A 56,153-nucleotide genomic window follows, 5' to 3' on the forward strand; every position below is an offset into this window, starting at 1 on the left:
GGGGCTTTCTTGGCCCAGTATTACAAGGTTTTTGGTGATAAAAAAGCATTAGAAGGTGCAAAAAGGGCCGCCAGGAGAGTGTGTAACTTCCAGGAAAAAGACGGATCATTTCCATATACAGTGAATAGGGGAAGTGAAAAATACCACCTAAAAGTCCCATGTATTCATTATCAAGGCGTTACGCTTTACTACCTTTCAAAAATCCAGGAGATTGTTCAAGAAAAATGGCTCAGAGATTGCATGCTTAAAGGAACCCAATGGCTCTCAGATGTTCAAAGACATGATGGAAGGTTTGAGTGGTCAAGAAGCGGCCTAATGTTCGCCTATTATCTCACAGGTGCGTATGCCTTTGCTTTGGCTTCTTTTGCCTATGCTTCCAAATGGGAGGAGAACTATTTAGATAATGCTGAAAAAATAATAACAGTTCTAGAAGAAAACACCCCAAACATAGCCCTCAGATGGGAAAAAGGCAGGTGGAGAGATTTTCCAAAAGATGTGCTAACTTCACTCAGGAGCGCCTGGATTGGGGAGTACCCAATAACACACAAGTTCTTCAGGTTTGGTTACGCTATTTACAGACAGATAGCAAGAAGAAGGTTCTCTAAGGAGGTTCAAAACGACTGGGTGTTCAATATTATCACAAAGCTTTTAGGAATAAGAACGTCCACAATCGAACCCTCCAGGAATTTCCCCGATATGTTTATGACTTCCGAGATTCTTGATTGTTTAAGCTATTCACTACCTCTGTTTAAAGGTGAGCTCAAATGAATATTCTCTTCCTTGCATCCAACTTTCCAGATCCGGTAAATAAAACATGGGCCCCTTGGAATAAAAAGGCAGTTGATAGTGTTTTAGATTATGCAAGGCCTACTGTCGTAGCTCCAAGGCCCTTCGCTCCCCCATTTTCTAAGTTTGCACAGATTCCAAACCAAGAGCTCTCCCACGAATATCCAATCTACTACCCGAGGTTTCTCTATCTCATTCCAAAATCACTCTTTTATTGCCTTACTGGAGAGTCTTACAGGTATTTTGTTGGTAAATTCATTGAGAAAAGCCTAAATAATGGAAAACTTACAAAACCAGATATTGTCCACGCCTTACACCCTTATCTTGATGGTTATGGAGGCGTTCCCATAGCAAAGAAATTGGATATTCCCCTCGTAGTGACCGTGCACAGCCCCAATAATCTCCAGATATGCTCAGAAAAAGTCCTCTCAGCACTTCAAGCCGCAGATAAGGTGATAACAATTGCCGAATTCCTTAAAAAGGACCTCATAAACATTGGCCTTCCCGAAGAGAAAGTTGAACACATAAGTCTAGGAGTTGATCCGAATGAATTTAAGCCTCTAAAGCTAGAGGATTCAAAAATAGTTATTCAGAAGTATGGAATTACTCCTGAGGACACAATAGTATTGTATGTCGGGCAATTGATACCAAGAAAGAACGTCAAAACCCTTTTGCGGGCAATTCCAATAGTTTTACAAAAACGTCCTCAGGAAATTAAGAGAAACGTCAAATTTGTTATTGTAGGGGGCGGCCCGGAAGAGAAAAAATTACAAAAACTAGCATTAGAGCTGAATATTAGCGATCGTGTTATCTTTACTGGTAAGGTTCCATTTGAAGAACTTAAAGAATGGTATGGGATTGCAGATATATTTGTTCTCCCCAGCCTCTCCGAGGGGAAACCCGTTGTAATATATGAGGCCATGAGCAGTGAATGTGCAATCATAGCCTCCAATATAAACGGAATTCCAGAACAAGTTTTTGATAATGTAAACGGGTTCCTGATCTCTCCAAATGATACCCAAGATCTTGCAACAAAGATACTCTACCTACTAGAAAACCCACAAGAGTTGGAAAGAATGAAAAAGGAGAGTCGACAGTCATTATTTAGGCTCGGCTACACCTGGGAAAGCTATGGACAAAATATAAAGCAAATTTATAATTCTCTGATGCCGCAAAACATATAAGTTATCTCCCGAGATGAGTCTAAAGGTGAGAGAATATGAGTGAAATCAAAAAAGTGCTGCTTATCACAATTGACTGTCTTCGTGGTGATCACGTTCATTATAATGGTTATGAAAGAAATATAACCCCCACAATAGACAAACTCGCCAAAGAGGGCTCAAACTTCTTCATGGCCTTCTCAAATGGCCCTCACACTCACTACTCATTTCCATCAATTCTCACATCAACCTACCCCCTTATGTTTGAGGGCCCTAAAATAGGAGCAGGAAGAATAACTCTGGCCGAAGTCATGAAAATGCTCGGATTTAAAACCGTTGGACTGAACTCCAACCCATTTCTCTCGGAGTACTTTGGGTATGGAAAAGGGTTTGACATATTCAATGACTTTCTAAGTGGAGAGGAAGCCAAGAAAAAGAGCTCTCTCGCTGTAAAATTGAGAAAGAAGATTCCAAAAGAGAGTATAATTTATAGATTTCTTCAATTTGCTGATAAATACAGGGCGATAAAAAACCGCAAAACCCCATACATTAGAGCAGATGAACTCAGAGAAAGGGTTATTGATCATCTGGAGGAATATAAGGATGAAAAACTCTTTCTATGGGCCCATTTTATGGATGCCCATTATCCCTACCTCCCAGATAAAGAAGTAATGAAAAAACTCGGTTTTAAAGACGTTAGCGACTTCAAAAAAGCAAGACTTTTCACCAAGATGCTCAATGCCCCAGAGAAAGTTACCCCAGAGGAGGCCCAGATTTTAATCAACCTTTACGATGCCCAAATTTACACGATAGATCAAGAGATTAAGAAAATCCTCGAGTATCTTGATGAAAATGGATTGCTTGATGAAACATTAATTGTAATAACAGCAGACCATGGAGAAGAATTTGGGGAGCATGAGGACTTCACTCACAGAGTCGATAAAGACAAACCAACGCTCTACAACGTCCACATTCATGTGCCTTTGATATTTTACAGTGGAAGTTGGGATTACCAAGATGTTAAGTCTAATGTCTCCCTAATGGATCTTGCCCCAACCATTGTAGATCTTGTCTCGGGCCAGAAAGTGAAGAAATTTATGGGGAAGAGTTTATTACCTTTAATGAGTGGAGAAGAAGAGGAACACAGGGCATTCTACTCGGAGCATGAATACCAAGAGAGCGAGATCGTAGGCAACATCATGAAAGAAAGGAAGAAGGCGATTGCATATGTTGAGTACCCATACAAGCTGATTTACTATGAAGGGGACAACAGCTATCAACTTTACAATTTTGAAGACGATCCAGAGGAGAGAAATAATTTAATTAATGACCTGAACTCTCAAGAGATTGTTTCATACATGAAAAATAAGATCAGAGAGCATTTGAAAGAGATAGAACTGTCTAAAGTGAGAATTCGATTAAGAAATCTTAGAAATATTTAGGTGAGAGGATATATGAAAATCCTAATAATTTTTCCCCGAAATATTTACAACCCAAAATCAGGAAAAGAAAGGAGAGTTAATAATCTCGTAAGAGCCTTGTCTACATTTGGGGATATTGTAACGCTTGAATCAGAGGAGTATAAAAATCAACCAAATCCTCTATCGAAGCGAAGGTACTTTTTTAAATATAAGATTTTCAGAGCATTTTTAATAGATTTTAACCCAAGCTACGTTTTTTCGCTTTTTAGAGTCCTAAAAAAAGAGCAACCCACAGTAGTACAGCTTTCTTACCCATGGGGAATCCCAATTGCCGCTCTCTTACGCAAGATCTTAAAGTTGAAATTTCTCCTAATTTATGATGCACATGATGTCGAAGCCCAAAGATGTTATGAGGTAGTTTTAAAAGATCCAAGTCATGGAATATTAAAGCCCCTAGTATATTTAAGGTGTTTATATGAGAGGATAATTGAACGTATAGCTACTAGTGTTTCCGATATAATAATTACAGTAAGCAGAGAAGACAAAAAAAGATTTTGTGAAAGGTACTTTCTAAGCAGTAATATTATTAACACCATCCCCATAGGATCCTTTATTACAAGGATCTCCAGACACTATAAAACTAACAGTAAACTGAAATTGGGGTTAGATAAGAAAACTATTGTTTTACTTTTCCATGGTGTATTTACATATTACCCCAACAAAGAAGCCGTTGATCTCATACAAAATTATATCGAACCCCAAATTGGAAAAAAATATGAAAATCTTGTGTTTATAATAGCAGGGAAGGGTCTCCCAAGAAACGAAGTCAGAAAATTAAAAATTTTGGGTTTTGTCGATGATTTATCTTTAGTATTAGCCTCAGGAGACATTGCTATTGTTCCTATTCTCAAAGGAGGGGGAAGTAGAACAAAGATTTTTGAGTACATTAGCGTAGGATTGCCAATTGTTTCTACAAAAAAAGGTGCTGAAGGTATTGAACTTGTAAACGGAAAACATGCAATATTGACCAAAGAGGTCAATGAAGAGTTTATAAATAGTATTGAGAGACTAATTCAAAATCCAAAACTCAGAAAAAAGATAGGATTTAACGCTAAGATACTTGCAGAAAAAAGGTATGATATAAAAAACCTTCAAGAAGAGATAAGTAAACACTACTTTAGCTGTTATGAACGTAGATATAACGATTTAATAGGCGAGGGCTTATGAAAGGAGAGAACACCCCCACACGCAAGATCTTGTGGATATTACCATTTAAAGATCCCCTCAGCGGAAACACTGGGGGGAGAGCTAGAGTTAGATATCTATTTCACCTCTTCAAAGAGTTAAATGCTGAGATTTCACTGCTCCTCCCAGAACTTCCCTTAACTGAATATCCCATTAAAGTCAGATCATACAATTTAAGCTTTAAACGTTTAAACATTCTTAAAAAATTCTTTTTAACATTTATCTCTTTTAATCCAAAATACATACACGAGATATTGTCATTCCTAAAAGAAATTAATGATAGAGAAATGATAATCCAAACAATGCCTAACGGTGCCCTTTTTACCCTATTTCTTAAAAAGACAAAAAATATTGGTGTAACCTATGATGCTCACAATGTTGAAATCGAAAGATATTCTCAATATGCACTCACTACAGTGGAAGGATCCACGTTCAAATATTGGTTAAATAGGCTTAAAATCACTATAAACGAGTTTATAATGGCTAAATATGCAGATCATATATTCACGATTAGCTATAGGGATAAAAAAGAATTTTTAAGAATTTATAACATAAATCCTGAAAAAATAATAGTAGTCCCTCCAAATATTAATATTAAAGATGCACCTTGGGAGGAGATTAAAAAACGCTCAAGCGTTAAAAGATACGTTTTAGTATTTCACGGTACATATACATATCTCCCAAACAGAGAGGCAATTGAAATTATTCAAAAAGAGATAGCTCCTAAAGTAAAGGAGGCCACTTTCATAATAGCTGGAACTGCTGTACCTAAACAACACTCAAAAGGGAATGTATCGTTTATTGGCTTTGTTGAAAATTTAAATACTTTTCTTTCCTCTTGTGATATAGCAATAGTACCCTTGAAAAGAGGAGCCGGTATAAAGATTAAAATACTCGACTATATGGTCGCAGGTTTGCCAATTGTCACAACTAAGAAAGGTGCTGAAGGTTTAGACTTAATCAATAATAAACACGCAATAATAGTCAATGATGTTAATGAAGAGTTTATAGCATCCATAAAGTATCTAATCGTAAATCCCAAAATTAGAAAAAAAATTGGACATAACGCAAAAAAACTCATAAAAAAGAGATATAGTAAAGAATCAAGAGAGATATGGGGGAAATTAAGGTGGGTGTTACACAGGTTTTAAAGAATCTCTCTAATAATTATAGAAATCTCATGTGGTGGCGTCAGATAATAATAAAATATGCCCCCAAAGTAGTATATAGAAAAAAAGATGGATTTTCTGTCCTTTCCGAAAATTGGGATCATCTTATAATACTCGATGCATGTAGGTTTGATGTCTTCTCAGAGGAAATTAAAAAAAGTGTTCTATACAAAAAGGGCAAATTAGAGTACAGAATTTCCAATGGAAGCATGACACTAGAATTCTTGTCAGAGAATTTTGGCGAAGGAGTATTTAATGAGATTGTGTATATAACTGCTAACCCCTTTGTTGATATGCTCCTTAAGAACAAATTCTACAAGATTATATCTGTATGGAAAGATGGGTGGGACAATAACCTGAACACAGTTCATCCCAGAACAGTCTATGAATACACAAAACTCAGCATTAAAAAGTACTCTGACAAACGTTTTATAATCCATTTTATGCAACCCCATTTTCCATATTTAACGTTAAAATTGGCCGAAGAAACCGGATTCGCCAAACACAGAGAAGCTGTACTTCAAGGGGCTATGAAATGGAAGGATAAAACAGTGTGGGATTTAGTTGAAGAAGGGCGGATACCCCTAGAGGTCGTTGTGCAAGCGTATCGTAAAAACTTAGAGATAGCTCTTAAATATGTTGAAAAGCTTGTAAAGATACTTGATGGGAAAATAGTGATAACGTCTGATCATGGAGAAGCATTTGGGGAGAAATTTCATCCAATGATCCCAATAAAAGTTTATGGACATCCAAAAAATGTTAGAATTGATGCCTTAGTTAAAGTCCCTTGGTTTGTGATAAACAAACCAAAGAAGAAAATAGTTAATGACGAAAAACAGAAGTTATCCATCGCAATTAGTAAATTTCTCCAAAAAAATCTTTCATTAGTAAAACCCCCACAAACATAGTCAGGATGCAGCTTCTTGAAGTTAAGGAATCCAGTTTTAAACACTGCTAATTGGAAACTAAATTCCAAGTCTTCTGCATATCTGGTATCTCAATGACCTATATATCGGCAATCCTAAATTTCCAATTGGAACTACTCCCCACTTTTCTATGAACCTTTTTCTATCTTCCTCTGGATCATGTAATTTCCTCATTGTTGGTCCAATGTATTTTTCTGGTCTATGATCAAATACAACATTTGGTAAGGCCCTTACTTCCAGCTCTTTATAGTATGCTTGCATAAAAAAGTCAAAGAGCTCATAAAAGAATTTATACCTTTCATCGAAATTTATTTTTTTGAAGATTTCAGTTCTAACTAGCATTGAACTCATGACCCCATGTACGCTAATAGAGGTTAGCCCTAACCCACTCGCTTCAGATACCGTTATAAACTTCTTAAAAACATACTTTTGACCATTTTTCTTCCCAAAAATAAAAATTTGACCAAGTTCTCTAAATTTCCCGTACTCATTCCACGCTCCAGATACTATTGAAACTTCAGGATTCTTGTAGAGGTGTTCAAGGAGAGTCTCAACAGAATTTTTTCTTATAATAATGTCATCATCAAGAAATAAGAGATATTCAGTTTCTGTGTTCTCTGCAATTAGTTTTCTAGCTGCAGAAGGCCCTATCCGTCTTTCTGGGGTTATCACAAGTATGTCATCGCTAATGCTTTTAGAAAGTTTTTCTACTTTTTTATCTACACATCCGTTAAGGACAATTACTTGAGATTTTATGCTTTTCAAATTTCGCCTCAAAGAATAAAGGCATTGTTTAAGTTTACGATATCTATTACATGCCACAACACCTACTGTTAATTCCTGAACCATTTGCTCCCCTCCTTTACTATTAATTATATGATTTGAATAAACTTATTAAACAAATCTTTTTAATACTTTTTCTACTATTTTCAACCTAATCCCAAATTTCCTCTCTATTGCCAAAAGCAACTCAATATCCTCCTCATCAACACTTTTACTAAACAGTACTAAAAAGAAATAAACCCCTAAAAACACTGCTAAAATAGGCAGTGCATACCATATATTAGACACCACCAAGTTCAAATTCTTAATTAACCCCAACAATACAAAACTAATCACCAATGGCTTTACATAATTCCAGCTAAAAGGGTGAATTTTAGTTCTCTGATAAAGCTTTGCCGAATTCATTGCATTGACTATAATATAGGAAATTGCAGTTGCCGTAGCTGCCCCTTCAAGGCCATAAAGTGGGATCAGAAATGTGTTCAATATTATGTTAAATGCTGCAGAGATAAAATTAGTAATCATAATAAAGTTGTTCTCGCCAATGATTACTAAACTCAACCAATTCAATCCAAAAAATGTGTGAAACATGAAGCCAAAAGCCAAAATCTGAAGGGCCAAAGCTGCCGAGATATACTTAACCCCAAAGAAGAAGCTTATAGTGGCCTCAGGAAACAAGAGAACTAGAGAAAACAACGGGAAAGTGGCTAAAAATATCCATTTGGTTAAAATCTGATACACCCTTCCAAGTTCCTTAATATTCCCCCTAGCATAGAGAACAGTTGCTAAAGGTGGAAAAACCAGCCCTGCGGAGTTTAAAAATAATGGCAAAAGCCTAGCAATTGGAGCAGCCCCATTATATAAACCAACAGTTTCAGAGCCCCAATAATAACCAAGCATCAACGTATCAGTCCACGTCATGACAAATCCCGTAATACCAGTCAACATTAGGGGTATTGAAAACTTAATCAACTCTTTTCCAAGCTTAAAATTCACTGAAACCCTAAACTCAAACAATTTACTCCTCCAAATGTCAAAAGTTAGTGCCAAAAGGGTAAAAGCCCGGGCAGCAACATAAGCAAGGAAAACAAAGGAAAAAGAAAACTTAAACAATCCCCCTACAACAACAAAAGCCAAAAATAATGTCGGATAAAAAATGTTCTGAAAATAAACCTGTTCTCTCACTCTCCCAAAACCTCGAGAAACAGAGATTATGACTCCAATCAAAGCTGAAAAGGGCAAGGCAGGAGCAATGAGTTTTAAAACATGAGTTAATCTCATCTCATTAAAAACTTGAGAGATGAATTTCGCTCCGAGAATTAAAACCAGCAACCATACTAGACTGTTCAACGCTGCAATAATCAAAGCTGTTGATATTAAATCCCTAACTTTTGAGGGCTCTATCTCTTGGTAAAATGCCACCTGCCTTGGAAGGGAGTTCCGAAACCCAAGAGTGGCTATCACAAGGGCAATACTCAAAACTGTCAAGGCAAGATTATAAACGCCATACTCTGAAGTAGTAAAATATCTCGCTATCACAGCCCTACTCAAGAACCCAAAAAACATCGAAATAACACTTCCAGCAAAAATAATCCCCGTTCCTCTCGCAATCCTATGCAGAACCCGACTTACCTCACTCATAAAGTTCACCCAAGTGCCCCAAATCCTAAGAGGAGTATTAAAAACCTACTCCCCCCTCTGTATCTTTGCATGACCCCCAACTAAACTCTTCTTAAGCTCAAGGTTTCTTATTTCGCACTTTTCATCTATTATTGAACGCCATATTGTAGAACCTCTTATCACAGTAGCATTAAAGATTATAGAGTCACTCACATCAGAGTTCTCAATCACACAGTTTTCTCCAATATAAGCATAAGGTCCAACTATTGACCTTCCAAGAATCCTGGCACCCTTCTTAATCACAACTGGGGGGATGATCTTGGAGTAGGGGCTTATCTGAATCTCTTCAATTTGACTCTCCTTAAGTAATGTCTTCATAGCCTCCAAATAGCTGTCAGCCGAACCAATATCATACCAGTAATCATCGAACTTGTATGCATAAATTTCAATGTCGTTCTCCAACAGCCACTCTATGAAATAACCTGGAGAATCCCTATTCCCTCTCTCAAGGTATTCATCAACTTTCTCTATAACATCCTTTGGAAAAGCATAGACACCCGTGCTTATCAATGTGGACTTTGGTTGCAGAGGTTTTTCCTGAAAATCAATGACCCTGTTCCCTTCAAGGAGGACTACACCATACCTCTTGGCCAGCTCAAAATCGCCGACATCATAGACCGCTATTAACGGCTTTCCATTATAGTGTTTCAAAAAGTCTTCCAGAGAAAAGGAGAACAAATTGTCACCAGCAACTATAAGATAATCATCAACACCAAGTTCTGATACTGCATATTTAATAGCTCCAATAGTCCCCAGCTTTTCCTCTTCACTTATGGTTTCCTCTACAATAAGCCCAATGTTGTTTTTTTCGGCCCAATTCTTAAAATGCTTCTCAAAGAACTTGTTGGTGGATACATGAACTTCCAAACCAAGATCCTTAGTCTTCTCAAGGATGTAATCGATAATATATTTATCTCCCACAGGTAAAAGGGGTTTTGGTTTACCCTTTGTGATCGGCCACAAACGAGTGGCATAGCCGCCAGCCATTATTAAAACTTTCATATCTCTCCCTCCAAGCAGTGTTAAAGTTACTCTAAACATATTTAAATCCTTTGTCATAATTAAGGTGGTGATTAAAATGAAAATTCTGGTTACTGGCGGTGCTGGATTTATAGGTTCTCATCTTGTGGATAGACTTATGGAAGATGGTCATGAAGTTAGAGTTCTCGATGATTTAAGTGCAGGAAGCTTAGAAAACCTCAAACAGTGGATTGATCATGAGCGTTTTGAATTTATGCAGGGAGACCTGAGAAGGAGAGACGTTTGTGAAAAAGCAGTAAAAGGAGTGGATGCTGTTTTTCATCTTGCTGCAAATCCTGAAGTCAGGATTGGCACTCAAAGTCCAGAGCTTTTATATGAGACTAACGTTCTCATAACCTACAACCTCCTTGAGGCCATAAGAAAAGAAGATGTAAAAGCACTGGCCTTTACTTCCTCCTCAACCGTTTATGGGGAAGCAAAAAGGATACCAACTCCCGAAGATTACGGGCCTTTAGAGCCAATAAGCGTCTATGGTGGAGCAAAGTTAGCAGCTGAAGCATTAATAGCGGGCTATGCTCACACATTTGACATAAAAGCTGTAGTTTTTAGGCTGGCGAATATAATAGGGAAGAGGTCAAACCATGGAGTTATCTATGATTTCATAAACAAGCTCAAGGCAAATCCCGACCGCTTGGAGATTTTAGGCGATGGAACACAAAGGAAAAGTTATCTCCACGTTAGCGATACTATTGAGGCCATGCTCTATTTGTTTAAGGAATTTTTAAAGGAGGACAAAATCTACGATGCTTATAATATCGGCAGTGAAGATTGGATCACGGTTACAGAGATAGCGGAGATAGTGAGCAAGGAAATGGGTCTAACTCCAGAGTTCTACTTTACTGGCGGTGTGGATGGAGGACGAGGATGGAAGGGTGATGTCAAGATCATGCTACTAAGCATAGAGAAGGCCAAAGCAAAGGGCTGGAAGCCCAAGATGAACAGCAGAGAAGCCGTAGAGAGGACTGTAAAAGAGCTTTTGGGAAAAATTTAAAGCATCTCTGCTATCTTTAACGTTATTTTTGCTTCAACTATCGCCGCAATGAGTATTAAAGCTATTGAGATTCCAACAAGTTTGAAAAACTCTTTTGCATCTTCTTCAGTGATTATTTCTTCCTTTTTACCCAAGGCAAATTTCAAAAGTTCGTAAGGAATTTTAAAGCCTGCAGCACCAGCAATAATCAAGGCAGAAATCTCAAAAACACCGTGGGGAAGAATGAGAAGAAAGAACGACTTAAGTTCGCCCACATGACGCAAGTTCCATGAAGAATGCAAAAATAACCCCAAAGGAATTCCATTAAATATCAAACTCCAAATAGTCAAACCACCAAAAGTCAAAACGCCACCAAAGGAGAGAATGAGGATAACTTTCAAATTATTTATAAAAAGAAATCTGAAGTTTGGCACTATTTCATTTTGTTTTTCATAAATACTGAGCATATTTTCACTCTTAGGTGTATTCAATGAATTAAAACCAAGAAAAGCCCCAATTAAGAAGAGAAACGTCGAAAAAACTAAAAGTCTGTAAAAAATCCTCATTATTTCACCCCTATCTAATAAACCACCAATGTGAATACTCTTCCGCATATGACTTGTAGATTTTTGCCTTTTTTTCATCTCCTTCTTTCAATGCTTCTCTATAAAGCTCCATATAATGGTGATATTTACTCACCCGCTTTATTTGCATGATCCCCAGCAAAAAAACCGAAATTGTAAACAAAACGAACAAAATGTAATTACCATCCATCCCTCCTTCCCTCCTATGCAAGTCCTGCTAATGCCAATGCTGAAACTCCTAACCCAACTGGATTCCCACTAGCCGCGCCAGCAAGAGCCGCGGCCCCAAACATGCTAATCCAAGTTATATAAAGGTTCATTTCTGAACTATATTCCTCTGCTAGCGACTTATAATAATCCGCCATTCTATCGTTGCCATTTAATAACGCTTTTCTGGACAACTCCATATAACGGTGATATTTTTCTTTTGCATTATTGTACTTGTGGATTGCATAATTTGCGTGATTAGTCACCTCTTCAAATACTACTCCGATAGTCATCAACACTAACCCCAAAGCAAGGGCCTTCCTCCACATTAATTACCACCAATGATTATAACTAAGCAACTACAATAAAAAGTTTTTTGGGAAATAATCGATTACCACTAGTAGAGTTTTGAATCGGAGTTAGATAACTATCAACTAACATTCAAACTCTGCGTATTTTTGACAAAAACCTTCAGAAGCCATTAACTAGCTAAAACACCCAAAAAGGTTTAATAAGTCCCAAACGTATTGAATATCATGTTTGATATAGAAGAATTTACTCGATGGATTAAACAGGCAGAGTATACACTTAAACTACTCTTGGGCATATTTTAAGGCTCAACAAGCCGGAGAACTTGCAGTAAAAGCTCTTTTATACGGACTGGGAATAATGGCATACGGACATTCAATAAAGAAGCTCTTAGATGTTCTGTCAAAGGATATAGATGTCCCAAATGAAATGTTTAGATACGCAAGGATTTTGGACAGGCATTATATCCCACCCAGATATCCGGATGCATATGTAGAAGGGTCTCCCTACGAATTCTACGGTATCGAGGATGCTGAGGAGGCAATTAAAGCCGCTAATGTCATAATAAAATTCATAATGGGTGTTGCAAATGATTCCATACGAAAAAGAGATTAAAGAATACGTCAAGAATATTAAAGAAAAACTCGACCCCAAGCTGATTATTCTTCACGGATCAATAGCAAAGGGGACCTTTGGTCTGGGGAGTGATGTTGATCTTCTTGTGGTCTCAGATGAGCTTCCCAAGAATTTCAATGAGAGATTGAGATTACTTTACGAACTGGACAACACAAGAGCCCCGCTTGATATAAAGGGATATACAAGTAAAGAGTTCAAGAAGATGATATTAAAGGGTCATCCCCTTGTGTTAGATGCCCTAGAGGATGGGATAGTACTCTTTTCAAAGAAAGAATTCTTGCAAGAAGTCAACAAACTCTTTAAAAAGGCCAAAAGGTCATTTAAACGCATTGAAAATGGATGGATGAAAGTTAAGAGATAAGCTCTCCGAGTAACACTCTTAGAAGATTCCTTCCTGACTCTTCAGATATTTTTAGCTATTTTCATTGTGATTGTGCTTTCAATTACTGCTGCAATGAATATTAGAACTATTGATATTCCCACAAGCTTGAAAAACTCTTTAGCATCTTCTTCAGTGATTATTTCTTCCTTCTTGCCTAAAGCGAATCTCAATACCTCATAGGGGATTTTAAAGCCAGTGGCTCCGGCTATAATTAAGCCGGGGATTTCGAAAACGCCATGAGGAATTGTTAAGAGTAGGAATACGTTCAAATCATTTAATGATAATGCTTCATAAAATAGTGCACCTAAGTTCATGCCATTTAATACTAGATTTAAGAATGCCAAACCCCCAAAAGTCAATGTTCCACCAAAAGAAAGTATTAAAGCCGCTTTGAAATTGTTGGTGAAGATATAAGAAAAACTTAGCTTTTCTTCACTAAACTCTTTTTCCAGAAAAGGGGCAATATTTATGTCATTTTCATGAATTGTATAATGAGTTGAGAGTGAGACTCCAAGGAGAAATCCGATAAAAAATAGTAAGAATGAAATGAAAATAGACCTGCTAACATTGTCGTTCAATTCTGAGCCCCCTTTGCCATTGGCAGGAGGAATTCTATGGCATATCCAAGCTCTGTGTAGATTAGTGTGAAGGCCAACATTACCCCAAGGAAATCTGTCGCTGATTTAATAGGGAGGAAGTCGTTAAAGAGCAACGCTATGCTCACAGTTGTTCCAAAAGCCATTATAAACCCAACGACAAGTAAACCAATGTACTTTCTCAGGGATCCTTTCATGATAAATCCCCCCTTAGGCCCACACCACAAGACCCACATAAGGTATTGCCTTAGCTACAGTTTTTAAACCAAACTTTAGAGCAAATTTTGTGGCTACTGCAGCGCTTCCTAATACTGCAGTACCTGCCTTTACTCCACCAATAGCTTGTTGCCAATCTCCTGTTTTATGCCACCTATAGATCCCATATCCTATATCAAATTTCCCTTCTTCAACAGCTCCTCCAACCACCACACCAATAGCCATCAACACTAATCCCAAGGCAAGCGCCTTTCTCCACATTAATTACCACCAATGATTATAATTCAATGACAATAATAAAAAGTTTTTTAGGAAAAAGTTGATTACCACTATTGAGGTTTTGAATTTGGGCTGAACACTTGTCAAAGATTTCCAGCCAATATTCGAACATCTCCAATTTAACAAATATCTACTGAACTGCGTAAGTTATCTTGTAGTTCCACAACCTTTTTATGTTATTTTTTATTGATGTAAATTTGCTAATAAGCCTCTTTACGGGGGTGCTAAAATGAAGTACATAAAAATAAAATTAACGCTTTTAATGCTATTACTCTTAACAGCAACCCCTACAAGTGCTTTAACAATTCCCATTGGCACCCTCGAAACCAAGTACATAATTATATCCGAAAACCGCCCCACAATCCTAGGGGTCTCTCTAAATTATGATATCTCAATGAGTGAGTTATATGGCTCAATAATAGAAGGAAGGTATGAAATAAGCCTAGCAAACTACAGCGTTGAGTATGCTATGTATACAGGAAAAAGGAAAATTATTTGGGCACCCCCGGTTAAGTCCTCAAAATTTATCCCCCAATATAATGAGTCCGTGTATCTTCCTGAAGATTTGAAAAAAATAGTGAAAGAAATTGCAGAGTCTAGTGACACCGTCGCTGAATTTGCATGGCGAGTTTCGTGGTTTGTCCACAAAACCATAACGTATGAAGATGTTTCTTACATAACTGAACTTGGGCGTGTGATTTTTACCAAAAATGAAACGAATTGGCTGATTGACGAAATATGGGAAAAGAAAAAAGGTGTTTGTAGGCACAAGGCAATTTTGGCACAACAAATGCTTAGATATGCTGGTATTAATGCAGAATACGTTGGAGGCTACGTTTTAGTCCCTGTAGGTGGAAGCCACAAATATATTGAGCCGTCCGAACTCAACACAATACCAGAGTTAGTACAGTTCTCAACCCACACAGGCCTAGGCCATGCATGGGTTATTGTAAATGATCCTGAAGTAGGCTGGTATCCCATAGATCCAACAAGGCAGAGAGATCCTCTCCACCCGATACTCCACGACAACATCGCAGTATACGTTGGAAATTACACCCCCTTTGCACCAGACGAAATTCCCCTTTTCAGACTCGAAAGTGTGCAAAATTACACCACCAATGCTAATGAAGTGAGATATAAAGGTATGAAAATAATTGAATCCAGCGAAACCGGTATAGTGATTTACAACCCCAAAGACGACCAAATTGATTACTATTCTGGTGGTTATGCGTTAATAATCCCCCAATCATTTAATTGGTCTTATGAGAAGTACTTCCAGAACAACACGATAAACACTAATATAACGGTAATACACAGAAAAGGAAAGTACTATGTTAAAATCGATGGAATTGAGATGCCTTTATATTTCACAAATGGGGGCAAGGTAGTAAAACCCCTGTATAAAAAAGGAGAGTATTACGTGTACAGGGAAAGTGATATTCCCATAATAGACGAAAAGGCCTCTTTTGAGACACCATATTACTTGTTAAAGGTGGATGTAAAAGAGGATATTTTCATGGAAATCCCTGGAGCTAAAATACCAAACTCACCTCTTCTGTTCCAGCGTGTGATCCTTCCATATTAATTTGGCCTCGTTCTTGGCTTTTTAGAACAGTTTAACATCCCAAATTTTCTAATAAATTCAATACAAAAAGCATCGAAAGATTTATAAATTAATTTTTGGTTATCAACATCGACGCCCCGGTGGTGTAGCCCGGTCAATCATGCGGGACTCTCGATCCCGCGACCCGGGTTCAAATCCCGGCCGGGGCACCAGAAAGCGGGCCCGTGGCTCAGCCTGGTCAGAGCGCCCGCCTGATAAGCGGGAGGTCCGGGGTTCGAAGCCCCGCGGGCCCACCAAAAGCTCTTCTAAAGGAAACGTTTCGAGAGCTTTTTATACACAAAAACCCAGTGATAACCATGCACGTTAAAACTTACATTGCTAAACTCGTTGATCTTGTGGAACTTGAAAGAGAGGCCGAAATAGAGGCCATGCGAGAAGAAATGCGAAGACTTAAGGGATATGAAAGAGAGAAAGTCGGTAGAGCGATTTTAAATCTCAACGGGAAAGTAATTGGTGAAGAATTTGGCTTCAAACTTGTAAAGTATGGAAGGAAAGAGCCATTTAAAACTGAAATTGGAGTTGGAGACCTGATTGTAATAAGTAAGGGGAATCCACTAGCCAGTGATCTTGTTGGTACTGTTGTAGAAAAAGGAAGTAGATTTATTGTGGTAGCCCTCGAAGCTGTGCCCTCTTGGGCCTTTAGAAACGTTAGAATAGACCTCTACGCTAACGATATAACCTTCAGAAGACAGCTTGAGAATCTTAAAAAACTGAGTGAAAGTGGTATTAGGGCATTAAAGCTTATTCTAGGTCAAGAAACCCCATTAAAAAGTTTTCCTGAAGAGTTCACCCCTTTTGACAGGAACTTAAACCAAAGTCAAACGGAGGCCGTAAGCCACGCCTTAGGAAGCGAGGATTTCTTTCTAATCCATGGACCCTTTGGTACCGGTAAAACAAGAACTTTAGTAGAACTCATTATACAGGAGGTCAAAAGAGGAAGCAAAGTTCTTGCAACGGCCGAAAGCAATGTGGCCGTTGATAATCTTGTAGAAAGACTTTGGGGGAAAGTTAAACTCGTCAGGTTGGGCCACCCTTCAAGGGTCTCAGTCCACCTAAAGGAATCAACACTCGCATTTCAAGTCGAATCCCATGAGCGATATAGAAGGGTTAGAGAACTGAGAAATAAAGCGGAAAGGCTTGCAATGATAAGAGATCAATACAAAAAACCCACACCACAAATGAGAAGAGGATTAACCAATAAACAAATACTTAAGTTGGCATATAGGGGCAGAGGGGCCAGAGGTGTTCCAGCTAAGGATGTTAGGCAGATGGCCCAATGGATAACACTAAACGAGCAAATTCAAAAACTCTATAAATTTGCAGAAAAGATTGAAAGTGAGATAATACGGGAGATAATTGAAGATGTAGATGTTGTTCTGAGTACAAACTCCTCCGCAGCTCTTGAATTCATAAAAGATGTTGAATTTGACGTTGCTATCATAGATGAAGCCTCCCAAGCCACAATCCCAAGTGTTTTAATCCCAATTGCAAAGGCCAAACGATTTATTCTTGCCGGAGATCATAAACAACTTCCCCCAACAATTTTGAGTGAAGAAGCCAAAAAGCTGAGTGAGACCCTTTTTGAAAAGCTCATAAGTCTGTACCCATCCAAGGCGAGAATGCTTGAAGTTCAATACCGAATGAATCAACTTTTAATGGAATTTCCAAGCAGAGAGTTCTACAATGGGAAGATAAAGGCTGATGAGAGCGTGAAAGATATAACACTGGCTGATTTAAAGGTTAGAGAGCCCTTCTTTGGCGAGCCCTGGGATTCAATATTAAAAAGAGAAGAGCCCCTTATATTTGTAGACACCAGTGATAGAACAGACAAATGGGAAAGACAGAGAAAAGGTTCAACTTCAAGAGAGAACCCCTTAGAGGCCCTTTTGGTCAAGGAGATTGTCGAAAGACTTCTTCGAATGGGTATTAAAAAGAATTGGATTGGAGTTATAACGCCTTATGATGACCAAGTTGACTTAATACGTTCTCTCATCGAAGATGAGGATATAGAAGTCCACACAGTAGATGGATATCAAGGTCGGGAAAAAGAAGTTATAATTCTATCTTTCGTCCGATCCAATAAAAATCACGAGCTCGGGTTTTTAACAGATTTAAGAAGATTAAATGTTTCTATAACAAGAGCAAAGAGAAAGCTTATTGCCATTGGAGATAGTGCAACCCTAAAAGAGCATGATACTTACAAACGCTTCATAGAGTTTGTAAAAAGATATGGAAGATTCATAAGACTAAGAAACATGGAAATACACTAATCCCTTTTTCTAATTTGTGGGATCGGCCTTTTTGAAATTGAAGCACTAAGGGAAATTCCAAGCAATGGAACAAGAGGAAACATTGCCAGAAAGCTCATCACAGAGGCTGAAGCAAAATTCATATCAAAGCCTATTTGAGAAGCTACACCACCACCGATTAAACTTCCTAAAACGAATCCTGTTGAATTAACTAAGTTAGAAGTTGCTAAGATGCTCCCCTGCTCTTTTGTAGTACTCCTTCTCCCTATGAATGATGTTGAAGAAACACTTACGTAGGACCAAGAATAGCCCCAAAGGAGATAACTTGCAGTGCTTGAGAGGAGCAAGGAATAGCGGAAGTCCATTGGGACTAATAGGAAGAAAACTCCAAGAGTCCTAAAGAAATACCCCTGTACCAATCCTAAAACAGGGTTCCTTGATCTGAGCTTTTTCCCAACCCTTTGATAAAGCATTGCTGATGTTGAAGAGTTCAAGAGAGCCAATCCAAATACTTCTTGACTAGTAAACCCATTTTTTATTAAAAATACGGGCAGTTGCGTGGTATACATTCCAGATGATATCCAAAATAGGAAAGAAGACAAATAAAAGCCCCTGAATTTTGGTGATAGTTTTAGTCTTGTGGGAAGATGAATTAAAAAGTTAGGCAAGTATCTTCCCTTTTGAATCACCTGATTCACGAGAGGTTTGATATTGCTCCTATGAAGGTAAACTGGTGCTTCTCTAATAGTTTTCCAAGCTATAATGAACGCAGGAATATTTAGGAGAGCAAATAATAGAAGAAGCTCTCTAAAGGCAAGAAACCTGACAAGTATAAACCCAAGTAAAAGGCCAATTACCCACGCCCAACCCCCAATTTTGTTGAACTTTCCAACGCCTTCTTCCCATCTAGTCTTTCTAACATTTCTAAAAAGCAAAACAATTGGTATAGAGACTGTTGACGCCAAGAAGAATGAATAAAGGGCATTAACGAGAATTAGTTCCCAAAAGTTTGATACAAGTGAAAGAGCGCTGAGGAATACGGATACACTAAAAAAGCCCATTAAGATAAAAAGCTTCCTTTTAAGAAGTTTATCACTTAATTTACCCCAGAAAACTGTCCCTAATGTTGATGCAAATGCTGACAGAGAAGTTAACAGGCCTATTTCACCTGCCTCAGCACCAAGCTGGAGTGCATAAAGGGAGATGATTTGAGAAGATCCACCCGTAGCTACCTTAAACGGAATGAAAGAGTAAAACCACCTAGGCATCTTGGAATTTGAACTAAGCAGGGAAGCTTTTCTAGCCTGCATTGTTGCATTTACTTTTTTCCTCATTTTTCAACCACCACGATACTCTCGCCGAACGAAGTTTGCTTTATAAAACTTTGGGACGCAAAAAGAGGCCTAATGAACAGAGATGAGCAAGAAAGAAGAGAAAAATTTACCAACCTTGAACATTTTCAAGAGCCTTATCTCCAACCTTACCCTCTTCAACATCAGTTATTGCCTGTTCAAGCCTGTTGAGGCCCTCTTCGAGGATTTCTTCCTCAATTGTAAGTGGGGGTTGGATCCTCAACACATTTCCCTGGAGAAAGGCAATAATTAAACCAAGTTCATAGGCTCTCCATACAATCTTTTTAGCCTCATCATAGGCCCTTTCTTTGGTCTCCCTGTTCTTTACCAGATCGATTCCTATCATCAACCCCTTACCTCTGACATCCCCAATCAATTGGTGCTCTTCTTTCATCTTGTTAAGTCTTCTCATGATGTAATCTCCAAGCTTTTCGGCACGTTTAAGCAGATCCTTCTCCTCTATCTCCTCTATAACAGCAAGTGCTGCCCTGCTTATAAGTGGATTTCCACTCAACGTAAAGGCATGCCCCAAAGTAGGAAGAGAATCCATAATTTCCGCTTTTCCAATAACAGCACTTACAGGCAAACCCCCACCCAAAGGTTTGGCTACTGTTAATATATCCGGCTCAACCCCAAAATGTTCTATTGCAAACCATTTCCCAGTTCTCCCAAGTCCACTCTGCACTTCATCAACGACTAGAAGAATCCCATGCTCATCTAAGATTTTCTTGATTCTTTTAAAGTAATTTGTGGGTGGCACAACCATTCCAGCGTCTCCCTGAATTGGTTCGGCAAAAAGAGCTGCAACTCCGTCCGCATAAACCTCTCCTTCAAATTTGGCTTTAATGTACTCAACACACTCCATCTTACAAGAGCTCTTTTCTTTGCCGAAAGGACACCTGTAACAATCTGGGTAAGGGATGTAATGAACATCGCTAAGCTCTCCAACCAGGGCCCTGACGTGAAAATCCAAACCCGTAATGCTCGAGGCACCATAAGTACAGCCATAATAACTTTTGAGATAGCTCAGAATAATCCTCCTCTTTGTATATGCCCGAACAAATTTTATTGCCCCATCATTGGCATCACTTCCACTCAAACCAAGAGATACTTTTGGATTTTCTACAGGCGAAATTTCAGCGAGCTTTTCAGCTAAAAGGAGTGGTTCTAGGGTAAAGCCATAAACAAAGGTAAAGTGAATAAGCCTTTCCACTTGTTCCTTTATTGCCTTCACAACCCTTTCGTTATTATGACCTACATTCTGAACCGCGGCATCACTTAGAAAATCTATGTATTCTCTCCCTTCTATATCCCAAACTCTCGCATTATTGGCCCTAACCCCAACTATAGGGGCATAATTAACGCGAGAAGCTTTTGGAAAGATCTTGCCATATCGTTCAATTACTTCTTCTTTTTTCATGGTTTCACCGCTTGATATATGCGTTTGAAATTAATAGAAGTTTCGGTCAATTTCTGCTTAATCTGACAAAAAGATTAGAATATATTTAAAAACCAACAACACAATATTTAAACAAAATGCTAATTGGTGATAAAGGTGGCACTTGATAATATTGACAAGATGATTTTAAGGTTCCTCCAAGAGAATGGAAGAATGAGTTATTCAGAGATAGCAAGAAGAACTGGAGTTCCAGAATCCACAGTAAGGCTAAGAGTAAAAAGACTCATGGAAGAGGGAATAATAAGGAAGTTTGCCGCTCTTATAAACCCTTTTAAGGCCGGTTATACAATAGTGGCGTTTATAGCAGTGGATGTTGAGCCAAGCAAAATCAAGAGGGCTGTAGAAGAATTATCCAAACTCCCAGAAGTGGATGTATTAGGAATAGCAACCGGGGCCCATGATATTTTAATGCAAGTAACTGTGAGAGATCTTCAAGAGCTAGAGAACTTCCTTATAGAAAAGCTAGGAAAAGTGGAAGGAATAAAAAGTACTGAAACCTCAATACTAACAAGTGTTAAAAAATGGGGATATGCAAGGGTCTTTTAACTTATCGGGTGGGAAGCCCCACCCTTTCAAGTGGGGTAGTTCACCGGTTTTTTCGTGGTCTCTTCAAGGAATGTATCCGCCTTTTTGTTTCTTTGACAGCCTCAACCCTCTTTTGGGCCTTCCCTTGTTTCATGGCTTCAACTTCCTCCTTAAAAGCCCACTTAAGGAGTGGAGGTGTTATCAAGACAGATATTGTAATGAAAATCAAAGTGGCCGCTATAAACTTTGGAGCATCGCTTTCTGGAATTGCTCCACCATGAATAGCCACCATAAGATCGACCAAAGCCACTTCAGTCCTTGGAATTGAGCCTATTCCCATTTGAAGGGCCTTCTTAGTGCTCCAACCCATTACAACTGCCCCAACACCCCTACCAAGCACTTTTCCAACCACTGCTATGATGGTCAAAACTCCAGCTAAAGATATAGCATCAAAACTTGTAAAAACCCTCAAATCAAGCATTGCTCCAGTGTAAACAAAGAAAACAGGGACCAAAAAACCATAACCAATAGCTCTCACATCTTCCATTATCCTCTTACCCTCAGGAAGTCTTGAAAGGACAAGGCCTGCCATGAAAGCCCCCTCAATAGCAGCATCAAACCAATGTTCAGCCAAAGCAGAAAACAGGAACATCAAAGCAAGCACCATTCCAAGAATACCCTTTTCCACATGAAGCCATTCCACAAAGCGGAGATATTTATCTATGCTGTACCAGGCCACTAAACCTGTGATTATAAAAAACACCGCCATTTTACTAATTAAGCCCAAAATGCTCCCAGTACCAACCGCAAATATGATAAGTGCTATACCCAAGAAATCATCCATAACACTTGCACTTAAAGAAGCAGCCCCCACTTCACTTCTTAAAACCCCAAGATCCATCATAACCCTAACGGTAATTCCTATGCTTGTGGCAGTTAAAAGAACTCCACCAGCAAAGGCCTCTCTAGAGGGATATCCCATAAGTTTAAGTCCGAAATAACCAAGAACCAAGGGTACAAAAACTCCCAAGAGGGTAGAAACCGTTGCAACTGCACCAGTCTTTTTAAGCATTTCAACATCAGTATCAAGACCACCTAGGAAAAGAAGGAATATTATTCCAAGCCTAGCTAAAAACTCAAAAGTCTCATTTGAGTGTAGAGTTAAATATTGTGGGCTAATGAGCCCAAAATAAATCAGGTTTCCGAGAATCATACCCATAAGTATTTCTCCCAAAACACCAGGGAGTTCAAAACGCTCCATTATATGATCGCCTAATTTGCTAAAAACCAAGGCTACTCCCAGGGTGAAGAGGAGCCATGTCGCGTCCATTGGACACCACCCACTTTAATCAGCCTTAAAAATTCGTCAATGAGCAACCTTAGGCTTATCTCGCCTTTTAAAGTATTATTTTCATCAACAATTGCTAAGATCTGAACTTTATAGCGCCTCATTTTTGTTAAAGCATCCAGCACTGTAGAGTCTTCGTCTATTGTCATTATATTTCGTTCCATGACATCAGCAGCCTTTTCTGCCCCACCCAAAATCGACTTAAAGACTGCACTTATATTCCCAAGTCTTGCTTTAGTGGTCTCTGGTGGTAACAGAATACACATAACGTCCAGATACCTTATTACACCTTCAAGTTTCATGCTTTCCCTATCATTCACAACCCAAACGTGATGTCTTGTTCTAAGCAGCTTAAGCACGTTAACGATGGGTGAATCCAAAGTAACAATTGGCATTGAGATTATTGGTGGCATGATATCACTCAGCTTCATGGAATAAAAAGTCTGAAGGGCCTTTTCTACGCCAGTCATGCTCTCACCACCACAAACATAATTTAAAAGTTCTTAAAAAGATACGTGCCAAAAAATCTACATTCCTAAACATTTATAACCCATAAAGCATACCCTTGCATAAGGTGGTACTTAATGAAAAAAATTGTTGTAGGGATTCTTGCACTTCTCATAATTGCTGTTGTTGCAAGCGGGTGCATTGGTGGAGAAAACACCTCCCAGAGCACCACAGAACCCACAACCTCAACAGATTCTAACACATTCACCCTTGATAAATCAAAGTTCCACTTTTACATGTATGGGCTGGCCACATGCCCCCATTGTAAAAAGATGAAAGAAGAACTCCCAAAATTCTTCGGAGAAAACTCCTTAACTTACTATGAAATACAAGGGAATGAATACAATGGCAAAATGTTTGAGCAACTCTATCAAATACTTGGCGTGACCGGAGTCCCCGTAATAGGAATATTCTATGATGGAAAGCTCTATGCAATAGTTAATGGTGAGTTCCCAGTAGATTATGCCGATGACTTCGTGGAAGAAGCAAAAAAAGCAAAGGGAGTTCTCTTTATAACTGACAAGGTTTATTTGATCCCAGAAAACAACACCGAAATCATTAATAAGCTTGAATACGTTTTCACCAATGGTGAGCCGAGTGAGATCTGAAATCAAAGTTTTGCTTTTAATTATCTTCTCTTCCCTCGGATTAACGGCAGGAATCCTAACCTTTCTTGGCCTGAAAGACTTAATTTATCCACTTTTAGGACTCGCGGGGGCAGATTCAATAAATCCATGTACATTTGTCATTTACACAATGTTGCTCATAGCATTGTCCCTAAAGGAGAACATCACTAAAAGAAGAATTTATGCTGTTGGAATGGCCTTCGTAAGTGCAATTTACATCTCTTACTATCTACTCGGAGTCGGCCTAGTAATATTAACCAAAACAATTCCAGTATGGGTTGCTGGGGCAATATCAATAATCTTTGGAGCTTATACATTTGCCACAGGCTATCTAGAGAAGAGCAGAATTGTTGGAAAAAAAGAAGCAAGACGAAATATATTCAGGAAAGAAGCAACAATTTTTGGGGCCTTTTCATTAGGAGTTATAATATCATTCACGCTTTTACCCTGCTCCTCTGGTACGTATTTGGCCTATGCCATCTTAATCTCCAAAGTTGGAAGAACGTTAACGTTGATACTTCTGGCCCTATACAACATCATCTTTATTCTGCCTTTGCTGATAATCCTCTTCACTGTAGGGAGTATAACAGAGAGTAAATCAATTTCTCAAAGAATTGTGCAGAGATCAAGAGAACTTTCGATGATAGCAGGAGTTATTTTGATAGCCCTAGGAATATACGTGATCATTGGAATGTAGGAAAGCTTAAATCTTTCAAATGCAAAACTTATGTGGTGTTCATATGCAAGAGTGGTATCAATCACGGGCCCTTTATGAAACTGTTTCAAAACTCATAACTCGTGGGGATTTCGCTAATGCCTTCGAAATAGCCCAATCAATCCCAGATAAGGGGATAAGAGCAAAGTCACTTTCCATGGTAACGATTGAGATGGCTAAACAAAGGATGGATTATAAAGAAGCCCTTGAGAAAACGATAGAAGCCATAATGGAGATAGAAAATTACGAAAACGTGACAAAGGCCCTTATGAGTCTTGCTTTTGAGTTCTTAGCACTCAAAAGGTTTGATGAAGCCTTAAGAATAGCCGAATTTATAAAAGATGTCTCTAATAGATCAAAAATCCAAGCAGAAGTTGGATTGGCCCTAGCAAGAGAGGGAAAAATACATGAGGCATTTAAGATAATTAACGATATTCTCGATGATGACGTGAAAACATGGGCAACTTCAAAACTCGCTTCAGAACTAAAGAGAGGTTAACATTTTTCTGATTATTTTTACTTTTCTTTCCATTAAAATATAACCAAAATAGTTCACAAGACTTTTTAATACCAGACTCAAGCTTTGAGAGGCAAAAAGCGGAGAGAGGTGATAAAATGAAAGAAGCAGTGGGACTAATAGGAATGCTTCTTCTTGTGAGCTCTTGGATTCCTCAAACACTAGAGACTATAAAAAATAAAAAATGCCCACTAAATTTGGAGTTCATTATGGTATATGTTACCGCTTCTACATTATTAACCATCTACTCATATCTAATTGGGGACATTGTGTTTTTAACGTTGAATTCACTTGCAGCGTTTCAAAGTGGAATTAACCTATATATTAAACTCCGCTATAAGTGACTTTTTCTTTTTCAAGTCTCCCAAAGGATGAAGTCAGCTTCTTTCATAAAGTCCAACAAGTTCTCCAAACTGAATGACATGGCCCTGAATGGCCTTCTCTAACTCCTTCTTTGTAGCACCAGGCTTTAAGTCAAGAGTTGTATCAAGTACATAAATCTTGAAGTGGTAGTGATGTACCCCGTGACCCCTTGGAGGGCATGGGCCATTGTACCCAATTCTTCCAAAATCATTCTTGCCTTGGAAAGCTTTTATCGGAGATTCGACTACCCTTTCCTTTGGAACACCTTCTGGAATTTCCTCGACAGGAGGAATATTCCAAGCAACCCAGTGAGTGAAAGTCCCTATAGGAGCATCTGGATCATCCACTATTATCGCGATGCTTACTGCCTTATCACTAAGCCCTTCAAGATGTAGTGGGGGGCTTACATCTATTCCCTCACAGGTGTACTTAGAAGGAATCAACTCATTTTCTCCAAAGACCGAACTAACTTTTAAGTTCACTTTCTCACCTCCCCCAAGACAACCAGCTGCAAAGACAAAAATGGCAATTAAACACCCCAAAGTTTTCATGATTCAATATTTTATTTAGGAACGTAAAAATATTTCGGAATTAACTTTTGCTTAGTACACATTAATGGTGAAGATTTGGATGTATAGATATGATTGGAAAAGTGAAAGCCATAGGCGGCAGAAGGATTAAATTTTTAACGTCATCCTTCAACATTTTTTCATGAAAATCGTTTGGGAAAAAGAAATCCCCACAAGTAGCATTAAAATTTCCCCAAGGCCAGTGTGGAAGTGCAGAAGCTGCCCAAGTTATGGGAAAAGTCCTTCTTGTCCCCCATATGTTCCTTCATGGAAAGAAACAAAGGAATTACTAAAACATTATCATACAGCTCTTTTAATAAAATTCACAATTGACCCCGAGAAATTCGAAGAAGAAAAACGAGAAATTTTGAGGTATCTTCTCAATAAGGAGCAAGAGTTATTTAAAAACGGAAATTTCTATGCAATAGCCTTCTTTCCCGGAGATTGCAACCTATGCGAAGAATGTGAATTTGAAAAAAGTGGAAAATGCAAAATGCCAGAGAAAGTGAGGCCCTCAATCGATGCAATCGGAATAGAACTCTCAACTATCGTGAATCTAGACTTTTCCGAAAGTGTTTTGTATGGTCTCATACTTATAGAGTAAAGTGAGGAGAATGAAAGCATACATAACAATGCTCGGAAGATCCACATGGGCCATGGTGAACGCTTACTATGCCACAGTTATGAATGGATACAAACCCGACGAAATTTACATTTTTCTAGAAAACGCCTACAAACAAAATCTCCCAAAGGCTGTGGAGGCCTTAAAAATAATCTCCGAAGCTTATGATTTTTCCCCAAAAATTGAGTGGGAAATCATTGAAGAAGACAACTTTCTTGAAGCTGACGAGAAGATTGGAACCCTTTTAGAAACATTGAAAGAGAAAGAATATGAGATAGCAATGGACATAACCTCCGGAAGAAAAGCTCTTGTTGCAGGAGCTGCTATCCATGCACTTCCACTGGAAGTAGAGCACCTTTACTACCTCTCTCTCAGAGATCTTGAATATGCTAGCAGGCCATATATGATGATCCCCCTACACGTGCAAAGACTAAAAGACTTCATGGAGGGCCGAAGATGGAAGAAATTATAGAAAAAGCCGAACTACAAATCCTGATCAACTTAATCCAGAGAAACAATAAGATCCAAGTGAAGGCACCACTATATGAACTTCCACTTCTCGAGGCCTATCCATACAAACAAGGTTACAAGATAAACGTTCTTGCACATGAAAATGACTTTTATCATATTTTAAAAGGAAATGAAAGGTACTTTTATGACCTCCCAACTTACAAGGATTTCTACGAATGCTTCATCTCCAGTGGGGTGATAACATATGAAAACATGGATGAATTTGATGAAAAATTAAGAGCTTATAAAAGCTTAACGAAGAAAATTATCTTCGCTCCCGATACAAACCTCCTATATCATGCATTCCTTTCTAAGTTCAGAGGTGTAGAAGGGGTTCAAATAGCAATAGTAGATCTTGTGAAAAAGGAAATAGAAAATGCAATGAATTTTAAATACACCCCTGCCCAATTGAGAGAGTTTAGGAGAATTTTACACAACTCCCATCTCCTGCATGAATTTAGCAATAGGAGGATGAAGAAATCACGAAAAGCCACTTATATAGCTCTAAGAGAATACGAAAAGATCAAAGATAAGATAATCGAGGTCAAGAGTATTAACGAAAAGACAAACACTAATGATGAATTAATAATCAAAACCTTAAAGGAATTCGATAGAAATACGCCTTCCCTGGTTGTCCTCTTAACTGCAGATATAGCAATGACAGACATGGCAAGGATGGAGGGGCTTGAATATTTCCTCTTCCAGTATCCACATGAAGAACTTAATGAACACTACGCAAGTGGATACCAGTTGAGAACGCTTTTGTTTAACTTAGCAGCAGTTTTTGGAGTAATTGAGATAAACAACGTGTTAGTATTTGGCGAATTTGGAGGAAAAACAAAACTTAATGAGTTAAAGTTAAGATTTATGAAAGACATATATCAAGAGTTTCATTTCCACTGGAACCTGTGCAGAAAATTAGAAGAGTTGAAAATTGAGAGATAATCAAAAATAACCAACTTCCTCCTTTGGTTTTCTTTCTTCAATTATCCTCTTTAAGAACTCTTCAGCATCCTTAGCATCCATTCCAACTTTAACGACCAAGAATTTCAAAATTTCATCTTTTTTCATGCCTTTTTCTAGACGATCCATAACCATCAAGGCAATTCTCTCAAATACTGCACGAGCAAATTCCTCTTCCAAACCCAAAGCCAATATTAGTTGATTCAAACCTATGAGGAGAGCCGTTAGGGCGTCATTAAACTCTGCTTTTCCAAGAGTTTTCCTGTCAAGATCCACCCTCAACATTATTTCTTCATTCATTCCACTTATAGTGAACTTAAGAAGATTTAATTTTTCATTGAGAATCAATAATGTGTGATAAACTTTTAACCGCTCGGGCAGGTCCAATGCCACAGTTTCTACTCCACTGGGAACTATCAAGTGAACAAACTCTTCAGTTATCACCACGTTCAATACAAAAGGAATCTTTGGATATTCAGCGATGAACACCCCCTCAGTCTTTTTCATTACATTCCATGGGAGATCCACAATATCTTTCGCACCATCATGTCCCTCTTTCAACCACTCGATAACTTCCACTTGAACCACCATATGAAAGTGAACACTTGAAGTATTTAAGTCCATGCTTCCAATGGAAATCCACTCCCAAACTCAAGAGAAACCATGAGGAAATTTTACAAATAGAAACGAGCAGACGTGTCCAATTGAGGATTTCTCTTGGAAGAAAAATGCACATTTATGTTCATCAAAACATGATCATTAGAGTACATTTATATCCATATTGTTAAACAAAATTATTTATATTTTGTTACTCAAGTAAACAGAAGACCTACCCCCCAGAGTTTCATTTCCACTGGAACCTGTGCGGAAACACCATCCACTTTAATTAAAATGGTGTAAACACTCCCATTATTTTTATTCCTTGGGGTATATATATTTATCTATGAACATTGTTCAGAAAATTTAATAAATATTAGTAAAACCATGTGAGAAATTAAAAACAACAATTAAAGTAAGTGAACAAATTCATATTTACGAACAAAAAGAAGCTTTATAAACAGTCTTTGTTTTTGATTCTCGTACAAAATCCGTCCATTACTCTAAACTGGGCTCCAGTGGAAATATAACTCTGGGGGGTGGATGTGATATTTGATTAACCGTTAATATGGATATCGAAAAAGACCTTTATTTCCACTGGAACATATGGACACCAATGTATTTTATTGATTTGTAATGGCCTACTTAATGCAACAATTTGGAGTGGAATTTCCAGTGGAGGTGTTAATCTTTTTAATGTTCTAGCAAATATATTAAATGTCATGATACCGGTTCCACTTGTTAGAAGGCTCATAAAACTAAGGTTTAAACTTAAGAGAAGCAAAATATTTGTGCTAGCTCTTGCTGTTATTCTACTTGCAATTATCTTAGCTCTTCTATACATGTATGCTGAAAATGTAGGGTTTTTTACGGCCCTTTACTGGGCCGTGATTACAATGGCCACTATTGGTTATGGCGACGTGACGCCAAACACGCTTTTAGGGAGGATAATCGCAATATTTGCATCTATTGCAGGAATAGCTACTTTTACAGCTTTTGTTTCGATTTTAGCCGAATACTTTTTATCAGGATCTATACGGAGGATGATGGGTATGCATAAAGTGAAATTTAAGGGTCATTACATTATTATGGGTAGGGGAGAGAGTGTTGAGAGTGCGCTTTTAGAACTTATGGATGCTATATCAAACAAACAGGCTGAGAACAGGCCTGTTATTGTGGTGTTGCCAGACGAAAATGAACGAAAGAGGTTAAGTCTTCCAGAGGAAACAGAGGTCATAATTGGGGAGTTCACAAATAGAGAGACTTTAGAACGGGTGAATGTTAAAGATGCTAGTCACGTTCTCTTAGCCCTGGGTGATGATTCAGAGTCGGTTTTTGTAACCTTGATGATAAAACAAATCTCAAAAGCTAAAGTTTTTGTTGAAGTTCTCAAGCATGAAAGTGTTCACTTACTGAAGCAAGCTGGAGCGGATAGGGTAATAACAAGCAGGACTCTAACTGGAAGATTACTGGCCAGTTCTATATTTGAACCAGAAGTTGTGGATGTTATAGATGATATAACAACAGCTCTTGGGGATTATGACATCACTTCTATAAAAGTACAAGAAATGGAGGGGAAGACATTTAGAGAAGCTTTTGAAGCTCTTTATTCAAAGGGATTTTTCCTTTTGGGGTATGCAAAGGATAGAATTTATCTTATACCACCGTTGGATGAAAAGATACCTCCAGGGGCTAAGTTATTAGTCATCCGGTCTACAAAGTAGTCCTCATTTCCACTAGAGACTAGGCGTCTAATGCTTTGGTTTCCCAATTATTCTTTTACTAATATTTAGTTTTGTAATTTCGGGCCCTTTGAACTTTTTCTGAGGCATGAGAAAAATATATAAGCACTTTAAATTCACTACTATTTAGGATTACGCTTATGGGTGATATGCATGGCGAGAAAGAAAAAGGTTGAGAATGAAATTAAGGAACTCGAAGAGTTTGAAGAACTTGATGAACTTGAAGAATTGTCCATTGGGAAACCTTCTCAAAAATCTAATAAGAAACAAATAAAAACTCTTGAAGATCTTCCTGGAGTTGGGCCTGCCACTGCTGAAAAGCTTAGAGAAGCGGGATATGATAGTTTGGAAGCAATAGCAGTAGCTTCACCACTAGAGCTGAAGGAACTTGCAGGCATTAGTGAAGGTGCAGCTTTAAAAATAATTCAAGCTGCAAGGGACGCAGCCAACATTGGAACATTCATGCGTGCTGATGAATATTTCCAAAAAAGGGCAATTGTTGGAAAGATAACAACCGGAAGCAAGTCTTTAGATAAGCTTTTGGGTGGAGGAATTGAAACACAGGCCGTTTCCGAGGTATTTGGTGAATTTGGAAGTGGAAAGACCCAATTGGCTCATACTCTTGCTGTTATTGTTCAAAAACCTCCTGAAGAAGGCGGTTTGAATGGAAGTGTTATTTGGATTGATACGGAGAACACATTTAGGCCTGAGAGAATAAGACAGATTGCTGAGAATAGAGGGATGGATCCAGATGAAGTTCTAAAGAATATTTATGTTGCTAGAGCATTCAATTCCAACCACCAAATGCTTCTTGTAGAGAAGGCGGAAGAGATAATAAAAGAAAGATTGCCTTCTGATAAACCTGTTAAGCTTCTTGTCGTTGACTCTTTAACAGGCCACTTCAGGTCAGAATATGTGGGAAGAGGAACTCTTGCTGAAAGGCAGCAAAAACTTGCCAAACATTTGGCTGATCTCCATCGCTTGGCTAATCTCTATGATATTGCAGTATTTGTTACAAACCAGGTGCAAGCAAGGCCCGATGCTTTCTTTGGAGACCCAACTAGGCCAATAGGTGGACATATTTTGGCCCACTCGGCCACTATTAGGGTATACTTAAGAAAAGGAAAAGCCGGAAAGAGGGTTGCTAGACTAATAGATTCCCCACATTTGCCTGAAGGTGAGGCTGCCTTTAGGATAACAGAGAGAGGTATCGAGGATTAACCATTTAACTTTTAAACCCTTCTTTTAATTTTTGTTGATGAGTCATGAAGGTAGAAGCAAAGCTCAATCCCAGTAAAGGAGATATCATTGAACTTTTCAGTAAGGCCCTTTCAACAGAGGCCATTGTAACAATTTTTGCCCATTGTAAGGTCTTTTATGATGGTAGAGCAAAGAGTGAGCTTGGGCCAGGTGATAGGGTCATAATAATAAAACCCGATGGTTCTTTTTTAATCCACCAGAAAGAAAAGAGAGAACCTGTTAATTGGCAACCTCCTGGAAGCTCTGTAAGTTTGGATGTAAAGGAGGATAAGTTAATTCTGAGGAGTGTTAGAAGAAAACCCAAAGAAATCTTGGAAGTTGAACTTATCGATGTTTACCTTTTCTCGTATTTCCAAGCTGAAGATTATGAGGCTCTGGCCCTTGTTGGAAGTGAGGCTGAGATGGCGGACTTGGTCTTTGAGAATCCTGAGTTGATTGAGGATGGTTTTAAGCCTCTTTTTAAGGAAAAATCCATTAGGCATGGTATTGTTGATCTTCTTGGTAAAGATAAGGATGGGAATATTGTTATTTTGGAGTTTAAACGAAGAAGAGCTGATTTACATGCTGTGAGCCAACTCAAGAGATATGTGGAGACAATGAGAGAAGAGTATGAAAAAGTTAGGGGGATTCTTGTGGCACCTTCATTGACTTCTGGTGCTAGAAGACTTTTAGAGAAAGAGGGTTTGGAGTTTAAAAAACTCAAGCCTCCCAAACAGGAAAAATCTAGAAAAGGACGACAAAAAACGCTATTCGATTAACCCATGGCCATTTCGTGCGGAAGCATTTCCCTCACTTTTACTTTCACCATATTTTCCTCTTTTGAAACTTCGATGACTTTTCCCAATCCTTTGAGTCTCAATTGAACCCTGCAAACTGTTTGTTCTCTTTCATCGCTTTCTTCCCACGGGATTCTTTGCTCCATTCTCTCTATTCTAAGGATCTCCGCTATTACACCCTCAGTTCCATGTGTTATGTCTTGAGGAGTTTCATATGTTAAGAAAAGTCTTTCTCCGGGTTTTAAGTTTTGTATGACTATTACATTCCTGGCACTTCTTATCTCTATTGTTCGGTAAGGATTTCTTAAAATTTGATCAAGAGCTTTTCGAGCTATTCCCGCAAGTACAAGAAGCTCCATAATCTCACCTCACAGGTAAACCCTTTCATACTCTTTTTCTGCTCTTCTTCTAGCAGATTCCATTTGTTCATGCATTCTTCTTAACTGTTCTTCAATCATTTGGGCCTCTTTAAGGAGTGGTTCTGTTGAAACACCTATGGGAACAAGTTTCTTTAGAATCTCTATAATGTTTGCTGCGGCCCTTGGATCTGGCCTATCTCCAAAAGTCTCACCTAATAAAGCGTACGCCTTAAGTTTTTCTTTACTGGCTTCCCATAGAAGTTTTCCGCTCATACCCATGATTGAGCCATATTTTAGTATTTTGACACCGAGATTTTCTAAATCTTTATTTTCTTCTTCACTTCCTCCAATTCCCCAAACATCCATGTGTTCTTTGAAGAGTCCAATACCCATTCCACCAAGGGAGATTACTTTTTCAGCATTGTTACGTTTTAAATATGCTGTTATTTCTTTTGCTATTTCGTTTACAAGAGTTGGGGGGATATAAATATCTGCCACAGCCACAATTATGTTGTCCTTCCCGTAAAATCTTAATGGGGGATTTGGTTTTCCTTCGAGAATTATAGAGACAGGAGGTAAGAAAGAACTTTCAACATACCCTATTGGCTCCATTTTAAGCTCTTTTGTAAGAAAATTAGCGGCTATGTGGCCCACTAATCCTATTCCTGGGTATCCTTCAATAAAAATGGGGTTTTCAATGTCTGGCAGAATAAGCTCTACGGGCTTTTCCATGTTATCACCCTTACATCATTTAGTTATGAAAAGTTATTAAAGTTTTTGATGTATTTCACAGCAAACGCATGTTTGAGGAATACTTTGAAAACTTGGTTAAGAGCTATTATAATACAAAAACCCTTATAGGGTTTAAATACTAATTCTATAGGGTGATTATATGAAAAATTCAACTGCATTGGTTTTCATATTATTGATATTTTTCAGTCTCTTTTTAGTTTCTCCTGTTAGTGCTGGATCACTTCACATTGGAACTTTGACTATAGATGGCACAGAATATAAAATAGAAGACTCCACGCTTCTTCAAGAGGGTAACATAATAGTCCAGAATGGTGGAAAACTAATAATTAAAAATGCCACTCTCGAGCTCCTTCAAGATTACCACGCCCATTATGGAATTATTATTAAAGATAACTCTCAACTAATAGTAGAGAACTCCATAATTACATCGGACTACCAATTCTACATTAGATTCCACAGTAATTCAAAAGGGAGTTTTGTGGGGTTATCATTCACAAAGAAAGCTCCCATTATTTCATTATCTAGTGGTCGCCCAATTCTTGAAATCGTTGATTCAAGCTTTGATGCATTGGAAGTGACCTCTTACTTGTCTGGGGCCCAAGTAACTATTAAAAACTCAGAATTTGCTCTTTATTCTTGGTTAAGTGGAGAGGTAAATGTTACGAATCTCTATGAGGGATTTAAGCTTGGAAGTGCATCAATAGTCTCGGAGAAATACATGGTAAACATTCACAATTCTACAATCTCTGGAGCATGGATGTGGACCCAAAAAGATGCTGAGGTCATTATCAAAGATTCATATGTAGGTACTATTGAGATAAGGGACTTTCCCAGCATTTATCTCGTGAATTCTACTGTTGGGACATTTACTCCACGTTTAGAAGGTATTGAAGTTAGCATTAGTTTAAACCCTGGATTTTATGAAAACTACACCCTTAACCTAACTCGTGAAGGGGCTTGGTTCTTAAGACTTGAAAATTCAAGGATCCTTGAATGGGATGTGAACATACTTTCCAACACCAAGGTTACACTCCAGGGGTCTAAACTTGCCCATATTGCTCTTACAGCACAGGATAAGAATTCTACAGTATTTATAAAAGACTCAGAAATATCTTGGCTTGAAATAAAAGACTTCAAGGGCTCAATAACATTTGATCACGTCACAATAACTGGGTGGGTTAGTATCTACAAGGAAACTGAAACAACTCAAGAAGTAAAGATTGATGGCAACGTAACGATATTCCCAAATACTCTCAATTTCATGTTTGGACTTAAATGGGATGATTCAATTGTTAAGCGTAGGTATCCAATTATTCTAAAGGAAGGGATGTTCCACAATGCTTACAAGAACTATTCAATTGAGATAAAGGATCCTGAAGGAAATTCGGTTTATTTCTCCTCCATAGCTAATATGAAGCCTCCAACACTAATATTCAACTCGAGCAACTATGATAAGAGCTTTTCCTTGATTTTGTATGGGGAGAATAGTGAACTCACAGCGACTCCCATTTCCCTCCTCACAAGCACTCCCATGTCTCTTAAGGTCGGGGATAAATTAGATGTGTCTAAGATTCGTGCTTCTCCAGTAATTTATGGAGAAGGAAGAGTTGACAAAGAGTATGCATGGACATTCTGGAGGAAAATGTGTTCTGATAAAGTACCAGGGCACTGTACTGAATCTGAAATAGTGGTGTTGATTGGGGGCCCTGTGGCCAATAAGTTAACTAAAGAATACATGGATAGTTTTCCAGTGGAAGTTACAAATGAGTATCCTGGAAAAGGAAAAGGAGTCATTGAAGCAGCAGTGATAGATGGGAAAATTTACATTCTGGTGGCTGGCTCAGATAGGTGGGGGACAAAAGCGGGTGTTGAAATACTTAAAAACCTAGATTATATTCCAGAAAAGCCAATTTTTGTAGATTGGAACGATGGAAATCCTAGAATTATTCCTGGTAGATAGTAAACTCTCTTAGTTTTTCTTTTTTATCTAATTAAGAAAACTTAAATATTGCAATATTCTATACCTCGGATGGTGATGTCAATGCCAAAAATAGGGATAATTGGAGGTTCTGGCGTTTATGGGGTATTTGAGCCAAAAGAGAGTATAAAAGTCCACACTCCATACGGAAGACCATCAGCTCCAGTGGAAATCGGAGAGATTGAAGGTGTTGAGGTGGCTTTTATTCCAAGACACGGTAAAACTCATGAGTTTCCTCCACACGAGGTACCATACAGGGCAAACATTTGGGCTCTTAAAGAACTTGGAGTAGAGCGGATTATAGGAATAACAGCAGTTGGATCTCTTAGAGAGGAATACAGGCCCGGCGATATTGTGATAACTGATCAGTTCATTGATTTTACGAAAAAGAGAGACTATACATTCTACAATGGGCCAAGAGTTGCCCACTTTAGCATGGCTGATCCGTTCTGTCCTGAAATGAGGGAAATATTCTACAATGCTGCAAAAGAGCTTGAGATCCCAGTTCATGAAAGGGGCACTTATGTATGTATTGAAGGCCCAAGGTTCTCCACAAGGGCTGAGTCAATGATGTTTAGACAATTTGCCCACATAATTGGAATGACACTTGTTCCAGAGGTTGTTTTAGCTAGGGAGCTTGGAATGTGTTATGTTAACATAGCAGCAGTTACAGACTATGATGTTTGGGCAGAAAAGCCAGTGGATGCTCAGGAGGTTATAAAAGTTATGCAAGAGAACAACGAGAAGGTTAGAAAGCTTTTAAAAGCAGGTGTTCCGAAGATTTCAGAAGAAAGAAAGTGTGGCTGTGCTGATGTTCTTAAGACTGCTTTTGTTTGAATTTCTCTTTTCCAAAATTTTATTAATTCTATCTTTTATCCCTTTTAAGGGGTGATCTAATGAGCATCTTGATTAAAAATGGACGGATAATTTACGGTGAGAATCTTGATATTATTAACGCTGATATTTACATAGAAGGAAATAGAATAGCTAAGGTTGGTAAAGGCCTTAAACTTTCGGCAGAATATGTCATTGATGCAAACGGGAAGGTGATTTCTCCAGGATTTATCAATGCTCATACACACTCCCCTATGACTATTTTAAGGGGACTTGCCGATGATCTTCCCTTAATGGAGTGGCTTCAGAAATATGTGTGGCCTGTTGAAAAAAAGTTGACCTCAAAACATATCTATTGGGGTGCTCTTCTTGGTATTCTTGAAATGATCAAAGGTGGAACAACGACTTTTGTTGATATGTACTTTCACATGGAAGAAGTAGCAAAAGTTGTTGAAAAGGCTGGGATAAGGGCCTATTTGAGTTATGGTATGGTGGATTTGGGGGATGAAGAAAAGAGAAATGTTGAGATTAAGGAAACTCTCAGGCTTTTAGAGTTCATTAACAAATTAGACTCACCAAGAATAGAGTTTCTCTTTGGACCTCATGCTCCTTATACCTGTTCCCCTGAGCTTTTAAAATGGGTTAGAGAGAAAGCGAATGAAACAGGAAAAATGATAACCATTCATCTGAATGAGACAAAAAGCGAAGTGCAAGATATAAAAGAAAAATATGGGATGACTCCAGTTGAATTCCTTGATGAACTTGGATTTCTTGGGGATGATATCATAGCGGCCCATGGTGTTTGGTTGAGTGATAGAGAGATTGAGATTTTAGCCAAGAAGGGGGTAACGATAGTTCATAACCCTGCAAGCAACATGAAACTTGCTAGTGGTGTTATGCCCATTGAAAAGCTCCTAAAAGCGGGCGTCAACATTGCCCTTGGCACTGATGGAGCAGCAAGTAACAACAGTTTGGACATGGTGGAAGAAATGAAGCTGGCAGCCTTGGTTCATAAGGTACATACACTGAATCCAACTATTGCCGATGCAGAGAGTATTTTTAAAATGGCCACGCAAAATGGTGCAAGAGCTTTGCGTTTAAACGCTGGACTCATAAAAGAAGGGGCTCTTGCGGACATTGTCATACTTGACTTCAACAAGCCACATTTAAGACCAATAACCAATGTAATCTCTCACATGGTGTACTCAGCCAATGGTAACGATGTGGAGACAGTGATAATCGATGGGAAAATCATCATGCTTGATGGGGAAGTCTTAACTGTGGATGAGGAGGAGATTATAAATAAAGTGCAAGAGATAGTGGACAAGCTTCACTAATCTTTTTATTTTGTAAATTCAACTTATTTTTGGTGGGAACATGGTTGAGCTTAGTTTTGGTTCTCTCACATTTAAAGTGGCTCAAGGAGACATAACAAAGTTCCCCGCTGAAGCTATTGTTAACGCTGCTAACAAATATCTTGAACATGGTGGTGGAGTGGCCTATGCAATAGCAAAAGCAGCAATTGGGAATGCGAGAGACTACATAAAAATAAGCAAAGAAGCCATGAGAGAGCAGATTGGAAGGGATTGGATTGAACATGGGGAAGTGGTTGTAACACCGGCCTTAAAAATGGAACAACATGGGATTAAGTACGTCATTCATACAGTTGGTCCTTATTGTGGTGGTACGTGGGATGATGACAAGAAGGAAAAGTTAAAGAAGGCGATTCTTGGGGCTCTGAAAAAGGCCGAAGAGCTTGGAGTTAAAAGCATAGCATTTCCAGCTATAAGTGCTGGGATTTATGGCTGTTCATTAGAAGAGGTTATTAAAACTTTCCTTGAGGTTGTGGAAGAGTTTTCAAAGGAAGCTGAGAGCGTGAGGGAAGTTTATCTTGTGCTTTATTCAAGGACCGATTACGAAAGAGCTTTGAAAGTGATAGGAGATTAGCTCAATGTTAATTTGGGGGATCTTTCATGAATAATGACCTTAAAAATTGGCTTCCTCTTCTGATAGTGTTCAAACTCGCGTTTCGCTTATTGATTTTTCTGGACTTAGAGTTAGCTCCAGTTTTCTTCTTAAATATCCCACTATTTCTCAAAATGTTTGATGGCTTTTTGCTGTTTTATCTTGTTGGAATGCTTGCCGTTGAGGTTTATTTAATTTTAATCCTTAGAAAAGGGGACTTCCCGTTAAATCTGTTGCTCATGTATTTTATTACAGCTGTGTTTTTTGATTTGCCCTACGTCCTTTTTAGAGGGTTAGTTCATGGGAATTTTAACAGTATCTTTTTCCTTGTTCTCCCATGGTATATAAGCACTCTGACTGGTTTAGGAATCACTTTAAGACTAACCATAACTTCCCAATAATGTCCCGATAACTTATAGACATTCATTCAAAAATGAGGGGTATTGTGGAGGAAAACTTATTGTTGCTGGACTTTTTCTCAAAATTCTTCTTATGCTCAAATTCCCAATAATAGAGGCAGAGCTCCTAATGTTCTATTATTCATCGTCCTTTATGTTGCATGGATAGCTATGGTGGTAGAACTTAAGACTCTTCTTTAGCGATATTCTTTAATCCTCTTGTGAGAACTTTTCATGGTGGTGTTCATGAAAATTGAAGACGTTTACATCTGGGACATAAATGCTAAGTGGCTTGGTATTTCACCGTTTCAGCTCATGGAAAATGCTGGGGCCGGAGTTGCTCGAATTATAGAAGAAAAGTTTGGAAAAGGCCTTAAAGTGGCGATTTTTTGTGGGACAGGCAACAACGGCGGAGATGGCTTTGTAATAGCGAGGCATTTGAGCTTTGAAAATGATGTGACCGTGTTTTTGGTGGGTGATGAGATAAAGATCAGAAGTGAGGAAGCCAAACACAACTGGGAAATTCTCAAAAAGCTTGATTTTGTAAAGATTAAAACTCTCAAAGACTCAAGTCAAATAAAAGGGTTAGATCTTGGTAAGTTTAACGTGATTGTTGATGCTCTTCTTGGTGCGGGTACTAGAGGAGAGCCAAGAGAACCAATAAAGAGTGCTGTCGAGAAAATTAATGAATACTCGGGAAAAGCCAGGATAGTTAGCGTTGATCTGCCAACCGGCTATCCATCGAGTGTTAGGGTAAATTGTGACTTTGCAGTAACTTTCCAATGGGACAAGGAGGAGTATGAGGGGTTTGAACGAGTAATAGTGAAAATTGGTTATCCAAAAGAACTTTACCATTTGGTTGGTCCGGGGGATGTAAAATTTGCCTTGAGGAAAAAAGGCGAACATAAAGGCCAAAATGGGAAACTTTTGATAATTGGGGGGAGTGAAGATTACTTTGGCGCACCATATCTGGCAGCAAAAGCTGCTAGCTATATAGTGGATTTGGTCTATCTAGCCATGCCTGAATATTCAGCTAGAAGGATTAATGATCCGGATTTAATTTTGAGGCCTTTTAATGGCGAGAATTTCATAGAAGTTCATGTTAAAAGGGCCTTAGAGCTTTCAAAAAATGTTGATGCTGTTGTTATAGGCCCTGGAATTGGCCAAAAAGAAGAAACTAAAAAATTTGTTAGAGGGTTTGTAAAACAGTGTGAAAAACCTTTAGTTATAGATGCTGATGGATTAAAAGCAATAGCAGGAGAGTTAGGAGCTCTTGAAGGTAAGACTTTTGTATTAACTCCACACGCTGGGGAATTTGAGATTATTTTTGGAGAAAAACCTGAAGGGGACTTAGTTGAAACGGCCAGAATTGTAATGGAAAAAGCAAAGCAAATAGGGGGTACAATTTTACTAAAAGGGGTTTATGATATAATAAGTGATGGAACCACTTGGAAATACAACAAAACAGGAAATAGGGGAATGACCACTGGTGGGACAGGGGATGTTCTCTCTGGGATTATTGGTGGTTTATTGGCTTTGGGCAACAATCCATTGAGAGCTTCCACGGTAGGGGCCTTTCTTACGGGATTTGCGGGAGATATTGTAAAAGAAGAAATGGGAGAAAATTACACTGCACTGGAAGTTGCTAAAAAAGTTCCTTTCGCTATTAAGTGGGCTTTGGAGTTTTAGTCCTCAAGTTTTAAAATCTCTCTCAATTTTTTTGCTTCTTCTTGCAGTTGAGGGGAGTTTATGAGGGCCAGTAACACCATTATCCGAATAAACTCAAGACGATTCATTTCGACGCCTTCAAGTCTTTTAACAATGTCCCTGGAGAGAAATTCAAAATTACTTAAAAATTTCTTTATCAGAGTTACGAACTCTTTTTTATTGGGTATTATGAATCCGGCTTCAGTGAATATCTCATAGAGTCTCATGGCCTCCTTCGTGTGTATCCTGTCCATCGCTACCCACGCACTGGCATCATTTTCATAAGGTGATATTAGGAACACTTTTGCGCTCCTTCTATAGAGTTTTTCACTTCCTTCTCTTCCAACCTCTTCAATAAAACCTGCCTGCTTAAGCAGGTTTATGTGTCGATGTATTGTTGAAGGGTCTTTATTAAGTAACATGCTAAGTTCAGATACGGTCATTGCACGTTCCCTGAGCAATGAAATAATATCTAAGCGGGTCGTCTCAGCTAATACCCTAATTTTCTTGGGGTCAGTAACTATAAGAACATCTTTCATGATATCAAAATTCCTCTAATCTATCTTGAGGAGTTTCACTTTCTTCAATAATCTTTTTACCAGCGGCCACCATATCAATACTGTGTACAACTCCCCCAAATTCCTCGATGGTTCTCACTATTTCTTCATAATCTAAATTGTCTCCAACGATGGTTATCTTAACATTTTCAGTTTCTTTGTCGATTTCCACAAGGGTAATGTTAACCCCATCAACCCCTTTTAGCTCACTTAACCCCAGAGCCAGCTCAGTTACCATGGGCTGATGGGGTTTGAGCACATCCAATACGAGAAGTCTAATTCCCTTTGCCATCTTTTATCCCAACGACTCTTGAAATTACTCCTTTTTAAGGATTTCTCCAAGTTTTCTCAGGAGCTCTAAGGCTTCCCCATCTCTTCCTAACTCGGCCATGGTGAGCCAGTCTACGGCGTGGATTATGTCTTCGTTTGAAAATTCTTTCAGGGCCTCTTCTTTTTCCTCCAATTCTTTGGAAATCCTTGTTGTATACGAATGTTCCTTTTCTGTAATTTTGTCCATGAGATTCAAAAGTTCCTCCTCGTCAAACTTGTAGCCCAGTATTTTAAAGATCTCGAGTTTTGTTTTTAGTTTGGACTTTGCTAAGTATCTCAATTCCTCATCTCCAAGATACAGATTTATGTAGAACACATCTGCAGTTCTTCCATAGTATTTCTCTACCAGATTTCCCTTCATCTCGGTTCTTTTTACCTCGACGAGGCCAGCTTCTTTGAGTTTTTCGATGTGGTGGTAAACAGTTTGTGGGGTTTTTCCAAGTATTTCAGAGAGTTGTGAAATCGTCATTTCCCTGCTTCTTAACAGTCTTAGTATTTGTCTTCTTGTATCCTCAAGCATAAGTTTTATTACCTCTGGATCTGTGATGACCTTAACTTTCTTTTTCATGACTCTCACCAATTTTAACGTTCTAACAGAAATTTAAGCGCTCGAGAATATAACCTTTTCTCTTTTTAGAGATTTTTCTTGTCTGGAAAATTTTATAAATGTAAAATTCCCACATCACACAGCAAGGATGAACATTACTGTAAAGAGGTGAAAAACATGGACTTAGATTTTCTGTTCTATCCACAGAGTGTTGCTGTTATTGGAGCTTCAAATAAAGAAGGAAAAATCGGTAACGCGATAATGAAGAATCTCATAAACTTTGGGTTTAAGGGAAAAATATACCCTGTTAATGTGAAGGAAGATACAGTAATGGGCCTTAAAGCCTACAAGAATGTTTTAGAGATTCCAGATCAGGTTGATGTTGCAGTAATAGCGATTCCAGGAAAATTTGTTCCCCAAACCCTCGAGGAATGTGGACAAAAAGGGATTAGGGGAGCAGTTGTAATAAGTGCAGGTTTTAAAGAAGCTGGAAACATCGAACTTGAAGAAAAACTTGTTGAAGTAGCCAAAAAATGGAACATAAAAGTGGTTGGACCAAATTGTTTGGGTGTCACTAACATTGAAAACGGTTTTGACTGTACTTTTAATCCACCTGAGAGACAGGCTAGGCCAGAATTTGGTGGTATAGCATTCATGAGTCAGAGTGGAGCGTTTGGAGCGGCGATTCTTGATTGGGCTGCGAGGCACGAGGTTGGGATGAGCAAATTCATAAGCCTTGGAAACATGGCTGATTTGGATGAGAGTGACTTTATGGAGTATTTAAAGGACGATAAGGCTACTAAAGTTATAACGGCGTATCTTGAAGGAGTTAAAGATGGAAGAAAGTTTTTGCAGGCAGCGAGAGATGCTACAAGGAAGAAGCCTGTTGTAATTCTTAAAAGTGGAAGAACTGAGGCTGGTGCAAAAGCTGCGGCCTCCCACACAGGGTCTCTTGCAGGAAGTTATGTTATTTATCAAGCAGCATTTGAACAAAGTGGAGTTTTGGAAGCAAGAAGTATGAGACAGCTATTCAACTACTCTAAAGCTTTAGCGATGCAAAAACCTGCAAAAGGGAACAGGATAGCGATAGTTACAAATGGTGGTGGCGCAGGAGTCATGATGAGCGATGGGGTGCTAGAATCCGGGCTAAAAATGGCCGAATTAAGCGAAGAGACTAAAGAGAGGTTTGCAAAAGCGATAGAAGAAGGGAAACTTCCAGAACACATGAGTTATAAGAATCCAATTGACATTATTGGTGATGCTCCCTCAAGTAGGTACGAAATAGCCATGCGCTATGCTATAGAAGATGAAAATGTTGATGTCTTGGCTGTTATAGCTCTTTTCCAGAGTCCTGCATTGGATGATGGCATTGTTGATGCAGTTGCAAGAATGCAAGAATACGGTAAGCCAGTTATATTCATAGCTCCTGGAGGAGCTTACCCAGAGAAGATGGCTAGAAGAATAGAAAAAGTAGGAGTACCAGTTTTTGAGACTGTGGAAGATGGAGTCGATGCAGCGTATGCACTTGTTAAATATGGACAATATCTCAAAGAAGTTGAAGGTTAGGGAAAACTTTAAATTTTCTTTTCCCATTTTTAGTTCATGTTCGGTGATTGCTTTTGGCTTTGGTAATAAAAATCCTATCCTTCTTTTGGCTAGCTTAGTCTTTTTAGGAGGTGAATTCTGTGCCAGAATTTGAGGTAACTCCATGGGAAGTTACAGGAATAGTGGATTACAACAAGCTTATCAAAGAATTTGGAACAACACCCCTTACAGACGATCTACTGGAGAAGACAAGAGAACTTACAAAAAGTGATTTGCCACTTTATTTCAAGAGGAAGTTCTTCTTTTCCCACAGGGACTATGATTTAGTACTTAAGGACTACGAAGCAGGAAGGGGATTTTTCCTCTACACGGGTAGAGGGCCGAGTGGCCCAATGCATATTGGTCACATAATTCCATTCTTTGCCACGAAGTGGCTTCAGGATAATTTCGGAGTTAATCTGTATGTTCAAATCACAGATGATGAGAAATTCCTCTTTAAACCCAAGCTTACCCTTGAAGAAACAAAAAGATGGGCATATGAGAACATACTTGATATAATTGCTGTTGGATTTGATCCAGATAAGACATTTATCTTTCAGGACACTGAGTTCACCAAGATATATGAGATGGCCATCCCTATAGCGAAAAAAGTAACTTACTCTATGGCAAAGGCCGTTTTTGGATTTAATGATCAAAGCAAGGTCGGAATGATATTCTACCCTGCCATTCAAGCTGCTCCAACATTTTTCGAAGAGAAACGTTCTTTAATCCCCGCTGCTATTGACCAAGATCCCTATTGGAGAATTCAGAGAGACTTTGCAGAGAGTTTGGGTTATTATAAAGCGGCAGCACTTCATTCAAAGTTTGTACCTGGTTTATTGGGTTTGGGAGGAAAAATGAGCGCTTCAAAGCCAGAAACAGCTATTTACCTAACAGATGATCCAGAAGAAGCTGGTAAAAAGATCTGGAAATATGCTTTAACTGGTGGAAGGGCTACTGCAAAAGAGCAGCGCGAAAAGGGAGGCGAACCTGACAAGTGTGTTGTATTTAAATGGCTTGAAATATTCTTTGAGCCTGATGATAAAAAACTCCTCGAAAGGTACAATGCCTGTAAAAGTGGAGAAATACTTTGTGGTCAATGCAAGCGCTATCTCATAGAGAAGGTCCAGAACTTCTTAAAGGAACACCAGGAGAAAAGGGAGAAAGCAAGAGATCTGGTGGAGAGATTTAAATATACTGGAAAACTTGCACAAGAACAATGGGACAAATCGATTCCCGAAGCTCTAAGGAAGTAGTGTGTGGCTTCGGGATTTCTCATTTTTCTCTGAAAATTATTTCATGCCGTATTCTTTTCTTTTTGTCCTTCGTGTACATGTATGCAGATGGACGTTTCTATTTCTTCATTAAAGAATGAATTTTACATAGAGCAAGTTTTATTACCTTCGAAAAGCTTTCGTTTTTTGGAGGTGAAAGAAGTGGCATTGGGTAGGAATGAAGCTCTCGCTTTAGCTATAGGAACCCAAGTTGGTGCAGGCGTTTTGGGGTTGCCCTATGCAGCAAGAAAAATCGGTTTGATACCAAGCGTGGCTCTAATGTTTTTAGTGGCTTTAACCATGTATATTACCGCCCTTTTTGTTCTTGAACTTTCTGCAAAAAATGGCGGAAAACAGATGTCTACTTTGGCTAGGGAGATATTAGGAAGGCCAGGAGGAGTACTAATGTTTGCTAGCATCTCTTTGATGAGTTACGGTGCTCTTTTGGCCTATATTGCTGGTGGGGGGAGTGTTTTTGCAAACCTTTTCGGTATAAGTGAGGAGATGGGTGCGTTGATCTTTTGGGCATTTGCCAGCTTTATTATCTACAGAGGGCTGGAAATGTCAGGGAAGAGTGAATTGATACTAAGTGGTGTTTTATTGGCCCTTTTTGTAGTGGTTGCGATAATGGCTGTACCCCATACAAAGGTTGAGAACGCATTTTATATGGGGAGTGAGGGAATTGTAACTCTCTTTGGGGTTGCGATATTTGCATTTGGCTGTCATACAATAGTTCCGGATATTTATAAGGGGCTTGGGAGTTATGAAAAGGCTAAAAAAGTGTTACTTTTGGCTTTCTTAGTTCCGGCTATAGTGTATTCACTATTTGTGGCTTCATTCCTCCTAGTCTTTGGTGAGAACACTCCCCAAATAGCTACTCAAGCACTCGAACAGCTATATGGAAGAATAGGAATGCTTGTTGGAAGTTTAATTCCGATCTTTGCTATCTTGACAAGTTACATAGGCCTTGGTTTGGCTCAACTGGACAACATGGAAGAGTACCTAAAGATGAATAGGAAATCTGCTTGGATCATAACAGTTTTCCCACCGTTGATACTTTATATGGTGGGAATTAGGGACTTCGTTGAGGTTTTGGGAGCTGCAGGCAGTACAGGAGATCTTATGGCTTTTATAATAATGCCAATTGTGCTCTATATAACTTATAAGCTTAAACCTGCGTTCCTTAGGGATAGAGAAGCAGAGGTTAGTTAAGGGCAAACTCTTTATTTTTTCTTCATTATTTCATTTGGTGATGTAATGATTCGCTTACCCTTTAGAGATGGTTTCTATGAAGTTAGACCAAGCAAGATAATCTGTCTTGGAAGAAATTATGCAGAGCATGCTAAAGAATTGGGTCATGAAGTTCCAAAAGAGCCTGTGATATTTTTAAAACCCCCATCCTCCTTAATAGGCCCAAATCAGACTATAATACTCCCCAGAAGAAGTAAAGAGGTTCATCATGAAGTAGAGCTTGCTGTGATAATTGGAAAAAGAGGGAAAAACATTCCGAAAGCAAAAGCAATGGAATACGTATTGGGTTATACTATCTTAATGGACATAACGGCCAGGGATCTTCAAAGGGAGGCAAAGACGAAGGGCCTCCCTTGGACAGTACCTAAGGGATTTGACACATTCGCTCCGATTGGCCCGCGTGTAGTGGATAAAAGAGAGCTTGATGTGGCTGATCTCGAAATAGGTCTCAAGGTCAATGGTAAAGTCAGACAGCTTTCGAGAACCAGTAAAATGATCTTTAAAATAGATGAGATAATTGAATACATCTCAAACATAATGACCCTTGAAAAGGGTGACATAATTGCAACAGGGACTCCAGAAGGTGTTGGACCTTTACGGCATGGTGATGTAGTAGAAGCATGGATAGAAGGGATTGGGGTTTTAAAAGAAGATGTGTTGGCAGAGCGATCGATTCTCTGCTAACCTCTTCATTTAACTACATACAAATGCACCATTAACCCTCCATGTCCAACTAACCGATGGTGGAGTATTTTGAATCCATTTTCCTCGAAAGCCTTCTCTATAGCTCTTTTTTCAGTGGTTAAAAAGACGCCTCTTTTTTCTAAAACCTTTGAAAGCTCGTTAAAAAACTTCATATAGAGCTCAGGAATCAGGCTTTTTCTCCCAATCTTCAAACCGTAGGGCAAATTGCTTAACACAAAATCTACACTTTCAACATACTTGGAAAGTTTTGTGGCATCACCATGGATAAACTCTATTTTATTTGAAACCCCAGCAGCTAAGGTATTCATCTTAGCCCCCTTCAAATGCTTTTCATATTTCTCGAGTCCAATTATCTTCCCGTTATATCCTCTTAATGCCAGTTCTATCAAGATGGTACCACTTCCACACATTGGGTCTAGAACGCTCCCTCCATCCAGTTCTGCTAGTTCTATCATTGCATTTGCTATTGATGCTTTCAAGTGGGCTGGGTGGTCATAAACGCGCCAAGGTCGTTTATGGAGAGAGGAATCTCCCGTGGTGTCAATACCCAAGAAAAAGACATCATCAATCAATTCTGCCCTAAAAATCACGCATGGGTGATCCAGATTTACCTTTGGTGTGCCAAAATTTGAGAGCTTATCATATATTGCGCTTCCTGTGGTTTTTGCGATATCAACACTTGTAAATTCATGTTCTCCTTTTCTGAAACTCCTAACGGCGAAGCTTTCACTTATCTTTACGTACTTCTCGATAGGGGAGTTAAACACGAAATTATAAATCTCATTGAGGGCTTTCTCTTTTTCTAAGCTAGGGATCTTTGTGGATGAGATATGGAGAATGACTCTGTGCAAGAGTCGGGAGTTTTCATTCAAAAAAGCGGCAATCTCAAATTCTCTCTTTTTTCCCTTTTTATTAAAGTAATAGCTCTCTTCAATCTCTGCCCATATCCTACCTTCGACTCCCAAGGGCTTTTCTTCGACTTTTCCTTTTAAGTCTGCTCTTTTTATGAGGTCCTCAACTTCTTTTTTTGCTAAATCCTCAATACCTTGAGATGTTGTTAACAGTAACTTCATGGTTCAGAATACTTAACTCCCTGTTATAAGTTTTAGCTCAGAAGAGCTCCCCATTAATAAACCTCTTTGTTAGTTCATTCCTTGGTCGTTCAAAAACTTCTTTTGTCTTTCCTATCTCGATGATCTTTCCTTTGTATATATGGGCCACTCTGTGGGCCAGTCGTTTTGCTTGGAATAGATTATGAGTTGAAAAGAGTATTGTAGTTTCCTTTTCTTTAACTATTTCCTTAACTATTTCCTCGATTATAGCAGAATTTGTTGGGTCTAAATTTGCAGTCGGTTCGTCCATAAGTAAAAGCTTTGGTTCGAGGACAATTGCCCTTGCTATGGCAACTCGTTGTTTTTCTCCTCCTGAAAGATATTTTGCTCTCCTATTTTCATAACCTTGGAGTCTAACTAGCTCTAAAACTTCCTCGACTTTTTTCTTTATCTCATCTTTTGAGTATCCCCTGATTTTTAGGCCATATGCTATGTTCTTAAAAACGGTAGTGTTAAACATCACGGGAATTTGAAAAACCATTGTAATGTTTTTTCTTAAATCGTCATTCCAGCTCACTTTGGTTCCATCAAAGTAGTACTCTCCTGAGTCTGGCTTTTCTAAAAGGGCTAAAATCCTTAATAGTGTAGTTTTTCCAGCCCCACTATGTCCCATTATGCAGAATATCTCTCCTTTTTTAATTTCGAGATTTACATCTTCAAGCGCTGGAGGTTCTCCATTATCATACCTCTTTGTAATTCCAATTGTTTTGATGAAGCTCATGTTAACCACTTCCTGATGAGATTTGATAGAAGATTTACTCCCAAAACAATCCCCATCAGTATTATCCCAAGGGCTATGGCGACGCTGATCTCAGCTCTTACAGTGTACATCTGAATTGCCGTGGTTAGTACTCTCGTGTTGTAATGCCCCCCTTTCACGTATATATTTCCTCCAATCATAAGAGCTATTCCCAGTTCAGCAATTGCTCTATTAAATCCAGCGATTATTGCTAGTATTATCCCTCCAACACTCTCTATAACCACTTGGAATGATGCTCTAATCTCATCTGCACCAAGGGTTAAAGCCAATTCTCTAATCTCGTTTTCAATTGCTTCGAGAGAGTTCACTACTATGCTCATTATTATTGGGGTTATGAGTAAAGCCTGACCAAAGCTTATTCCCATTTCTGTATAGAGAAGACCAAGTGTTCCAAGGGGCCCCCGTGGCACAAGAAGGAGGTAGAGTATGAGGCCCCAAATAACCGTTGGTACCCCCATAAGACCATTAATGAATGTTTTAACAAGCCATTTTCCTCGGAAATTTTTAAGACCTATTAACATGGATAGGGGAAGTGACCAGGCAACGGCCATTACTGTAGCTATTCCTGATACTTTTATTGACCTTAGGGCTATTTCAATAATATAAGGCTCTGTTATAAGTCCTAGGGCCTCTGAAAATCCCTGGATTATATACTCCCATGCCATCTTTTGTCCTCCTCAATAAATAGAGAGATAAGATAAAAGTGTTATCCTTCTACTATTGTGGCTGGAAACTCAAAAAACTCATAGGCAGCATTATATCGGAATTTGGTTGGACACTCAGTATAACTCTCGCCATCTTTCATGAAGCCGTATTTGAGTAACCACTTAAAGACTTCTCCTTCTTTTTGCTCTAGTACTGGAACAGCTGGATAGAAAAGAGACCGCCCAAATTCCTCTTTTCCATACTCTGCTATTGCTTTTTGCCCTTCTTCAGAGGTGAGCCATTCTGCAAGAAGCATCGCGCCTTCAAAATCTTTATCCTCGATCTTCTCTGGATTTATGATGATTATGGCGTACACATTTATAAGTTGCTCTCCTTTGTCAACTAGCACATCCAAGTCAATTTTACCCTCTTTCTGGTATTTAAGATACGTTCCGATATCAGAGAGAGTGTAGGCTTTTCTCTCACTTGTGTATAGAAGCGTGTTCCCCATCCCTGAACCTGTCGTTCCAAACCACTTTTCATTCTTAAGCTCTTCGAAGCTAAACCCTGCTGCCTTCCACAATGCGATTTCTTTTGTGTTGGTTCCAGAACCATCATCTCTTGAAATCCATACGAGTTGGTCGGGGTGCATTCTTCCGTACTCAACTAACTTTTTAAGGGCCTCTGTGACACCCAGTCCCTTAATTCCAGCGGGATCACTCTTTGGACCAACAATTACAAAAAAGTTGTATGCGAATACTTTTCTATTAACCCCATAACCTTCTTCCATAAATGCCTGTTCTTTGGAAAGTGCATGAACTAGAATAGCATCGCTTGCACCGTTTTTTGCATCCATAATTGCTCCACCTGTTCCTTTAGGAATAAAACGTAATTCAATGCCGTATTTTTCTTTGAATGCTGGTGCGACAACTTCTTCTAGAATCCCTGTGTCATATAGACTTGTTGTAGTTGAGATTGTCAAAACTCTTGGAGTTTCTGTAGTGGTGTTTTCTGCTTTAGGAGTTCCAATGCATCCAATGGCGACACTCACAATTAGAAATACCACAAAGATGAACGTCATCCTCTTCATAGTTGTATCCCTTTTTTGGGTATGGAAAAAGATTTTATAAACATTCTGCACAAATAGTAAACATTTTTGCTTAACAACATCACTCCAGAATTGCTATTACGCCCTTCCATTTCCCACCAAAGCATTCACTTGCAATCACTTTTTTACCTGTTAGCTCTTCAAGGAATCGTATGGCAGAAGGACATTTCTTAAATCTTGTTGCTATTCCTACTATAACCCCTTCAATTTCTCTGATTCCAACACGTCGTTCTTTTCTGGGCCAGAGCTGTTCTTCATATTTCCAAAGGATCCTTCTTGGATCGATTAGGAATTCACGTTCAATTTCATCCAAGATCTCTTCAAAATCCCAGATAAAGCTTTCCTCTCTTTTCTCTTCTTTGCCAAAAAGGGTGAACTTCCCAGTCTGCCACTCTCTTAAAAGGTATCTCGCAGTTTCTTCGAGATCAACTTCTCCCCCTTTTCTTAAGAGGCCTTTTCTCTTTCCTATAGCCTCTAATATTTGTTCTTCATCTTCGAATTTCTCGATTCCATATTTTTCAGTTATGGCCTCTTTTCTTGTTTCCAAGATTCTACGTATGAGTCTTAGAGCTGGTTTAACAGGATCTTCGATTTTATCTGCAGGAAAACCGCCCCTAATAACAAGTTCTTCAAACTCATCGATTGGAACTACTCCAGGGGAATCAAGTAGCCATATTCTCTTGGAAAGTTTGATCAACTGTTTTCCCTTTGTATATCCGGGTATTGGGGCAGTGCCGACTGCATGTTTTCCTTTTAGGACATTTATTATGGTGCTCTTTCCTACGTTGGGGTATCCTACTAGAACAACCTTTACTTTTTCCTTGCCTTCATTAAAAAGCTCCTTTGCAATCTTTTTTATTTCTTTTCTTAAGATACCGGTCCCTTTTCTTTCTCTTGCACTGATAAAGACTATTGGGAGATTTTGATTTTTCTGTTTGTATTCTTCAGCCCACTTCTTTGGCACTAAATCAGCTTTATTCATAACTATTAGTAACTTCTTTCCTTCTTCCTGTACAAGTTTTTCAACTTTAGGATTTCTGGTCCCTATTGGGTCTCTAGCATCCACTACCTCAACTATAATATCGCCTTCTTTAATCGCTTCCCTTACTATCCTCCAAGCCTTTTTCTGTTTCATCTCGTATCACCGTTATCTCAAAGATTACAGTTCCTCCCTCTGTATATGGTGGTCCTGGATCTAAACATTGAACGTAAGCCTTTTCCCCTCTACCCAATCCTATCTCTTGGGGTTTAACACCTTTTCGCAAGGCCACTATGTAGGGTAAGAATGATGCAAAGGCATGTGTGCAAATTGCAGTGGTCTCTTCTAGATTGACCTTCGGGCCCTCTATAACTATCTTGTCCCCTACTTTGAACACTGGGCACCTCCCCTTAATATTTATGGCTTTTATTACCAGTTTTTCCATTTTTCATCACCAAAAGGTAAATAAGGAATGAAGACTAAAATATTTACTAGGACTATTAGTTCATAAAAGAAAATTATTATTGTGGTGGTGCTCACCGTGGCGGAAGATATTGAAGAAAAAATTAGACGTTTGAGAGAATTAGGGAAAGTTTCTGTTGAGGAGAGGGGGGAATCAAAAACTCCCTCTGTGCCAGTTGCAAGACCATCTGGTCCCACTAGAAAACCCTCTAGACTTGGTAGACTTAGAGAGAGGGAAAGACGTAGGAGAATTATTATTGGTGCTTCTATTCTGGCGATAATTATCATAGCTGTTGTTGTTGGGGTGTACATAACCTATCAAAATAGGGCAGCGAAACAGCTTGAAGAGGCTAAACTTGCAAAAATCACGGAGGTCAATAAATACTTCACTGGGGAACTTCAAAATGATACTTTGAAAACACAGCTGATAAATCAAATTAGCAGGGCCCAAAGCGTAGAAGAACTTGAGAAAATTGATGTGAAAACTTTGGCAGAGCAAAGAAAAGCACAGTTAGAAGAAGAAAAGCGTCAAAAGGAACTTCAAGATGCAAAGACGGTTAAGTTATCAGAGATAGAACAATCATTTGAACTCCTTCTTTCTCAGCCCCTTCCAGCGGACATAAAAAGTGAGGCTATTCAGACATTAAACCAACTAAAGGAGAGAGTTAATTCGGCAGAATCCAAGGACGAAGTTTTATTGGTTGATCCCAATCCATATTTGCTTGATCTATGGAGGAAGTACTATTATTACCTTATAGATGCCACTCCAACTCAAAAAGTTATTCTCAAGAAAGGTGTTGAGAAGAGCATATATACAAAACCAGAGGCCAAATACGTTCTAAGCAAAATTACAGACTTTGCTGAATTGATGCAGTATACAATCGAGAAAGCAGAGATGGTTCAAGTTGCCTTGGTTCTCCCAAGAGAAAATGTTAACGGGGCGTTCTTGTCTTCTGGGGACAAAGTAAAGATTTTTGCTCAGGTAAATGCAACATCTATCCAAAAGATAGCTGATGAAGGATACATAACCACTGTGCTCCTTTTAAAAGATTCAGGCGAGATTTCAGTTTCTGAGTCACAGACAGAGAGTAATAATATAGAAAGTTCTACAGAGACCTCTTACTCAGATCAATACTCGGAGAGTTATGCACCTGGCGAGCAATCAATCACCTACGAACAGAGCAAAGATGAAAGCCATTCAACCACACAATCAAGTTCACAGACAATAACTGCTTCCTACACCTACAACGTGGCGTTATCAGAAATATTGAAAGCAATTGCAGCTAACAAAATAGCAGCTCCAGACGAGGTTAAAGAACAGCTGAGCAGATACATGTGGAAAGTGTTTGGTCTAGAGCAGGATACAGGCCTCATGGCCACAGACCCAACGGCCAAAGTTCTGGTGATAGTTGAAGTACCGGCAGAGTTCGTTGAAGACATACTCAAATATAGAAACGCGCTTTACATAACAAAGATTGTAGGGTGAGTGGCATGATAAAAAAGGTGGCTCTTGCCTTTTTCTTTATTTTGTTAGTTTCCAGTTTAGTAAATGCCCAAGAAGGGGGAAATATTGAGGCTTCTGGGATAGTTGACTTAAATGTGACTTTAGTAAATGCAGGTCCCTTTTATAAGTTTGTGTTAATCAATCCGGATTATGAATACACTCTAATCAGAAAAGGAAATGAGATAGTTAATGTAAACAACATGGGATTTTGGATTGCCCCCTATGAAACTTTGCAAGTAAATGTAAAAATAGATGAGAGTTTATCTGTGAGTTCTGTGAGTGGAGTAGAAGGCCCAAACCTCTTCTATAGTCCAGTTTATCCGGAGTTAGTGTTGTATCCACAAAAATATTACATGGTTGATACCTTCTTCATTTCCGATGGTTATGTGAAGGTGGTTAAGTATACAGGTAGTGTGAAAGTGACTGTGAGAAATCCCCTTGCAGAAGAAGTTAAGTATATTGCTGTTGGAATACCAATCCTCTTTGATGGAGCAGAAATTTATGAGTTTGAACCCGAATACACTATGAAATACAGTGAGTATGTGGATGTTATATTATCTCAATACGCCCAATACGTAAGAGAGTTCATGCCCAGTTACCTCGATAGAGAATCTGAGAACAATACAGACCTATCAGAGCTTTCTTCAAGGATTGTTATTTATTCCCTAACGGATAATCTCTTGGCAAAGAGTAATGAGAAGCCCGAACTGACAAAGACCGTACAAAGATCAGAGTTAAAGTTTGATTATCCTGTATGGATAGTATTTTTAGGGGGGCATGATTTTGAATATGAATACAAAGTTAAATGGGAAAATCTAATGTGGGTGAGTGAATTTGGAAGAGAAAAAGAAAAAACGTTCAGGTTTATCATGGATAGAAGAAATCCTCAATGAGGAGGCTCCCCCATTAGAGGAAATAATAAAGGATGAACATGAAGAAAAACCCCCTAGTCTGAGAGATAAAGGGGACATTTCTACAATACCTGAGGTTAAGACTCCAACTTCGTATAGAAGTAGCGAGACATGGGGAGATAGAAGTTTAGAGAGAATACTGAAAAGGACTCATGGTCCCCCTGTGAGAACTCCTGCACCAACATACTATGGTGAAGAGGCAAAAGTACTTGATGTTTATGGTAATGTGAGAATTCTAAAAGTTAGTGGAGAGCCAATACCGATATACGAAATTCGACTTCCACAATTAAGTGAAGAGGAAGAAAAGTTGGTTAGGATAGTTCGAGATAGGGCGATTGCTGAAATTCAAATAGACCCAGAAAGCATCCCTGACCCAGAAGAAAGAAGGAGGATTTTTGGTAGGGCCGTGAAGAACATAATGAGAGAACTTGCTCCAAATGTTTCGGAAGGAAGAATGGAGATTCTAGTAAATCTAGTGGTTCAGAACATGATTGGATACGGTAAACTAGATCCATTAGTTAGAGACGATAATTTAGAAGAAGTTATGGTTATTGGGACTAGAAAGCCAGTCTATGTGTGGCATAGGAAGTTCTATATGTGTAAAACGAACATATTTTTTGACGATGAAAGAGAGATATTAAACATAATTGAACGCATAGCTAGACAGGTTGGAAGAAGGATTGATCAGCAAACACCCCTTTTAGATGCTCGTTTACCCGATGGAAGTAGAGTTAATGCAACAATTAGACCTATAAGCTTAGAAGGCCCTACGTTGACCATAAGAAAATTCAAAAAGGATCCTTTGACGATAATTGATCTTCTGAAGTATGGTACATTCAATTTAGAAATAGCATCCTTATTGTGGATCTTTGTTGATGGGCTTGGAGTTAAGCCAGCAAACGTACTTGTAGCGGGAGGAACAGGTTCGGGTAAGACCACAACTCTTAATGCATTAGCAATGTTTATTCCTCCAAGTGAACGTGTAATTAGCATAGAAGATACAGCTGAGCTTCAACTCCCAATTGAACACTGGGTGAGACTTGAAACTAGACCACCAAATATCGAAGGTAGAGGAGAAATCACAATGGACGACCTAGTTAAAAATACCTTACGTATGAGGCCAGATAGGATTATTGTAGGTGAGGTCAGAGGTCCAGAGGCAAGAACGATGTTCACTGCAATGAATACTGGACACGATGGTTGTATGGGTACGATACACTCTAACTCTGCAAGAGAAACTATTGTTAGGCTTGAGAGTCCCCCTATGAACGTTCCAAGGATTATGATTCCAGCCCTTGACGTCATCATAATGCAGGTGAGATTTAACAACAGAAAGAAAGGAACTATAAGAAGGATCACTGAGATTGCAGAAGTTTCAGGAATAGAAGGAGAAAGCGTTCAGTTGAACACGATTTACAAGTACAATCCAGCAAAGGATGAACTCTATCATACTGGAGTTCCAAGCAGGGTCATGAACCAGCTTGCTGAACACACTGGGCTCACCACAGAGGAACTCTTAGAAGAGAGGCTAAAGAGAGAAGTCGTTCTCCAATGGATGGTAGAAAAGGGAATAAGAAGTATCGAAGAAGTTGGGCACTATATAAGAGAATTCTACATTAATCCGGAAGAGACTTTGATGAGGATCGAAAAAGACGCTTCCCTTGAACTGACTGAGAAAGTAAGAAGAATCATATAAAGGTGAGACATTTGGGATTG

Annotated in this window: 61 protein-coding genes and 2 tRNA genes (2 of these 63 cut by a window edge); 38 read left to right on the plus strand and 25 right to left on the minus strand. The window is 38.8% G+C overall.

The window, feature by feature from the left end; all coding sequences use genetic code 11:
• The 6 genes in view from EP1X_RS01405 to EP1X_RS01430 are tightly spaced (at most 35 nt apart) and all read left to right on the plus strand, a layout consistent with a single transcriptional unit that may run on beyond the window.
• Positions 1-768 carry the 3' portion of a prenyltransferase/squalene oxidase repeat-containing protein gene (locus tag EP1X_RS01405; RefSeq protein WP_055280995.1) on the plus strand. Its footprint begins 459 nt before the window's first position, so 768 of the gene's 1,227 nt are visible here — the last part of the coding sequence; its start codon lies off the left edge, out of view; the stop codon is at positions 766-768.
• Complete coding sequence (locus EP1X_RS01410; protein WP_055280997.1) at positions 765-1,970, plus strand: glycosyltransferase family 4 protein; 1,206 nt, start codon at positions 765-767, stop codon at positions 1,968-1,970. Before EP1X_RS01405 ends, EP1X_RS01410 begins: the two co-directional genes overlap by 4 nt.
• A gap of 35 nt (positions 1,971-2,005) precedes the next feature.
• Complete coding sequence (locus EP1X_RS01415; protein WP_055280999.1) at positions 2,006-3,388, plus strand: sulfatase; 1,383 nt, start codon at positions 2,006-2,008, stop codon at positions 3,386-3,388.
• Positions 3,389-3,400: 12 nt separating this feature from the next.
• Positions 3,401-4,594, plus strand: coding sequence for a glycosyltransferase family 4 protein (locus tag EP1X_RS01420; protein WP_055281001.1), 1,194 nt, complete (start codon positions 3,401-3,403; stop codon positions 4,592-4,594).
• Entirely contained in the window at positions 4,591-5,763 is a 1,173-nt protein-coding gene (locus EP1X_RS01425) for a glycosyltransferase family 4 protein (protein WP_055281003.1), read from the plus strand. Before EP1X_RS01420 ends, EP1X_RS01425 begins: the two co-directional genes overlap by 4 nt.
• A 29-nt stretch (positions 5,764-5,792) precedes the next feature.
• Entirely contained in the window at positions 5,793-6,689 is an 897-nt protein-coding gene (locus EP1X_RS01430; protein ID WP_156300690.1) for a hypothetical protein, read from the plus strand.
• A gap of 57 nt (positions 6,690-6,746) precedes the next feature.
• Here the strand turns inward: EP1X_RS01430 and EP1X_RS01435 are convergent, their stop codons facing one another.
• The 3 genes from EP1X_RS01435 to EP1X_RS01445 are packed head-to-tail and all read right to left on the minus strand — an operon-like array spanning position 6,747 to position 10,172.
• Positions 6,747-7,556, minus strand: a complete 810-nt coding sequence (locus tag EP1X_RS01435) for a glycosyltransferase family 2 protein (RefSeq protein ID WP_055281007.1) — start codon at positions 7,554-7,556, stop codon at positions 6,747-6,749.
• Positions 7,557-7,601: 45 nt separating this feature from the next.
• Complete coding sequence (locus EP1X_RS01440) at positions 7,602-9,131, minus strand: flippase (protein WP_055281009.1); 1,530 nt, start codon at positions 9,129-9,131, stop codon at positions 7,602-7,604.
• 45 nt (positions 9,132-9,176) lie between these two features.
• Positions 9,177-10,172, minus strand: a complete 996-nt coding sequence (locus EP1X_RS01445) for a sugar phosphate nucleotidyltransferase (RefSeq protein ID WP_055281011.1) — start codon at positions 10,170-10,172, stop codon at positions 9,177-9,179.
• Between the two features lie 76 nt (positions 10,173-10,248).
• On the opposite strand from EP1X_RS01445, the gene EP1X_RS01450 reads away from it, so the two are divergent.
• Positions 10,249-11,202, plus strand: a complete 954-nt coding sequence (locus EP1X_RS01450; RefSeq protein ID WP_055281013.1) for an NAD-dependent epimerase/dehydratase family protein — start codon at positions 10,249-10,251, stop codon at positions 11,200-11,202.
• On the opposite strand, the gene EP1X_RS01455 is transcribed toward EP1X_RS01450, so the two are convergent.
• The gene (locus tag EP1X_RS01455) at positions 11,199-11,747 is read right to left on the minus strand and encodes a stage II sporulation protein M (protein ID WP_055281014.1); all 549 of its coding nucleotides are present in this window, start codon (positions 11,745-11,747) and stop codon (positions 11,199-11,201) included. The two genes, EP1X_RS01450 and EP1X_RS01455, sit on opposite strands and share 4 nt — an antisense overlap.
• A gap of 221 nt (positions 11,748-11,968) precedes the next feature.
• Positions 11,969-12,301: a hypothetical protein gene (locus EP1X_RS01465; RefSeq protein WP_055281018.1), complete on the minus strand. Its 333-nt coding sequence runs from the start codon at positions 12,299-12,301 to the stop codon at positions 11,969-11,971.
• Between the two features lie 253 nt (positions 12,302-12,554).
• Here EP1X_RS01465 and EP1X_RS01470 point away from each other — a divergent pair, with 253 nt between their 5' ends.
• Both EP1X_RS01470 and EP1X_RS01475 read left to right on the plus strand, forming a co-directional pair.
• A complete protein-coding gene (locus EP1X_RS01470; protein WP_253276532.1) occupies positions 12,555-12,896 on the plus strand; it encodes a HEPN domain-containing protein in 342 nt (113 codons plus the stop codon).
• Entirely contained in the window at positions 12,871-13,278 is a 408-nt protein-coding gene (locus tag EP1X_RS01475) for a nucleotidyltransferase domain-containing protein (RefSeq protein ID WP_253276523.1), read from the plus strand. The genes EP1X_RS01470 and EP1X_RS01475 overlap by 26 nt, the downstream gene beginning before the upstream one ends.
• 41 nt (positions 13,279-13,319) lie before the next feature.
• Here the strand turns inward: EP1X_RS01475 and EP1X_RS09980 are convergent, their stop codons facing one another.
• From EP1X_RS09980 to EP1X_RS01490, 3 genes are read right to left on the minus strand one after another with little or no spacing between them, the layout of a single operon-like run.
• Complete coding sequence (locus EP1X_RS09980; RefSeq protein WP_082391438.1) at positions 13,320-13,877, minus strand: stage II sporulation protein M; 558 nt, start codon at positions 13,875-13,877, stop codon at positions 13,320-13,322.
• Positions 13,874-14,092 (minus strand): hypothetical protein, encoded by a 219-nt coding sequence (locus tag EP1X_RS01485; protein ID WP_055281020.1) that lies wholly within the window; start codon positions 14,090-14,092, stop codon positions 13,874-13,876. Before EP1X_RS01485 ends, EP1X_RS09980 begins: the two co-directional genes overlap by 4 nt.
• Before the next feature lie 13 nt (positions 14,093-14,105).
• On the minus strand, positions 14,106-14,372 hold the full coding sequence (locus EP1X_RS01490) for a hypothetical protein (protein WP_055281022.1): 267 nt from the start codon (positions 14,370-14,372) through the stop codon (positions 14,106-14,108).
• Between the two features lie 247 nt (positions 14,373-14,619).
• Between EP1X_RS01490 and EP1X_RS01495 the strand changes: the two genes are divergently transcribed.
• The 4 genes from EP1X_RS01495 (at position 14,620) to EP1X_RS01510 (ending at position 18,284) form a co-directional block, all read left to right on the plus strand.
• The gene (locus tag EP1X_RS01495) at positions 14,620-15,975 is read left to right on the plus strand and encodes a transglutaminase family protein (protein ID WP_055281024.1); all 1,356 of its coding nucleotides are present in this window, start codon (positions 14,620-14,622) and stop codon (positions 15,973-15,975) included.
• Between the two features lie 113 nt (positions 15,976-16,088).
• Positions 16,089-16,166: transfer RNA gene (locus EP1X_RS01500), tRNA-Glu, on the plus strand.
• A 6-nt stretch (positions 16,167-16,172) separates the two neighbouring features.
• Positions 16,173-16,250 (plus strand) — tRNA-Ile (locus EP1X_RS01505).
• Positions 16,251-16,310: 60 nt separating this feature from the next.
• Entirely contained in the window at positions 16,311-18,284 is a 1,974-nt protein-coding gene (locus EP1X_RS01510) for an IGHMBP2 family helicase (RefSeq protein ID WP_055281026.1), read from the plus strand.
• Here EP1X_RS01510 and EP1X_RS01515 read toward each other — a convergent pair.
• Together EP1X_RS01515 and EP1X_RS01520 are read right to left on the minus strand one after the other, a co-directional pair.
• Positions 18,281-19,597: an MFS transporter gene (locus EP1X_RS01515; RefSeq protein WP_055281027.1), complete on the minus strand. Its 1,317-nt coding sequence runs from the start codon at positions 19,595-19,597 to the stop codon at positions 18,281-18,283. The two genes, EP1X_RS01510 and EP1X_RS01515, sit on opposite strands and share 4 nt — an antisense overlap.
• Positions 19,598-19,703: 106 nt before the next feature.
• Entirely contained in the window at positions 19,704-21,035 is a 1,332-nt protein-coding gene (locus tag EP1X_RS01520) for a leucine/methionine racemase (RefSeq protein WP_055281029.1), read from the minus strand.
• A 135-nt stretch (positions 21,036-21,170) separates the two neighbouring features.
• On the opposite strand from EP1X_RS01520, the gene EP1X_RS01525 reads away from it, so the two are divergent.
• Complete coding sequence (locus EP1X_RS01525; RefSeq protein ID WP_156300691.1) at positions 21,171-21,620, plus strand: Lrp/AsnC family transcriptional regulator; 450 nt, start codon at positions 21,171-21,173, stop codon at positions 21,618-21,620.
• Positions 21,621-21,660: 40 nt separating this feature from the next.
• On the opposite strand, the gene EP1X_RS01530 is transcribed toward EP1X_RS01525, so the two are convergent.
• Together EP1X_RS01530 and EP1X_RS01535 are read right to left on the minus strand one after the other, a co-directional pair.
• Positions 21,661-22,929, minus strand: coding sequence for a cation:proton antiporter (locus tag EP1X_RS01530; protein WP_055281031.1), 1,269 nt, complete (start codon positions 22,927-22,929; stop codon positions 21,661-21,663).
• Positions 22,893-23,417 (minus strand): CBS domain-containing protein, encoded by a 525-nt coding sequence (locus tag EP1X_RS01535; protein ID WP_055281033.1) that lies wholly within the window; start codon positions 23,415-23,417, stop codon positions 22,893-22,895. The genes EP1X_RS01530 and EP1X_RS01535 overlap by 37 nt, the downstream gene beginning before the upstream one ends.
• A gap of 114 nt (positions 23,418-23,531) precedes the next feature.
• Here EP1X_RS01535 and EP1X_RS01540 point away from each other — a divergent pair, with 114 nt between their 5' ends.
• From EP1X_RS01540 to EP1X_RS01555, 4 genes are all read left to right on the plus strand, one after another.
• Complete coding sequence (locus EP1X_RS01540) at positions 23,532-24,062, plus strand: glutaredoxin (RefSeq protein ID WP_055281035.1); 531 nt, start codon at positions 23,532-23,534, stop codon at positions 24,060-24,062.
• Positions 24,052-24,777: an electron transporter gene (locus tag EP1X_RS01545; RefSeq protein ID WP_055281036.1), complete on the plus strand. Its 726-nt coding sequence runs from the start codon at positions 24,052-24,054 to the stop codon at positions 24,775-24,777. Before EP1X_RS01540 ends, EP1X_RS01545 begins: the two co-directional genes overlap by 11 nt.
• A gap of 43 nt (positions 24,778-24,820) precedes the next feature.
• Complete coding sequence (locus EP1X_RS01550; RefSeq protein ID WP_055281038.1) at positions 24,821-25,294, plus strand: hypothetical protein; 474 nt, start codon at positions 24,821-24,823, stop codon at positions 25,292-25,294.
• A 116-nt stretch (positions 25,295-25,410) separates the two neighbouring features.
• Positions 25,411-25,656, plus strand: a complete 246-nt coding sequence (locus EP1X_RS01555; protein ID WP_055281040.1) for a lipid-A-disaccharide synthase N-terminal domain-containing protein — start codon at positions 25,411-25,413, stop codon at positions 25,654-25,656.
• 33 nt (positions 25,657-25,689) lie between these two features.
• On the opposite strand, the gene EP1X_RS01560 is transcribed toward EP1X_RS01555, so the two are convergent.
• A complete protein-coding gene (locus EP1X_RS01560) occupies positions 25,690-26,226 on the minus strand; it encodes a YbhB/YbcL family Raf kinase inhibitor-like protein (protein WP_055281041.1) in 537 nt (178 codons plus the stop codon).
• A 160-nt stretch (positions 26,227-26,386) separates the two neighbouring features.
• Here EP1X_RS01560 and EP1X_RS01565 point away from each other — a divergent pair, with 160 nt between their 5' ends.
• Genes EP1X_RS01565 through EP1X_RS01575 form a run of 3 tightly spaced genes read left to right on the plus strand, consistent with a single transcriptional unit; the run spans position 26,387 to position 28,321 of the window.
• Entirely contained in the window at positions 26,387-26,848 is a 462-nt protein-coding gene (locus tag EP1X_RS01565) for a DUF2284 domain-containing protein (protein WP_055281043.1), read from the plus strand.
• A gap of 10 nt (positions 26,849-26,858) precedes the next feature.
• Positions 26,859-27,338 (plus strand): hypothetical protein, encoded by a 480-nt coding sequence (locus tag EP1X_RS01570; protein ID WP_055281045.1) that lies wholly within the window; start codon positions 26,859-26,861, stop codon positions 27,336-27,338.
• Entirely contained in the window at positions 27,323-28,321 is a 999-nt protein-coding gene (locus tag EP1X_RS01575; protein ID WP_055281047.1) for a PIN domain-containing protein, read from the plus strand. Before EP1X_RS01570 ends, EP1X_RS01575 begins: the two co-directional genes overlap by 16 nt.
• Here the strand turns inward: EP1X_RS01575 and EP1X_RS01580 are convergent, their stop codons facing one another.
• Entirely contained in the window at positions 28,322-28,918 is a 597-nt protein-coding gene (locus EP1X_RS01580; protein WP_371180371.1) for a DNA-binding protein, read from the minus strand.
• Positions 28,919-29,658: 740 nt separating this feature from the next.
• On the opposite strand from EP1X_RS01580, the gene EP1X_RS01585 reads away from it, so the two are divergent.
• The 3 genes from EP1X_RS01585 (at position 29,659) to nucS (ending at position 32,696) form a co-directional block, all read left to right on the plus strand.
• Positions 29,659-30,660 (plus strand): TrkA family potassium uptake protein, encoded by a 1,002-nt coding sequence (locus tag EP1X_RS01585; protein ID WP_055281383.1) that lies wholly within the window; start codon positions 29,659-29,661, stop codon positions 30,658-30,660.
• Between the two features lie 171 nt (positions 30,661-30,831).
• Positions 30,832-31,899: a DNA repair and recombination protein RadA gene (gene radA, locus EP1X_RS01590; protein WP_055281051.1), complete on the plus strand. Its 1,068-nt coding sequence runs from the start codon at positions 30,832-30,834 to the stop codon at positions 31,897-31,899.
• 44 nt (positions 31,900-31,943) lie between these two features.
• Positions 31,944-32,696, plus strand: coding sequence for an endonuclease NucS (nucS, locus tag EP1X_RS01595; protein WP_082391440.1), 753 nt, complete (start codon positions 31,944-31,946; stop codon positions 32,694-32,696).
• Here the strand turns inward: nucS and EP1X_RS01600 are convergent.
• The gene (locus tag EP1X_RS01600; RefSeq protein ID WP_055281052.1) at positions 32,693-33,073 is read right to left on the minus strand and encodes a DUF473 domain-containing protein; all 381 of its coding nucleotides are present in this window, start codon (positions 33,071-33,073) and stop codon (positions 32,693-32,695) included. The genes nucS and EP1X_RS01600 overlap by 4 nt on opposite strands.
• A 9-nt stretch (positions 33,074-33,082) precedes the next feature.
• Complete coding sequence (locus EP1X_RS01605) at positions 33,083-33,805, minus strand: proteasome assembly chaperone family protein (RefSeq protein ID WP_055281055.1); 723 nt, start codon at positions 33,803-33,805, stop codon at positions 33,083-33,085.
• 160 nt (positions 33,806-33,965) lie between these two features.
• Between EP1X_RS01605 and EP1X_RS01610 the strand changes: the two genes are divergently transcribed.
• The 6 genes from EP1X_RS01610 to EP1X_RS01635 all read left to right on the plus strand — a co-directional run bounded on the left by EP1X_RS01610 (position 33,966) and on the right by EP1X_RS01635 (position 40,690).
• A complete protein-coding gene (locus EP1X_RS01610; protein ID WP_055281057.1) occupies positions 33,966-35,786 on the plus strand; it encodes an S-layer protein in 1,821 nt (606 codons plus the stop codon).
• A gap of 81 nt (positions 35,787-35,867) precedes the next feature.
• A complete protein-coding gene (locus EP1X_RS01615) occupies positions 35,868-36,641 on the plus strand; it encodes an S-methyl-5'-thioadenosine phosphorylase (protein ID WP_055281059.1) in 774 nt (257 codons plus the stop codon).
• 59 nt (positions 36,642-36,700) lie between these two features.
• On the plus strand, positions 36,701-37,975 hold the full coding sequence (locus EP1X_RS01620) for an amidohydrolase family protein (RefSeq protein ID WP_055281061.1): 1,275 nt from the start codon (positions 36,701-36,703) through the stop codon (positions 37,973-37,975).
• Between the two features lie 40 nt (positions 37,976-38,015).
• The gene (locus EP1X_RS01625) at positions 38,016-38,585 is read left to right on the plus strand and encodes a [protein ADP-ribosylglutamate] hydrolase (protein ID WP_055281062.1); all 570 of its coding nucleotides are present in this window, start codon (positions 38,016-38,018) and stop codon (positions 38,583-38,585) included.
• 26 nt (positions 38,586-38,611) lie between these two features.
• Complete coding sequence (locus EP1X_RS01630; protein WP_055281064.1) at positions 38,612-39,004, plus strand: hypothetical protein; 393 nt, start codon at positions 38,612-38,614, stop codon at positions 39,002-39,004.
• Positions 39,005-39,247: 243 nt separating this feature from the next.
• A complete protein-coding gene (locus tag EP1X_RS01635; RefSeq protein ID WP_055281066.1) occupies positions 39,248-40,690 on the plus strand; it encodes a bifunctional ADP-dependent NAD(P)H-hydrate dehydratase/NAD(P)H-hydrate epimerase in 1,443 nt (480 codons plus the stop codon).
• On the opposite strand, the gene EP1X_RS01640 is transcribed toward EP1X_RS01635, so the two are convergent.
• From EP1X_RS01640 to EP1X_RS01650, 3 genes are read right to left on the minus strand one after another with little or no spacing between them, the layout of a single operon-like run.
• Positions 40,687-41,247: a transcriptional regulator gene (locus EP1X_RS01640; RefSeq protein WP_055281068.1), complete on the minus strand. Its 561-nt coding sequence runs from the start codon at positions 41,245-41,247 to the stop codon at positions 40,687-40,689. The two genes, EP1X_RS01635 and EP1X_RS01640, sit on opposite strands and share 4 nt — an antisense overlap.
• Before the next feature lie 4 nt (positions 41,248-41,251).
• Positions 41,252-41,557, minus strand: coding sequence for a DUF211 domain-containing protein (locus tag EP1X_RS01645; RefSeq protein ID WP_048160675.1), 306 nt, complete (start codon positions 41,555-41,557; stop codon positions 41,252-41,254).
• A 24-nt stretch (positions 41,558-41,581) separates the two neighbouring features.
• On the minus strand, positions 41,582-42,163 hold the full coding sequence (locus EP1X_RS01650) for a winged helix-turn-helix domain-containing protein (RefSeq protein ID WP_055281070.1): 582 nt from the start codon (positions 42,161-42,163) through the stop codon (positions 41,582-41,584).
• A gap of 156 nt (positions 42,164-42,319) precedes the next feature.
• Between EP1X_RS01650 and EP1X_RS01655 the strand changes: the two genes are divergently transcribed.
• The 4 genes from EP1X_RS01655 (at position 42,320) to EP1X_RS01670 (ending at position 46,935) form a co-directional block, all read left to right on the plus strand.
• Entirely contained in the window at positions 42,320-43,708 is a 1,389-nt protein-coding gene (locus EP1X_RS01655) for an acetate--CoA ligase family protein (RefSeq protein ID WP_082391441.1), read from the plus strand.
• 119 nt (positions 43,709-43,827) lie between these two features.
• Positions 43,828-44,982 (plus strand): tryptophan--tRNA ligase, encoded by a 1,155-nt coding sequence (locus EP1X_RS01660; protein ID WP_055281072.1) that lies wholly within the window; start codon positions 43,828-43,830, stop codon positions 44,980-44,982.
• A gap of 180 nt (positions 44,983-45,162) precedes the next feature.
• Positions 45,163-46,212, plus strand: a complete 1,050-nt coding sequence (locus EP1X_RS01665; RefSeq protein ID WP_253276524.1) for an aromatic amino acid transport family protein — start codon at positions 45,163-45,165, stop codon at positions 46,210-46,212.
• A gap of 45 nt (positions 46,213-46,257) precedes the next feature.
• Entirely contained in the window at positions 46,258-46,935 is a 678-nt protein-coding gene (locus EP1X_RS01670; RefSeq protein WP_055281074.1) for a fumarylacetoacetate hydrolase family protein, read from the plus strand.
• Between the two features lie 5 nt (positions 46,936-46,940).
• On the opposite strand, the gene trm14 is transcribed toward EP1X_RS01670, so the two are convergent.
• From trm14 to EP1X_RS01700, 6 genes are all read right to left on the minus strand, one after another.
• The gene (gene trm14 / locus EP1X_RS01675; protein ID WP_055281076.1) at positions 46,941-48,029 is read right to left on the minus strand and encodes a tRNA (guanine(6)-N2)-methyltransferase; all 1,089 of its coding nucleotides are present in this window, start codon (positions 48,027-48,029) and stop codon (positions 46,941-46,943) included.
• Positions 48,030-48,066: 37 nt separating this feature from the next.
• Positions 48,067-48,789, minus strand: a complete 723-nt coding sequence (locus EP1X_RS01680; RefSeq protein ID WP_055281078.1) for an ABC transporter ATP-binding protein — start codon at positions 48,787-48,789, stop codon at positions 48,067-48,069.
• Complete coding sequence (locus EP1X_RS01685; protein WP_055281080.1) at positions 48,786-49,493, minus strand: ABC transporter permease; 708 nt, start codon at positions 49,491-49,493, stop codon at positions 48,786-48,788. The genes EP1X_RS01680 and EP1X_RS01685 overlap by 4 nt, the downstream gene beginning before the upstream one ends.
• A 41-nt stretch (positions 49,494-49,534) precedes the next feature.
• Entirely contained in the window at positions 49,535-50,563 is a 1,029-nt protein-coding gene (locus EP1X_RS01690) for a substrate-binding domain-containing protein (RefSeq protein ID WP_055281081.1), read from the minus strand.
• Between the two features lie 79 nt (positions 50,564-50,642).
• The gene (locus EP1X_RS01695; protein ID WP_055281083.1) at positions 50,643-51,716 is read right to left on the minus strand and encodes a GTPase; all 1,074 of its coding nucleotides are present in this window, start codon (positions 51,714-51,716) and stop codon (positions 50,643-50,645) included.
• Positions 51,673-52,005, minus strand: a complete 333-nt coding sequence (locus EP1X_RS01700) for a TIGR04076 family protein (RefSeq protein WP_055281085.1) — start codon at positions 52,003-52,005, stop codon at positions 51,673-51,675. Before EP1X_RS01700 ends, EP1X_RS01695 begins: the two co-directional genes overlap by 44 nt.
• A gap of 96 nt (positions 52,006-52,101) precedes the next feature.
• Between EP1X_RS01700 and EP1X_RS01705 the strand changes: the two genes are divergently transcribed.
• The 4 genes in view from EP1X_RS01705 to EP1X_RS01720 are tightly spaced (at most 11 nt apart) and all read left to right on the plus strand, a layout consistent with a single transcriptional unit that may run on beyond the window.
• Positions 52,102-53,508: a DUF515 domain-containing protein gene (locus EP1X_RS01705; RefSeq protein WP_253276525.1), complete on the plus strand. Its 1,407-nt coding sequence runs from the start codon at positions 52,102-52,104 to the stop codon at positions 53,506-53,508.
• Between the two features lie 5 nt (positions 53,509-53,513).
• On the plus strand, positions 53,514-54,419 hold the full coding sequence (locus tag EP1X_RS01710) for a hypothetical protein (RefSeq protein WP_055281089.1): 906 nt from the start codon (positions 53,514-53,516) through the stop codon (positions 54,417-54,419).
• Positions 54,361-56,133: a CpaF family protein gene (locus tag EP1X_RS01715; RefSeq protein WP_055281091.1), complete on the plus strand. Its 1,773-nt coding sequence runs from the start codon at positions 54,361-54,363 to the stop codon at positions 56,131-56,133. Before EP1X_RS01710 ends, EP1X_RS01715 begins: the two co-directional genes overlap by 59 nt.
• 11 nt (positions 56,134-56,144) lie before the next feature.
• Positions 56,145-56,153 carry the start of a type II secretion system F family protein gene (locus tag EP1X_RS01720; protein WP_055281093.1) on the plus strand. It continues 1,053 nt past the right edge of the window, so 9 of the gene's 1,062 nt are visible here — the first part of the coding sequence; the start codon lies at positions 56,145-56,147; its stop codon lies off the right edge, out of view.

The organism is Thermococcus sp. EP1, assembly GCF_001317345.1.
GTDB lineage: Archaea > Methanobacteriota_B > Thermococci > Thermococcales > Thermococcaceae > Thermococcus_A.

What these genes read in the sequence shown, in the direction of transcription:
- EP1X_RS01605 (WP_055281055.1), bottom strand. Translation starts at nt 33,805, where the DNA reads ATGGAAAAGCCCGTAGAGCTTATTCTGCCAGACATTGAAAACCCCATT.
- EP1X_RS01685 (WP_055281080.1), bottom strand. Translation starts at nt 49,493, where the DNA reads ATGGCATGGGAGTATATAATCCAGGGATTTTCAGAGGCCCTAGGACTT.
- EP1X_RS01495 (WP_055281024.1), top strand. Translation starts at nt 14,620, where the DNA reads ATGAAGTACATAAAAATAAAATTAACGCTTTTAATGCTATTACTCTTA.
- EP1X_RS01430 (WP_156300690.1), top strand. Translation starts at nt 5,793, where the DNA reads ATGTGGTGGCGTCAGATAATAATAAAATATGCCCCCAAAGTAGTATAT.
- EP1X_RS01655 (WP_082391441.1), top strand. Translation starts at nt 42,320, where the DNA reads ATGGACTTAGATTTTCTGTTCTATCCACAGAGTGTTGCTGTTATTGGA.
- EP1X_RS01450 (WP_055281013.1), top strand. Translation starts at nt 10,249, where the DNA reads ATGAAAATTCTGGTTACTGGCGGTGCTGGATTTATAGGTTCTCATCTT.
- EP1X_RS01535 (WP_055281033.1), bottom strand. Translation starts at nt 23,417, where the DNA reads ATGACTGGCGTAGAAAAGGCCCTTCAGACTTTTTATTCCATGAAGCTG.
- radA (WP_055281051.1), top strand. Translation starts at nt 30,832, where the DNA reads ATGGCGAGAAAGAAAAAGGTTGAGAATGAAATTAAGGAACTCGAAGAG.
- EP1X_RS01550 (WP_055281038.1), top strand. Translation starts at nt 24,821, where the DNA reads ATGCAAGAGTGGTATCAATCACGGGCCCTTTATGAAACTGTTTCAAAA.
- EP1X_RS01625 (WP_055281062.1), top strand. Translation starts at nt 38,016, where the DNA reads ATGGTTGAGCTTAGTTTTGGTTCTCTCACATTTAAAGTGGCTCAAGGA.
- EP1X_RS01620 (WP_055281061.1), top strand. Translation starts at nt 36,701, where the DNA reads ATGAGCATCTTGATTAAAAATGGACGGATAATTTACGGTGAGAATCTT.
- EP1X_RS01700 (WP_055281085.1), bottom strand. Translation starts at nt 52,005, where the DNA reads ATGGAAAAACTGGTAATAAAAGCCATAAATATTAAGGGGAGGTGCCCA.
- EP1X_RS01565 (WP_055281043.1), top strand. Translation starts at nt 26,387, where the DNA reads ATGAAAATCGTTTGGGAAAAAGAAATCCCCACAAGTAGCATTAAAATT.
- EP1X_RS01610 (WP_055281057.1), top strand. Translation starts at nt 33,966, where the DNA reads ATGAAAAATTCAACTGCATTGGTTTTCATATTATTGATATTTTTCAGT.
- EP1X_RS01680 (WP_055281078.1), bottom strand. Translation starts at nt 48,789, where the DNA reads ATGAGCTTCATCAAAACAATTGGAATTACAAAGAGGTATGATAATGGA.
- EP1X_RS01415 (WP_055280999.1), top strand. Translation starts at nt 2,006, where the DNA reads ATGAGTGAAATCAAAAAAGTGCTGCTTATCACAATTGACTGTCTTCGT.
- EP1X_RS01515 (WP_055281027.1), bottom strand. Translation starts at nt 19,597, where the DNA reads ATGAGGAAAAAAGTAAATGCAACAATGCAGGCTAGAAAAGCTTCCCTG.
- EP1X_RS01570 (WP_055281045.1), top strand. Translation starts at nt 26,859, where the DNA reads ATGAAAGCATACATAACAATGCTCGGAAGATCCACATGGGCCATGGTG.
- EP1X_RS01710 (WP_055281089.1), top strand. Translation starts at nt 53,514, where the DNA reads ATGATAAAAAAGGTGGCTCTTGCCTTTTTCTTTATTTTGTTAGTTTCC.
- EP1X_RS01435 (WP_055281007.1), bottom strand. Translation starts at nt 7,556, where the DNA reads ATGGTTCAGGAATTAACAGTAGGTGTTGTGGCATGTAATAGATATCGT.
- EP1X_RS01690 (WP_055281081.1), bottom strand. Translation starts at nt 50,563, where the DNA reads ATGAAGAGGATGACGTTCATCTTTGTGGTATTTCTAATTGTGAGTGTC.
- EP1X_RS01540 (WP_055281035.1), top strand. Translation starts at nt 23,532, where the DNA reads ATGAAAAAAATTGTTGTAGGGATTCTTGCACTTCTCATAATTGCTGTT.
- EP1X_RS01650 (WP_055281070.1), bottom strand. Translation starts at nt 42,163, where the DNA reads ATGAAAAAGAAAGTTAAGGTCATCACAGATCCAGAGGTAATAAAACTT.
- EP1X_RS01425 (WP_055281003.1), top strand. Translation starts at nt 4,591, where the DNA reads ATGAAAGGAGAGAACACCCCCACACGCAAGATCTTGTGGATATTACCA.
- EP1X_RS01630 (WP_055281064.1), top strand. Translation starts at nt 38,612, where the DNA reads ATGAATAATGACCTTAAAAATTGGCTTCCTCTTCTGATAGTGTTCAAA.
- EP1X_RS01635 (WP_055281066.1), top strand. Translation starts at nt 39,248, where the DNA reads ATGAAAATTGAAGACGTTTACATCTGGGACATAAATGCTAAGTGGCTT.
- EP1X_RS01510 (WP_055281026.1), top strand. Translation starts at nt 16,311, where the DNA reads ATGCACGTTAAAACTTACATTGCTAAACTCGTTGATCTTGTGGAACTT.
- EP1X_RS01695 (WP_055281083.1), bottom strand. Translation starts at nt 51,716, where the DNA reads ATGAAACAGAAAAAGGCTTGGAGGATAGTAAGGGAAGCGATTAAAGAA.
- EP1X_RS01615 (WP_055281059.1), top strand. Translation starts at nt 35,868, where the DNA reads ATGCCAAAAATAGGGATAATTGGAGGTTCTGGCGTTTATGGGGTATTT.
- trm14 (WP_055281076.1), bottom strand. Translation starts at nt 48,029, where the DNA reads ATGAAGTTACTGTTAACAACATCTCAAGGTATTGAGGATTTAGCAAAA.
- EP1X_RS01490 (WP_055281022.1), bottom strand. Translation starts at nt 14,372, where the DNA reads ATGTGGAGAAAGGCGCTTGCCTTGGGATTAGTGTTGATGGCTATTGGT.
- EP1X_RS01645 (WP_048160675.1), bottom strand. Translation starts at nt 41,557, where the DNA reads ATGGCAAAGGGAATTAGACTTCTCGTATTGGATGTGCTCAAACCCCAT.
- EP1X_RS01410 (WP_055280997.1), top strand. Translation starts at nt 765, where the DNA reads ATGAATATTCTCTTCCTTGCATCCAACTTTCCAGATCCGGTAAATAAA.
- EP1X_RS01440 (WP_055281009.1), bottom strand. Translation starts at nt 9,131, where the DNA reads ATGAGTGAGGTAAGTCGGGTTCTGCATAGGATTGCGAGAGGAACGGGG.
- EP1X_RS01475 (WP_253276523.1), top strand. Translation starts at nt 12,871, where the DNA reads ATGATTCCATACGAAAAAGAGATTAAAGAATACGTCAAGAATATTAAA.
- EP1X_RS01600 (WP_055281052.1), bottom strand. Translation starts at nt 33,073, where the DNA reads ATGGAGCTTCTTGTACTTGCGGGAATAGCTCGAAAAGCTCTTGATCAA.
- EP1X_RS01520 (WP_055281029.1), bottom strand. Translation starts at nt 21,035, where the DNA reads ATGAAAAAAGAAGAAGTAATTGAACGATATGGCAAGATCTTTCCAAAA.
- EP1X_RS01485 (WP_055281020.1), bottom strand. Translation starts at nt 14,092, where the DNA reads ATGAAAGGATCCCTGAGAAAGTACATTGGTTTACTTGTCGTTGGGTTT.
- EP1X_RS01575 (WP_055281047.1), top strand. Translation starts at nt 27,323, where the DNA reads ATGGAAGAAATTATAGAAAAAGCCGAACTACAAATCCTGATCAACTTA.
- EP1X_RS01445 (WP_055281011.1), bottom strand. Translation starts at nt 10,172, where the DNA reads ATGAAAGTTTTAATAATGGCTGGCGGCTATGCCACTCGTTTGTGGCCG.
- EP1X_RS01670 (WP_055281074.1), top strand. Translation starts at nt 46,258, where the DNA reads ATGATTCGCTTACCCTTTAGAGATGGTTTCTATGAAGTTAGACCAAGC.
- EP1X_RS01455 (WP_055281014.1), bottom strand. Translation starts at nt 11,747, where the DNA reads ATGAGGATTTTTTACAGACTTTTAGTTTTTTCGACGTTTCTCTTCTTA.
- EP1X_RS01530 (WP_055281031.1), bottom strand. Translation starts at nt 22,929, where the DNA reads ATGGACGCGACATGGCTCCTCTTCACCCTGGGAGTAGCCTTGGTTTTT.
- EP1X_RS01640 (WP_055281068.1), bottom strand. Translation starts at nt 41,247, where the DNA reads ATGAAAGATGTTCTTATAGTTACTGACCCCAAGAAAATTAGGGTATTA.
- EP1X_RS01465 (WP_055281018.1), bottom strand. Translation starts at nt 12,301, where the DNA reads ATGTGGAGGAAGGCCCTTGCTTTGGGGTTAGTGTTGATGACTATCGGA.
- EP1X_RS01560 (WP_055281041.1), bottom strand. Translation starts at nt 26,226, where the DNA reads ATGAAAACTTTGGGGTGTTTAATTGCCATTTTTGTCTTTGCAGCTGGT.
- EP1X_RS01585 (WP_055281383.1), top strand. Translation starts at nt 29,659, where the DNA reads ATGATACCGGTTCCACTTGTTAGAAGGCTCATAAAACTAAGGTTTAAA.
- nucS (WP_082391440.1), top strand. Translation starts at nt 31,944, where the DNA reads ATGAAGGTAGAAGCAAAGCTCAATCCCAGTAAAGGAGATATCATTGAA.
- EP1X_RS01420 (WP_055281001.1), top strand. Translation starts at nt 3,401, where the DNA reads ATGAAAATCCTAATAATTTTTCCCCGAAATATTTACAACCCAAAATCA.
- EP1X_RS01555 (WP_055281040.1), top strand. Translation starts at nt 25,411, where the DNA reads ATGAAAGAAGCAGTGGGACTAATAGGAATGCTTCTTCTTGTGAGCTCT.